This is a genomic window from Agromyces subbeticus DSM 16689 (assembly GCF_000421565.1).
GTDB classification, from domain to species: domain Bacteria; phylum Actinomycetota; class Actinomycetes; order Actinomycetales; family Microbacteriaceae; genus Agromyces; species Agromyces subbeticus.
This window is the reverse complement of record NZ_ATXG01000019.1, coordinates 1-57,671: the sequence shown is the minus strand read 5'-3', so window position 1 is coordinate 57,671 and position 57,671 is coordinate 1. Positions and strand designations below refer to the sequence as shown.

The window sequence follows — 57,671 nt, the reverse complement described above, 5'->3', positions numbered from 1 at the left end:
TCGCTTTCGCCATCAGCAAGCCCGAGATCTGCTCGCTGCTCTTTGGGGCGACTCGGCCCGAGCAAGTCGACGCGAACCTCCGAGGACTCGAACTCGCCCACACACGTGCGGCGGAAGTGCGCGGGCTCGCGAAGGGCCTCGGCGTCGACGCACACGAGATCGACCCGCCCTACGGCCACGATGCCGCACTGACTGACGAGTTCGTCGCCTGAAGTTGAATGCGCGGAGCGGGCAGCGGTGTCGGCGCTGCCCGCCCGTGCCACCGATGTCGGCTCGGGCTCGCCCAGTCCTAGCCGTGCACCGGTCGACGCCCGCTCTTCGCTGTAGCCACGTCAGGGTACGATGGCGAGTTTCACAACACGCAAGAGGTCGAAGCTCACACGTTCAAGGCGAGCGACCCTGAATGCGGCTAGCACGGTTGGGCGGGCATACGCCGCTAATCGCGGAAAACGCCTGCCTCCCGCGAACTGACCAGATGACTCTGAGAGGGCTAGCGGACGCCGGCACCTCGATCCAGCCGAGCCGTGGAGTTCGAAATTCAGAAGAACCCGTACGAGAAGCGCCGAACGCTGACGTTGCTTGACTCGAACGCCCTCACGGCGGTCGAGACCTTCGCCACAGCCCTCGCCCCGGCATCGCCGCGCTCGTCCTCGCAGTCGACCCCGAGCTCGTCGTCGTCGGCGGCGGCAATGTCCGCGCGGGAGAGACGTTCCTCACCCCGCTGCGCAGGCGTGTCGGGGGGCTCTGCACTGTACGGCCCGCGCCCCCCTGATCGCATCTGTGCTGGAGGAACGCGCATCGCTCACCGGCGCCGTCGGTCTCGCAGCCGCATCGGTCCTCGAACAGCTGCACGCGATCGCATTCAGCGGGGCGTCCATGCCGAGCACTACGACGCCGCCTTGCGCCTGGGGGCGGGGCACTCTGAGCTAAGGCGCCCCGCCGCTGCCCGATCAGGGAGCCGCTTCGGCCTCCAGCCAGTCAACAGCGATCCTTGTTGTACCGCTCGATGGCTGGCTGCCGTTCACAAGACGGACGTCGACCGCGGACGTTCGATGGCGCTCGATCGAGTCGATCGCGGACAGAAAGGTCAACTGGCTGGACGCTTCCCGTCTGGTGAAACGCTCGACCCGTGATCACGCAGGCGGAAGCGGACGCAGAAGTCGACGCCAAGTACGCCAAATAGGTTCCGGGGAGCCAAGCGCAGTTCCCAAGAACAGGGAGGCTCGCGGGTCGACGTTCGGGGCCACTTCGAAATCGAATCACCAAGCCGTTTCTGATGCGGGACCCGGCCGCGGACACCCGGTCGCCTGCCGCCCGTTCTATTGACGGCGGTGTTTGCGGAGGTCTACGGTTCGTCGCATGGTGACAGTCCTGTTACTGATGCGGGCAGATGCAGCGGCATCGCTAAGAGTCGCGACATACGGCGCTGAGGGGGCGCGCGCGCAGGTCGATGCTATTCGTGCCTTGGGCGGCGAAGTCGCCGATCACTGTCAGTGGGTTCTCTTGGGCCGGTACGACCTTGGCGTTGTCGCGACGTTCCCATCAGAGACGGTGGCCGCCGCCTACTGTCTCTCCGCGAATGCCGCAGGCTACGCAACCGAGGTTCACCTCGTAGTTCCGCCAGAAGGGCTCGCTGATGCTCAAGCGGTAATTGCAAACACTCGCCTTGGCTCAAGCGACCCTGGTGACCCGGTGCCACCACCAGTGCACGCGGCCAGCGATGATTGAACCCTTCAACCTTCCGCTTCCTCCGGTCGCACTTGAAAAGTTCGTCCTCCGGCAGCAAGCGGCCACCTCAACACCCGCCCGTCTTCCAAGACCGTTGATGACTGGCGACTCCTTCGATCCCATCGCAGCTGCAGAGCGAGTCGCTCGTCAGAAAGCCGTTGACCTCCTGCTGGGACAACAAGGTGCCGCACCTTGGGGGGGGTTTCGGCCGAACCCCTGCCGCGAGTACAACGATCGGCACATCGGGTCCTCTGAATGGGGGTAGTGGCGCTTGGGGAGGCATCGAGGTTGGGTGGCCTTCGACGCTTCCTTTGGGAGCGGGTGGACGCAAGCCCCTACCGTCCTCGACCTGGTTTGACTCAGGCCAGACAATGAAAGCGTGGTGGGATAAAGGAAAGTGGGTCGTCAAGACCGGTAAGGGCCTGCTTCCGATTGTCGGCTGGGTTTGGAAGGCCCACGATATAGCGAAATGGGTGGACAGCTACTGGGGTAACTATCCTCCGCCCGAGCGAGTGAAGACCCAGTATCAGTTCGGACCGAACTCGATCATCTACCAACACCCCGGCGACATTTGGGCCCCGTACCCGCCCGTTGGGTATGGCGTGGGCGGCGAGAGAATCTAGTGATGACGAACGCCGCGCCGGAACTTCGCCGGTCTTCGAGACGCGAAACGCGAGCCTGAGGGGTTGAGAGCGAGACCTCGGCGGTGCGTGCACCCCATCAGTGCGACAAGACTTGCCCATGCAACGGGCCGACCTCGCGGTTATCCCGAATGATGCGCGCCGACTGATTCATTGCGCTTCTCGGAGATGACTCGGGGATGCGCTGGGAACTTCGACTTGGGGCTTGCCGGCTAATCCCGTTCGACCCAAGCCGTGATCCGGTCGACCTCGCCGGGCGTGATCCCGACCATCGGATCGGGTCTCACCACATGGAACCGTGACCCGAACTCGCGGGCTCGGGCTCGTATGCCGGCGAGCACTGAGTCGTCGAGACGATCATCGATCACAATGAGCGGCGGCGAACCTCTGAAGATCTCATCAGCGATCGCCACGTACTTCCAAGCTGCGGTCTGCGCGAGCGGATCATTGGGCGGCAGGACGGCGTACCGGATCTCGGGGAGGCCAACAAGCGGGGCGAACACGGAATGCGCCTGAGCGCCCCACGTTGAAAACCAAGCGACGGCTACATCTGGCCGTACGGCGATCCGCCGGATCGCGTCGATCGCCCGCGGTGACCACTCGACGATGATCCGGGCTTCATCGGCGCGGGAGTACGGGGCCACGAAGATCGTGGCCTTTTGGAGCTCGCCGCCCCACACGGAAGCTGCACCGGGGCTCGTGAGTGTTCCGTCAATGTCGAGGAGAATCCGCGTGAGCTTCATCCAAGCTCTTTACGGTGCGTGGATCGTCGGTCAGGTCCGCCGGATACGTCCTGGCCACAACTCCGTATCGAGCCCAGTCTCGAGTTTCGAGATCGTGTAGAGGTCAGGCCAGACCCTGCCAGCGAGGATCCCGAGGAGCGTCGCGTGATTGACCTCGCAGGCGGCAGCAGCCGACCGGATGCTTCGATCACCGATCGCCGCGCGGACGTTGTTCGCGAACCTGCGGGCCACTTCACCGGTGGGTTCATCTGCGGTCTTCTCAGGCCAGGACACGGTCAGCTCGTGAGGGCGAGGCCGTGAAGTCCGGGGCATGAGTCAAGCGTAGAGGTTGATGCGACGCGAGTCCTCGCAAACATACTCGCGAGTGCTGGAGCCCGACCATTCGGTTAATCTATTAGCCATTCTCGCAATATGCAACCCGCGGATTGGCGGAGCGTGGCTCGAGAGACCGGATTACTGGCAGAAGTGAGCAATAGTCTGGTAATTTCATTAACCAGTTCCGATTGGGGTGATGCCTACTGCTAGCTACGCAGGAGTTCTTCAACTACAACCGCACGGACACGTCCGAACCGATCTGCCCAGAACAGCACGTCCGCCAACTGCATCTGAGTTTTACCTCGGAGCAATCGGATCATCCGGTCGTAACTTAACCCCGGAAGATTCAGATCGACCTCAGCGAGATGCTCTTCGAGCGATTGCCCTCCGGCAAGGATCTCCTCACGCACCGCGTTGGCAACGCGGTGCTGCAGCTGAGCCGCCCGCACACGCGGGTCCCCACCGCCGAGTCCGTCGACGGCAGCGAACAGAGCGCTCGAACGTCCGAACACCGTCGGCACGGCACAAAGCGTTCTCGGCTCGAACGCGAAACCGGTCGTCGACCGAGTTCGATCTCGAATGGTCTGTTTCTCAGACTGCATAGGGAGATTATCCGCGACGGATCTGCAGCAGAATGCCGGGTAACACGCCAGTGGGACTGCTTGAAGTGAACATTATTCGCCCAAGTCGTCAAGCGGAGGCCAGTCTGTAGCCACACACGCATCTCTGCATGACCATCCCCGCGGCCACCAAATCAACCGAGCGCACTCAGCCCGCTCTCCCGCAACTCGCAAGCATCGCAACACGTCCGCGGCAGCTCACCGCACCCGACCTCGTCGCGAACCGCTATGACAGCACCGTTTCAGCGGAGGTGATCCTGGCCGTGGAACGCTACAAACCGAAACGTCCGACGCCCGGATGGGAACGCGTCGGCCCGTTCGCACAGGAGCTCGCCGCCCGCGCATCCGATGATTCGACTGGCGCCGCTCGCACAATGGTGATCCTGAGCCCATACCTTCTCTGGTGCATCACCGAGCAGGGCCTGCCGATGGCTACGGAGGATCTGCTCACACCGCGCATCATCGACGCCTACATCGGTAGTCTCGGGCTCGCAGACGGCACAAAAGCGACTTATCGATCGAAACTCATCGACACAGCTGAACGCCTGAATCCGGACGGATTCCCGCAGCGCATGAAACGAATCGGGCGCCGTTCCATCGCCGCACCGTATAGCCCGACGGAAATGACCGAGTTCGAGAATTGGGCCAATGGTCAGGCCAGCGAGATCAAGACCCGCAAGGCTCGCCTCATGCTGGCGCTCTGCGCCGGCGCCGGCCTTCGACCAGGAGAACTCGAACTACTCTGCAGCGACGTCACGGTCGACGATCAAGGCATCCTTCTGGCCATCCGCTCCGGCGAAACGCCGCGGGACGTACCCGTTCTCCGCCGATGGGAATCTTGGATCACCGCTGAACTCGACAAGCTCCCCGCAGACGGACCCCTCTGGATGAGCGACGGACAGCGGAAGAACAAGAGCCTGCTGAACGCGTTCACCGAGAAGACCAGCGGCAAGGCACCCAACGGCTCCCGGCTGCGCGCGACATGGATCGTCGCGCACCTCGCGGCAGGCACTCCCATCAAAGAGCTCATGCGCGCAGCAGGAATGGTCCAGTTCAACAACCTGCACCACTATCTCGTCTACGTGGACGATGTCGGCCCTCTGGCCTACCGGACTGCAGTGCGTGGATCGGCTGAGCGTTGACCACGACGATACCGTCCACCGAGACGAAGCGAGTGGAACGCAACGGTGCCCGGCAGCTCGAGCGGCGAATGCAAGCCGTGTTCGGGAGGTCGGTCGAGGACTATGAAAGAGAAGCAGCCGTCGAAGCGCTGCCGAGGGTCTTCCTGGAACTAGCCCACAACGTCGTGACCGCGTCCACCGCGCCGGACATGCTCGCCAGGTGGAAGGACGAAGCACGAAAGTCGAACGCGGGCGCGAAACCCCTCGTCCCGATGACTGCGGTGCTCATCTTGTTCCTCGCACACGCCATTGCAGGCAAGCCACTCACCTATCACGAACTCGCGCGGACTCTGCGGCTCAGACTTAAGCACGACCAGCGCGTCCTTCTCGAGGTGTCCCACAAGTCAGGTACCCACAGCCAGTGGTACGACCGCATGTGGGCCGCCGTGAACCGACTGCTCGAACTCATCGACCCGTACCCAGGCCCGCGAAACAAGAAGCTGAAGGGGCCTGCTTGGGAAGACTACCGAAAGGCCACCGAACAACCGAGCTACATCGAAAACACTGCACGTATGCTCGAGCGCTTCGATGAACTCGTCAACAGCATCCTTCGCGAAAGCATCAAACTTCTGCCGCGTGAAATCTGGGGGGAATTTGGCGGCGCAATAATTGTCGACGCCACCAAAGTCCACATCGCCGGCAGCCCCAACTCATCTTCCAAGCTCGGCGACAGATCGAACCCGGACCCGCTTTCCGGTCGATACCGCCGAGAAGGCAAACACGACGGCAAGGGCGCCGTTACTGACGTAGCTGCATACGAGCTCGAGACGGCCGTCATGATGTGGAATGAGCCCGGGGAGAGCGACCGGTTTCCCACCCTCGTCACGGCCGTTTCGATGCATCGACCTGGTGAGCTCATCGGCCATGCGGCACGCCTGATCCATCATCACAAACAACTCGGCTTCGGTCGCTTTCTCTTGAACGTGGACCGTGCGTACAACGGCGAAAAGATTGAGAACTTCCACATCCCTGCCCGACTTGCAGGCGCCGAACTCATCTTGGACTACAAAGCGCCCGACCTCGGGCTGCAAGGTTGGTTCGAGGATCTGATCCTCGTCGATGGAAATTGGTACACCAACTGGATGCCGGACGACCTGGTTTCTGCAGGCAAGCGGCTGCGCGAACTGAAGGATGCCATCAGAGCTGCGCGAGGAGCCCTCAAAGGCTACTCACGTTCGACGACACATACACCCGAGCAGATCGAACTCATCGAGCAGCACGAAGCCCTCCTAACCGATGGCCCCAGCCACCGAACGCAACTTGAAAAGCTCATCTCGAGCCGGACGCGGTATCGCATGAAGGAACACGGCCATGTGGATGCGGACGGTGCGCAGCGATTCCGCTACCCCGACCCGAAACTGTCACTTGTCCCACCGAAGCCAGTGACGCACCGATCATCAATCACTGTCCCGATGCTCGTGCCCGAAACGGATGCGCCGTCGCATATTGCGGCGCTCGTTCCGACAAATTCACCCTCAAAGACAAAGAGGTCGGGCTCCCCCAGGAAGCCGCAGCCAATCAAACATGTGCAGAAATTCGCCTACGAGTCTCGCGAATGGCACAAGTACAAGGGCATGCGAAGTTTGGTCGAAGCTTCCAATCGCCTCTTGAAGAAGGCGACGAAGTTCGACATCGAAGAGCCGGACCTCCGATCGGGTCGCGGCTACGCGTTCACCTATCTCGCATCGGCGCTCGCCGTCGTGGCAGACAACATCCACCGCATCCGGAGCTTCTTCATCGCGGACGCCAAACGCATGGATGCACCGAAGACCCGCACGCGCCGACGAAAGGACGCCAACGGCAACCCGCTGCCGCGCCGGCAACCCGGCGACAACGGCCCACCGCGCTGAGCCAACGCCACTGACACAGCTTCACGAAAAGTACGAAGGCTTCAGCCTGCCCGGAGGGCAGGCTTTTCGTCGTTAACGGCCCACCGGCCCCGCGTCGAATGCGCGTAGGACGCCAACCGGAGCTCCGGAGGGCAAAAAAGAAGAGGTCGGGACTGAATTTCTTCAGTCCCGACCTCTTCTAGGCAATTTACCGAGAATCAGAATCTGATTCCCCAATGCCGCCTTTGTTGCGGGGGCAGGATTTGAACCTACGACCTCTGGGTTATGAGCCCAGCGAGCTACCGAACTGCTCCACCCCGCGGCACAAGAAATGACTCTAGCACGACGTTCGAGCCTCGTCCAATCGAGGCCGGCGCCTGCGCGAGATTCTTTGTTAAGACTCTTTCCAAACGGGTCCTTGCGTTGGTACTGTCTCCGCAACCGTTCCGCTCCGAGGGGCGCAGCACGGCCCCGACCACGATCGATGAGGATTCAATGTCACCACGCCATGTGCTTCGTGGCGCAGCGTTCGCCGCTGTCGCCACCACGCTGCTCGCCGCCACTGCGACTTCCCCCGCCCTCGCATCGCCGGGCGATCACGACGCTGCCGGTCAGTCTGAGATCAACGGCTACCGCAGCGTCGGCTACCTCATGTCGGACACCCCGGTCACTCGCGACTACCAGATCGAAGACCTGCTGACCACCGGAGCCATCGACGACGTCACCCACATCAACTACGCGTTCGGCAACGTCACCACCAACCTGAAGTGCGAGATCACGGATGTGGCGGGCGAAGGTGACGCGCAGAACGACTACCTCCGGCTCGTCTCGGCTCGAGACTCCGTCGACGGCAAGAAGGACAAGGCGAACAAGCACCAGCGCCTCGCGGGCAACTTCAACCAACTCCGGAAGCTCAAGGCAGTCAGCCCCGACACGAAGGTCCTCATCTCGCTCGGCGGCTGGACCTGGTCCGACAACTTCTCGGCCGCGGCAGCCACCGCCGAGAGCCGCACCGCGCTCGTCTCCTCGTGCATCGACATCTACCTGAAGGGCGACCTGCCGAAGGTCGGCAACCTCGGCGGCCCCGGCGCAGCCGCCGGCATCTTCGACGGCATCGACGTCGACTGGGAGTGGCCGGTCAACGGCGGCGAGACGGCGAACGCGAGCCCGGCAGACAAGGAGAACTTCCTCGCCCTCATGGAGGAGTTCCGTGCACAACTCGACGCGTACGGCGCCGAGACCGGCGAGGACTACCTGCTCACGGCATTCGGCCCCGCCGGCGGATGGAACACCAATGCGGGCGGGTGGAACACCGCTCGACTCTTCGCGTCGATCGACTGGCTGAACGTGCAGGGCTACGACTATGCCGGCGGATGGACCGGCAACACCGGCCACCAGGGCAACCTCCACCCCGATGGCGCCAACAACTGGGGTCTTGCGATCGACAACGCCATCGCGCTCTACACCGCCGGCGGCGCCCGGCCCGACCAGCTGAATGTGGGCCTCGCAGCTTACGGGCAGGGTTGGACGGGCGTGACGATCGGCGACCGTGCCGGGTGGACTCCCGACCCCGCGGTCACCTCGATCGGCACGAAGCCGTACTACGAGATCCGCGACATCGGCGAGGGTTACTTCGACCCCGCCATCGGAGCGTCGTGGCGCTTCGACGCGGCGAGCGGCCAGTGGTGGAGCCTCGACGACCCGAAGTCGGTCACGGCGAAGGCCGAGTGGCTCACGAGCCAGGGCTTCGGCGGCGCCATGTGGTGGGACCTCTCGGGCGACTACCGCAACGAGCTCGGCAGCACGCTCGGCGAGGCGCTGCGTGCGGCGCCGAGCGGCCCGCTCGACTGAGCTTCAGGGGCGACTGAGCACCCACGGCGGCGGCCGTGATCTGCAGCGTCAGCTGCCGGTCGCGGCCGTTCGCGTGTTCGGCGACGCCACGAGCTCGTACGACAGCGGCAGCCAGCGTTCGGCGGGCCAGCCGTACATGCCGTCGCCGAGGTCGACTGCTGCGGGGAAGATGCGCCACGGCACCCGGTAGTGCTCGGCGAACGACTCGACGGCGAGGCCGGCCCCGCGCAGGGCGTCGAAGACCTCACCGAGCGGATGCGTCCACTCCCAGGTGCGGGCATTGACGAGTGCCACCCCGGCGTCGGCGTAGTCGCTCGGGTCGTCGAGCACGTCGGGTGCCTCGTTCGCATACGGGTACGCGAACGACGGCAGCCCGCCGGACCCGGCATCGCCGTCGAAGACGAGAGCAGCCGGGTGGCCGTCGGCGAAGTAGAACCGGCCGCCGGGCTTCACGAACCACGACACGATGCGCGCCCACTCCGCGACATCCGGAAGCCAGCCGATGGTGCCCCACGTCGTGAAGACCAGGTCGAACGATTCTGGCTCGGGCAGCATGTGACGCGCGTCGTAGACGTTCGCCTCGATGAACCGGGCTCGATGCGCGACCCCGAGCTCGTCGGCCATGCGGCGAGCCTCGGCGACCGCTGCAGACGAGAAGTCGATGCCGACCACGGTGGCGCCGAGATTCGCGAGCGAGAGCGTGTCGGAGCCGAAGTGGCACTGCAGGTGCAGCACGCGCACGCCCTCGAGACCGTCGGGGTACAACCGCTCGATCGCCGCCTTCACGATGGGATCGAGCACTCCCCCGCCGGCGCGCAGCGCCGCCCGGTCGTAGAACTCCGAGGCGACGTGCACGCCGACGCGCTCGTTCCAGTTCGCCAGGTTGTCGTCGAGCCAGTCGCCTCCGCGCAGATCGATGCTCATGTCAGCCCGCTGGCCCCAGGAGCCTGGCGATCACTCGGAGCCGGCCGGCGTCTCGGCCGAGGTGACCTCGAGCAGCTGGGCGATGATCTCCGCGAGTTTCGCGTCGGCTGCGCCGTATGCCGCCCAGTCGCCCTCGGCGAGCGCGGCCTGCTTGTTCTTCAGAGCCACGGATGCCTCGTTCAGGAGCGCCTGCACCTCGTCGCTCGGCGTCACCGGTGTCGTGGGCTCCTCACCCTCGGCCGGCGGAGGGGTCGGCTCGGCGCCCGGTTCCACCTCGTTGTCGCCCGCGTCGGCGCCGGAGTCGCCGCCGAACAGCACGTCGAGGGCGAGGTCGAGCGTGTCTTGGAAGGCGATCTGGTCACCGAAGGCGACGAGCACCTTCTGCAGGAGCGGATAGCTCGTGTTTCCGGTGGACTCGACGTAGACGGGCTGCACGTAGAGCAGGCCGCCACCGACGGGAACCGTCAGCAGGTTGCCGTTGATGACGTTCGACTGGCCCTGCTTCAGCAGGTTGAGCGACTGCGACACCGTCGGGTCGGAGTTGAACTTCGCCTGCACCTGACCCGGGCCCGGCACGTTGTCGTCTTCGGGCAGCGTCAGCAATCGAAGCCGGCCGTAGCCCTCGGCGCGCTTGCCGTCGGTGCTGCCCGCATCAGCGTCGACGGCGAGGTAGCCGCGCAGCACGTTGCGGCTCTGCTCACCCCGGGCCTCGGGAATGAAGGTCGAGTACAGCGAGTACGTCGGGTCGTCTTGACCCGGCATCTGCATGGTCAGGTAGTACGGCGGCTGCAAGAGGTTGCTGCCGGTGTCGGCGGTCGGGTCCTTCGGCGTCGTCCACGCGTCTTCACGCGAGTAGAACGGCACGGCCTCGGTCACGTGGTAGCGGCCGAGCACCTCGCGTTGCACCTTGAACAGGTCTGACGGGTAGCGCACGTGGCTGATCAGGTCGCCCGACATCTTCGACATCGGCTCGATCGTCGTCGGGAAGATCTTCTGCCAGGTCTGCAGGATCGGATCCTCGTCGTCCCACGCGTAGAGCGTCACCGAGCCGTCGTAGGCGTCGACTGTCGCCTTGACCGAGTTGCGGATGTAGTTGACCTCATCGAAGGCGAGCGTCGGCGCCTGAGTCTCGCTGTCGGCGATGGCCTCGCTCATGCTGACCTTGTTGGAGTACGGGTACTGGTCGGAGAGGGTGTAGCCGTCGACGATCCACACGACCTTGCCGTCGACGACCGACGGGTAGGCGTCGGAGTCGAGCGTCAGGTACGGCGCGACCTTCTTCACCCGCTGGACCGGGTCGCGGTCGTAGAGGATCTGCGAATCGGTGGTGACCTGGTCGGAGAGGAAGATCTGCTCCGACTGGAACTTCAGCGCGTAGACGAGCTTCGTGAACGCGTTGTCGAGCTTCGGGCCGCCATCGCCCTTGAACGTCGTCTGCGTCTGGTCGGCGCCCTCGCTGCCCGACGGGTAGTCGAGCTCGATCGGCTTCGCGTCTTTCGGCGCACCGACGATCGAATAGGCCGGCGAGCCCTCACCGAAGTACACGCGCGGCTGGAACTCGCCGAGCACGCCGGACTGCGGGATGCCCGACTGCAGGAACACCGGCTGGCCGTCGACCGAGCGCTGGTTGCCGGCCGCGGCCACGAGGCCGTAGCCGTGGGTGTAGACGAGGTGCGAGTTGAACCACGTTTCGGCGTCGCCGAGGCCCGACAGGTCGACGTCGCGAACGGCGACGACCGTGTCTTGCACGTTGCCGTCGATCTCGTAGCGGTCGACATCGAGCCGGTTCGGGAACTGGTAGTACTGGCGGAACTGCTCGAGCTGCTGGAACGCCGGGCTGATGACGAGCGGGTCCATGAGCCGGATGCTCGCGGTGGTCGCGGCGTCTTCGCGAAGCGCGCCCGGCTCGGCGTCGGTCTTCGCCTCGAACGGGATCTCTTCGACGTCGGCGACATCGTAGGCGTCTCGGGTGAGGTCGATGTTGCGCTGGATGTAGGGCTCTTCGAGCGAACGGGCGCTCGGGTCGACCTGGAAGCGCTGCACGACCCACGGGTACAGCGAACCGATGAGCAGGCTCGAGACCACGAGCAGCGCAGTGCCCACGAGCGGCAGGCGCCAGCGACCGATGATCGCGGTCACGAAGAAGAGAACGGCGACGACCGCGGCGATGGCCGCGAGGATGCCCCGGCTGGGGATGGTGGCGTTGACGTCGGTGTACGAGGCGCCCGTGATGAGCGAACCCGTCTCGGTGACGGTCGCGTACTGGTCGAGCCAGATGCTCACCGCCTGGAGCAGCAGGTAGATGCCGGCGGTGACCGCGATCTGGATGCGAGCCGATTTCGAGATGACGACCTCGCGGCCGCTGATGCGCAGCGCCCCGTAGAGGTAGTTCGTCGCGATCACGAGCAGCACCGAGAGCAGCACGACCGCCGAGGCGAACCCGACCACTGCGCGGAAGAACGGAAGCTCGAACACGAAGAAGCCGACGTCGAACCCGAACTGCGGGTCGGTGGTGCCGAAGGGCGTGCGGTTCAACCAGGCGAGCGTGAGCTCCCAGCGGCTCGACGCCGAGACACCGGCGAAGATGCCGAGCACCACGGGGATGCCGTACATCGCGAGGCGGCGCAGCGGCTCGAAGACCTCTTGGTAGCGGTCGAGCTGCGAGTTCAGCTTCGCGTAGACCGGCCGCGAGCGGTACGCGATCTGGATCGAACCCCACACGGGCAGTGCCATCGCGAGGAATCCGATGACGAAGAGCACGATCCGGGCGATCCACTCGGTGGTGAGCACCGAGAGGAAGCCGAGCTGGTCGTACCAGAGCACATCGGCGTAGATGCCGGCGAATGCGAAGAAGGCAATGACGAGCGCGGCGACCACACCGATCGTGATGGCGATCGGGGCGCGCCTGCGCTGGATCCTCGGTTCTTGCGGCTGTGCTGACACTCTCGGCCTCGTGTTCGGTCGGGATGGGATCGGAATTCCATCCTAGAGTTGCGTTTCTTGGAATCGGCTGTTCAGGAGGCGGTGCACGACGGGTAACTGCCCGTCACGGTTCCGTCGGCGACGTCTTCGACGATCTCTCGCGCCTGGTCGAGGGTCGACACCGAGAAGACGGTGACGCCATCGGGAACGTGCCCCGCGACCTCGTTGCAGTTCGCCTCGGGGGCGAGAAACCAGTCGGCACCGGCACGTTCGGCGCCCCAGAGCTTCTGACGGATGCCGCCGATGGCGCCCACGTCGCCCGCCGAATCGATCGTTCCGGTGCCGGCGATGATCTCGCCGCCGGTCATCGCATCGGGGGTCAACTTGTCGACGATGCCGAGAGCGAACATCATGCCCGCGCTCGGGCCGCCGACGTCGTCGAGCTGCAGTTCGACGTCGACCGGGAACTCGTAGTGCATGCGCACGCCCACGCCGAGCACGGCGACGCCGTCGCGGGAGACGGGGGTCACCTCGACGGTGAGCGGGGCGCCGTCGCGAACGAGATCGATCTGCGCGGGGGCATCCGACCCGTGCTCGCGCACCGCGGTCTGCAGCTCGCGGATCGAGTGCACCTCGGCCCCGTCGAGGGCGACGATGACATCACCCTCTTCGAGGATGCCGTCGGCCGGTGAGCCTTCGAGGAGGCCGGCGATCGTCACCTCACGCGGGAAGTCGTAGTCGAGTTCGACGAGCGCCGCGGCGATCGCGTCTTGCTGGGAGTCGACCATGGCCGCCTCGTTGCGGGCGTTGCGGTCTTCATTGCTGACGCCCGGCGGGAAGATCGCCTCGACCGGAACGACGGAACGCGTCTGGTCGAACCACGCGGCGACGATCTCGAGCCAGTTCGGGGTCTGGCCCGGCCGGCCGAGGATCGAGACGGTGAGCAGGTTGAGCTCGCCGTCGGTCGGGAAGGTGGTCTCGTCGGGGATCTCGATGAGCGGCACTTCGTCGCCATCGCCGTTCTCGGCGACCCCGAGGGTGTCGTAGACCGGGCCGGGCTGCTCGATGACGTAGGGCGAGGGCGCCAGGGCGAAGACGATGCCGATCACGACGGCGATCGTGATCGCGCCCCAGCCGATGCGTTCGGCGAGCGGGCGATGTGCACGGTTCGCATGGTTCGGCGACGGCGGCGGCGTCATCGGTATCGACGGCTCGTCGGTGAAGAGGGCCATCCGAGTTCCTTCCGGGGCGACAGGGCGTCGCTGTCGCGAACTTGCGAGCGCCGGGGCCGGCGCTGTTCGCGAAGGGCGGACACCCGGAACGCCCAGCCTAGGCCATTTCCCAGACGGGGGACGGTGCGGCGGCGTTACGGTGGAATCCAACGCAACTGGGAGGTGGCGACAATGGCCGATCGGCAAGACGAGCCCGACGACCGGAGCCCCGAAGACGAGTTCCGCGAGATGCTCAGCGAGCTGCTCTCGGGGGCCGGCGGTATCGACCCGTCGAGTCTCGCCGGCGCCGCAGGTCTGCCGAACGATCCTGCGAGCCTCGCCGCCCTCTTCGGCCAGCTGCAGCAGGCGATGAACCGGGCCGACGACGGCATCGACTGGAGCGTCGCCCTGAAGCAGGGTGAAGAACGCGCAGCGACCGGTCAACGCCAGATCGCCGACGATGAGCGTGCCCGCCTCGACCAGGCCTTCCAAGTGGCGTCGCTCTGGCTCGATGAAGCGGTCGAGTTCGGCGCGCTGCCGGGCACTCCCGAGTTGCTGACCCGGCGTGCCTGGGTCACAGCGACGATGCCGATCTGGTCGCAACTGGCAGAGCCGGTCGCGCTCTCGATCTCCGACGCCCTCACGCGGGTCATGAGCGAGCAGGCGCCCGAAGAGATGCGCCAGATGATCGAGGGCGCGAGCCGCATGATGCGCGGCATCGGCGGCGCCCTCTTCGCGATGCAGCTCGGGCAGGTCGTCGGCCAGCTCGCCACCGAGGTCGTGTCGGGCGGCGACATCGGCATCCCGTTGCTCGACGACGGGCGTGCGGCGATCCTGCCGCAGAACGCCGCAGCGTTCGGCGACGACCTCGACATCCCGACCGATCAGATCGAGCTCTACCTCGCGGTGCGCGAACTGGCGCACGCCCGGTTGTTCCGTCACGCGCGCTGGCTGCGGCTGCACCTGATCACCGCGATCACGGCGTTCGCACGCGGCATCGACATCGACACCGAGCGCCTCGAAGAACTCGCCGAGGGCTTCGACCCGTCGAACACCGAAGCGCTCCGCAACGCGGTCGTCAACGGGGCGCTCATCCGCGCCAAGAGCGAGGGCCAGCAGGCGGCTCTCGCCCGGCTCGAGACGATGCTCGCACTCGTCGAGGGCTGGGTCGACGCCGCGACCGCCGATGCCACCTCGCGCCTCCCCAAGTCCGATGCGATCGCCGAGTCGATCCGCCGCCGTCGTGCGTCGGGCGGTCCGGCCGAGTCCGCGTTCGCGACGCTCGTCGGCCTCGAACTGCGCCCGCGCCGCCTTCGCGAGGCGACCGCGATGTGGCGCGCCGTCACCGACGCCGTCGGCATCGAGGCGCGTGACGCCCTCTGGGCGCACCCCGACCTGCTGCCCACCGCCGAAGACCTCGACGACCCCGCTCGCCTGATCGCCCGCCTCACGGGAACCGACGCGGCAGAGACCGAGGCCGACGACGAATTCGACCAGGCTCTCGAACAGCTGCTGCGCGGCGAGACCCCCGCGGCGCCCAGCGAAGACGGCGAAGACCCGCCCGCCTAGATCGAGGCGCGCCGTCTGCGCGGCCTGTGGAAGGATTCTGCGGCTTCGCCGGCGATTCCGGCATGCTCTGGGCATGTCACCGCGCATCGATCCGCACCTCCCCCTCGTGTGGCGCACTCCGAACGAGCTGCAACTCGGCGCCACGCCGCGCGTGGTGCTCAGGGACCCGGGTGAACTCGAGACGGGCCTGATCGCCGCCCTTCGGCACGGTGTCTCGATCGAGACCGCCCAGAAGATCGGTGGCGGGCTCGGTGGGTCACCGGCCGCGGTGCTGCGACTGCTCGAGGTGCTCGCGCCGGCGCTCGAGGCGGATGCCGCGGCATCCGCTCGCCCGAGGCAGCAGATCGCGCTCGACGCGCCGCCGCCGATCGCGGCCCGGCTCGCCGACCACTTCGAAGCACTCGGCTACGACATCGCCCTCGCAGCGGAGGCCGAGGTCGGCGACACGGCCCTCGCCGTCATCGTCGCCTCGTGGGTCGTGTCACCGGCGCGGCACCTGCCCTGGCTGCGCGCGGACGTGCCGCATCTCGCCGTGGTGTTCGACGATGTCGGCACCCGCATCGGCCCACTCGTCGAGCCCGGTGCCGGGCCGTGCCTGCGCTGCCTCGATCTCGCCCGGCGCGACGCCGACCCGGCGTGGCCGGTCATCGCGGCACAGCTCGCCGGCCGCACGGCGGCGAGCTCCACACCGCGTGCGATCCACGATGCCGTCGCCCGCGCCGTCTCCCTCGCCGACGACCGGCTCGCGCACGGACTGCAGACGCTGCGGGAGGCCTCGCTCAGGCCGGCGCGCCCCGGCGAGCGCGAGCAGTTGCTGCGCCACCCGACGCATTCCGAGTGCGGGTGCCGAGCTCCTGCAGGAACCGCGACGGCTCCCGCTCTCCTCGGTATCCGCCGCCCTGGCGCGGCCAGCTCAGCTCGAGGCGCCGCCGTGCCCGCGTGATGCCGACGTACAGCAGGCGTCGTTCCTCGTCGATCGCCTCGAGCCCCTTGGCATATGCGATCGGGAGCATGCCCTCGGTGAGTCCGACGATGTAGACCTCGTTCCACTCGAGACCCTTGGCCGAGTGCATCGTCGCGAGTGTCACTGCTGCCACGGTCGGTTCGTGCTGCGCCTCGGCCCTGGCCCGCAGTTCATCGGCGAACGTGCGGAAGGTGGTGCCCGGAGGGGCATCGTCGACGAGTCGGGCGATCGCGTTCAGCGATTCCCACCGCGCCCGCACGGCACCGGGGCCATCGGGCGCCTGTGCACTCCAGCCGAGCGCGCGCAGCACGTCGCTGACCGACTTGAAGAGCGGCTCCCCCGCGATCGTGAGCGCCGCCGCTCGCAGCGCGTGCACCGCTTCGCGCACCTCTGGCTGGTCGAAGAACCGCGCAGCCCCCCGCACCCGGGACCCGACGCCGACCTCCTCGAGCGCTCGCTCGAGGATCGCGGATTGCGAATTGACCCGCATCAGCACGGCGATCGATTCGGGTGGTGCGCCGGCATCGATGCGCGCCCGGATCCGGGTCGCGACGCCGCGAGCCTCGCTCAGGTCGTCGGGATATTCGATGATCACGGGCTCGGCGTACGCGGCGCCCGCAGCGGGCGCGCGGGAGGCGGCTGCCGGCAGCCGTCTCGGGGCTTCCGGTGCCCGCGCGGCATCCGTTGCCTGCGCGGCAACCGGCGCCCGCGCGGCAACCGCTTCCGCCTCGGCCGCGACCGCCTCGAGGCGCAGCGCGCCCGCCCGCCCGCGCATCAGGCGGTTCGCGACCTCGATGATCGGGGGTGTCGAGCGGTAGTTGCGCTCGAGGCGTACGACGGTGGCCCCCTCGAAGCGCCGCTCGAAGTCGAGCAGGTAGTCGGCACTGGCGCCGGCGAAGGAGTAGATCGTCTGGCTCGCATCGCCCACCACGCAGAGGTCGCGGCGACCGCCGAGCCAGAGGTCGAGCAGTTGCTGCTGGGCCGGCGAGACGTCTTGGTACTCATCGACGATGAAGTGCCGGTAGCTCTCGCGCACGTGCATCGCAACGGATGCCTCGGACTCGATCATGCCCGCCGTCGCGAGCAGCACGTCTTCGAAGTCGAGCATGCGGCGCTCGTCTTTCAGGGACTCGTAGGCGTCGACGAGCGCGAGGAACTGGTCGGAGGTCAGGTTGCCCGGCGCACCACGCGAGGCGAGCCTCGTGGCATAGGCCTCGGGCCCCACCCCGGCGACCTTGCGCCACTCGATCTCGGCGGCGACGTCGCGCAGCGTCGCCGCGTCGACCTTCACGCGCGCTCGTTCAGCGGCCTGGCCGAGGATTCGCCCCTTGTACTCGAGCACCCGCGGCGCACTGCCACCGACGACGATCGGCCAGAAGTGGTTGAGCTGTGCAAGTGCTGCCGCGTGGAAGGTGCGCGCCTGTACCCCGCCGGCGCCGAGTGCGCGCAGGCGTGCCCGCAGTTCTGCCGCAGCGCGGGAGGTGAAGGTGAGCGCCATGACGCGCGCCGGGTCGTACGCCCCGGAGGCCACTCCATAGGCGATGCGGTGCGTGATCGCGCGCGTCTTTCCGGTGCCGGCACCCGCCAGCACGCACACGGGGCCGAGCAGCGCCTCGGCGGCGACGCGCTGCTCATCGTCGAGCGCGTCGAGCAGGGGGTCGGATGCCGCGGTCACGACGTCGACCATGCCAGCCCTCGACCCTCGGCGTCGAGTGGGGCGCCATACCAGCGCTCGAGCAGCCAGCGTGCGATGGAGATGCCGCCGGGCAGGCCGATCTCCGAGCCGGCTGCTGCGATCTGGTCACGCGTGAACCAGCGCAGCTCGAGGATCTCTTCACCGTCGGCGAGTGCCGAGGCCGGATCGACGGTCGCCGCGATGCGGGCGGTGAAGCCGAGCATGAGGCTCGCGGGGAACGGCCACGGCTGCGAGGCGACATAGGCGACGCGATCGACCTCGATGCCCGCCTCTTCGCGGATCTCGCGGACGACGGCGGCCTCGAGCGTCTCGCCCGGCTCGACGAAGCCCGCGAGCAGCGAGAACCGGTGCTGCTGCCAGAGTGCGTTCGAGCCGAGCAGCACCCGGTCGTCGTCATCGGTCACGAGCACGATCACGGCAGGATCGGTGCGCGGGAAGTGCATGCTCGCGTCGGCGATGCAGCGCCGCGCCCAGCCGGCCTGCACGGGCTCGGTCTCGGCGCCGCATCGCGGGCACCGCACATGGCGCTCGTGCCAGTTCGCGAGTGCGAGCGCCTCGGCGAAAAGACTCGCATCCCGTTCGGAGAGTGAGGGCGCCGCGTCGCGGAGGCTCTGCCAGCGACCGTCTTCGGGCTCGATCAGCGCCGCGGCATCCGAGTCGACGACCCGCAGCTCGAAGCGCAACCCGTCGGTTCGGCCGAGGTAGCAGCGCAGGAGCGGTGCCGACAGCCCGGCCGGCAGCTGTTGGGGGCGCGCGAGCTGCAGGGCGGTCGGCGACCCCTCGACTCGTTGCTCGAGCAGCGCGCGACCCTGATGCAGGACGATGACCAGCGTCGTCGAGCCGGTGTCGAGCGCCGCTTCGAGCGCCGGATCGGCCCGTGCCGCGGCATCCCGGTCGATCGCCGAATGCGAGAAGACCGGCGCTGTCGGTTCGGTCACGTGCCACCTCTCGATGCCCGGGTCGGAGTCGGAGTCGGCCGGAAGGCGTGGCGGTCGCCCCCAGCCGCGAGATGCCTGCTTAAGCTGAGTGCCATGGCCAGACCTCCTCTCACTCTAGCCGCGTTGGCCACGGCGGCGGTGCCCGGACTCGAGGTGCGAGCCGTGCGCGCACACACTCGCAAGAGCCATGGCGCCTTCGACGCGGTGCTCGTGCGAACCACCGACGATCGCATGCTCGTGCTGCGCGTGCCGCGGTCGCAGGCCGCCGAGTCGGAGCAGTCGGCCGACCTCGTGGCGCTGCGCGCACTCACCCCCGGCATTCGCTCACGCCTCCCCTTCGCCATTCCCGAACTGGTCGGGCAGGCGCCGATCGACGGCACCCGCGCCGTGGTCACGACCTTCGTGCCCGGTGCGCCGCGCACCGCCGACGAGCTCACCGAGTACGACGGCATCGCAACCTCGGTCGGCCTGGCGCTGGCCGCGGTGCACGCGCTGCCGACCGGGTTCATCGCCGATGCCGGCCTGCCCCGCCAGTCCGCCGACGAATCGCACGATGCCGTGGTCGAACTCATCGACCGCGCCGCCGACACCGGCCACCTGCCCGCCGCGCTCCTGCGTCGTTGGGAAGAAGCGACCGACGATGCCGCGCTCTGGCGCTTCCGGCCCACCGTCGTCAACGGTGCGCTGACCGCCGACTCGGTGCTCGTCGACGGCGACACCGTGACCGGCCTCATCGGCTGGTCGGCACTCGCGCAAGGCGACCCGGCGCGCGATCTGCACTGGTTGCTCACCTCGCGCGGTGCCGCGGCAGAACGCGCGCTCGACGCCTACTTCTCTGCACGCGACGGAGGCGCCGACGGCCATCTGCCGCAACGAGCGCTGCTCTACGGCGAGCTCGAGCTCGCCAGATGGTTGCTGCACGGCGTCGAGGCGCGTGACGAGGCCATCATCGCCGACGCGGTCGGGTTGCTCGACGGACTCGTCGAGAGCGTGCACGATCGATCGAGCGAGCCACTCTCACCCGAGACCGGGCCGATTCTCACGGTCGGCGATGTCGAGCGGATGCTCGACGAGACTCCTCGCGAGAGTGCGCCTCGCGAAGGCGGAGCGAGCCTGCTGACCGACAGCTACGACTTCTCCGAACTCGAGCGGCGCGAAGCGGGCGAGCGCGACGCCGCACCGTTCGATGCGACCGCGCCGATTCCGCTCGATCTCTCCGACTGGGGCGATGCCGCGCCTGTCGACGGCGAAGTGAGCATCGGTGGTGACGGTGAGGGCGACGCCGGCGGTTCGGCCAACGACGATGCGGGCGACGGCGCCGATCAGCGCCGAGCGGCCGGCGAAGCCTCGGGTGCGGATGCCGCAACCGACGCCCAGGCCCGGCGCAACGCCGCTTCGTCGTAGATCTCGTCGGGACGGATGACCCGGTCGTCTTCGACGAAGTAGAAGACGGCGTCGATCTGTGCGGGGTCGATGCCCGCCCAGTTCGCGTAGGCGAGACGGTAGAGCGCGAGCTGCGTCTGCTTCAGCTCGAGGTCGTGCGCGTCGCGGGGCGCCTTGCCCGTCTTCCAGTCGACCACCTGGTATCGGATGCCGCGACGGCCGAGTTCACTCGTCGGGTCGACGTCGTAGACCGCGTCGAGCTTGCAGATGAAGACGTTGTCGCCGATCGGCAGATGCAGTTCGATCTCGACCGCTGACGGTTTTCGGGAGCCCCACTCCGATGCCTCGAACGTCGCCTGCAGGGCGCGCAGCCGTTCGGGAGTGGCGTCGATGATCGCCTCGTCTCGTCGCGTCTCTCGCTCGGCGAAGACATCGAGCACGTCGAGCGCGTCGATCGCCGCGGCCTCGTGCTCACCGGTCGAGCGCTGCTCGACCCACTGGTGGAAGAGCGTGCCGATGCGTGTCGCCCGGAACGGCCGCTGCGGCATGGGCCGGCGCAATTGCGCGGCGACGGCTGCCGGGTCGTCGACGTAGTCCTTGAAGCGTGAGGCCGGCACGCGCACCGGGACCTCTGGCGTCGACGGCCCCTCTGCGCGACGTCGCCGCTCTTCGAGCAGCAAGCGGATGCGATCGGCGAGCACCGGGCCGATGCCGTCGCCGCTCGGGCGCTCGGCGGCGGCGCGCACCGCGGTGGCTGCAGCAGTGACGGCCGTGCGGCGGCTGCCGAGCGGGTCGAGCGGCCAACGCACGCGCTCGGTGGACGACGTGCGGGGGTTCTCTTCGGACTCGGGCGCGGTCGGCAGAACGCTCGCGTCGAGCACGCCGGCCACGGCGAGTTCTCGCAGGTACGGACTCGGCTTGCGCGGCGCCTTCTGGCTCGCCCACCACGACCCCGAGAGCAGCAGGTCGCTGCGTGTGCGGGTCAGTGCCACGTACGCGAGGCGGCGCTCCTCTTCGGCATGCCGCTCTTTGTTCTCTTCGGCGAATGCGGTGACCGCACGGTCGAAGTCCGCCTGGCTCGCCACGCCGCGCCATGCGAGTTCTGGCAGCTCGTCGGCATCGCCCTTGAACTCGTTGGGCAGCTCGCCGAACGACAGCCAGCCCTTCGAGGAGCGCGGCTTCGACGGCAGCTCGTCGTCGACCAGACGCGGAATCGCCACGACGTCCCACTCGAGCCCCTTCGAGCCGTGGATGGACAGCACCTGCACCGCCCCAGGTTCGGGCTCGTCTTGACGCGGTGCCAGCCGGTCGCGCTGCTCGGCCTCGGTGAGCCAGCCCAGGAACGCGCCGAGGGTCGGGTGCTCCGAGACCTCGGCGAAGCCGGCGAGCAGTTCGTCGAAAGCCTCGAGGCTCGGCGCGCCGAGCGGCTGCGCGACGTTCGCGGCGACCTCGATGTCGAGCAGCAGCTCTTGCTGCACGAGGCTGACGAAGTCGACGAGGCCGAGCCCTGCACGTCGCCGGAGCGATTGCAGCTGCGCACCGGCGCGTCGCATGCGGGCGAGGCCAATCTCGCTGAACGTGGCGAGCGCCGAGTGCGAGTCGGGCGCTACGAGCAGGAAGTCGAGGGCGTCGACGATCGACGGCGACTCGTCGGGCGCGATCGAGGCCCGAAGCCCGGCGCGCACTTCGTCGCCGAGCCGTCGAGTCGCGAGGTCACGGTCGGCGAGCCACTTCGCAAGACCGTGCAGCGCCGCGAGGTCGGCGGAACCGATGCGCCAGCGCGCCCCGCCGAGCACGCGAACGAGCTCGGAGCCGGCGGTGGGGTCGTTCAGCACCCTGAGCACGCAGACGAGGTCGGCGATCACGGGCTGGTCGAGCAGGCCGGCCATGCCGAGCACGTGCACCGGCACGCCCTTGGCCCGAAGCGCCGCGGTGAAGATGCCGACGTTCGCGAAGGTGCGACAGAGCAGGGCACCGCTGCGCGGCGCGATCTCGGGCCGGCTGTGGTCGAGCGAGCCTCGCTCGAGATGCCCGCCGTGCGTCATGCGCCCGAGTCGCTCGGCGAACCACGACGCCACCAAGGCCGCTTCGCCCTCGATGGTCTCGGCCCATGCCACATCCAGTCGCCCTGGCCCTGCGAACGGCGACGCCCCGAGCGGTGCCTTCGGAATGCCGGCGTCGAGCGGCTGGATCAGCGTGTTCGCCGCCTCGAGCACCACGCGGGGGTTGCGCCAACTCGTGGAGAGATCGTAGACCTCTGCATCGCCGCCGGGCGCGAAATCGCGCCCGAACCGGGCCAGGTTCGCGGAGCTCGCACCGCGCCATCCGTAGATCGACTGGTCGGGGTCGCCGACCGCCATGACCGACTGCTCGCCGAACAGCGCGGCGAGCAGCCTGGTCTGCACGACGCTCGTGTCCTGGTACTCGTCGAGCAGCACGGTGCGGTATCGCTCGCGGTGCCCGGCGACCACCTCGGGGTGCCGCTCGCAGATCGCGAGGGCGAGGGCGACCTGATCCGAGAACTCGACGAAGCCCTTCTGCTGTTTCGCCTCGGCGTACGCGTCGGCGAGTTCGAGGAGCGGCGGCAGCGCCTCGACGACCCCGAGCGCATCGACGAAACTCGTGAAGTCGGTACGCTTGCGCGGCGCCTCGATCGGCAGGCCCTGCATCGCGAGGAAGTCGCGCGTCATCGCTCGCACGTCACGGCTGTCGGCGACGTTCTCGGCGAGCGCACGGCTCAACGACAGCACGGCGCCGGTGACCTTGTCGAGCGAGGCGTCGAGCTCGACGAGCCGCGGGTCGGCCGAGGCTGCGACGACCGAGCGCGCGAGTTGCCATGCGGATGCCTCGCCGAGCACCGCGGCGTCGGGTTCACGCCCGATGAGCATCGCGTGCTCACGGTAGATCGCACTCGCGAACGCGTTGTAGGTGCCGACGGAAGCCGACTCGAGTGGGTCGAGCGACACCTCGGCGATGCCGAGCGACACGAGCTGCGCGATGCGCTCGCGGATGCGCTCGGCGAGTTCGCCGGCCGCCTTGCGGGTGAAGGTGAGGCCGAGCACCTCTGGCACGGCGACGTGGGAGTTCGCGAGCAACCAGACCACGCGGTTGGCCATGGTCTCGGTCTTGCCGCTGCCGGCTCCGGCGACGACGATGCTCTGCCCGCGCGGGTCGGCCTCGATGACGGCGCGCTGCTCGGCAGTGGGGGCGTGCAGGCCGAGTCGTGCGGCGATGTCTGCGGCAGCGATCATGCCGAGACCGCCGGCACGAGGTGCACGCGGTATTGCCAGCCGCCGAATCTCGAGCGGTAGCCGAGCTCGGCCGGCCCATCGAACTCGCTGCCGGCCATGGTGCGGGCCACGGCGGCGAGCCGCTCGCGGAATGCGGCCTCGGCCTCTGCATCGAACGGCTGCTGGGCACGCTCGGTGAACGCACTGCCCCGTGCGGGCTTCGCGAGATAGACGAGCTTGGCGCCGCCGAGTGTGCCGGCGTCTGGCACCTCGCCGGCGCGGGCTGCCAGTTGGTAGGCCGCGAGCTGCGGGTGCGCCGCCGTCTCGGCCACCGAGGGCGGGGTGCGGCCCGTCTTCAGGTCGACGATGACCGTGGTGCCGTCGGCTGACGCCTCGACTCGGTCGATCGTGCCCGAGATGCGCACGCGATCGACGATGAGCGTGAACCGCCCCTCGGCGCCGAGCAGCACCTTGCCGTCGTCGGCGAAGCCGGCGAGGTAGTCGGCGGCGCCTTCGGCCATGCGGCGTGCACCGCGCCGCTCGCGCTCCGCGACCCAGCCCGCCTCGAATCGAAGTTCGCGCCAGCGCTCTTCGACCGCCGCCCACAGAGTCTCGATGCTCGTGTCGCCGTCGTCGCGCGCGCCGGCCTCTTCGACGACGGCGTGCACGATCGTGCCGATCGACGCGGCCAGGCCCGACGGCGGTGAGGCGACGTGGTCGATGAACCAGCCGAGCGGCGACTCTTCGGCCCGATCGATCTGTGAGGGCGCGACCGCGACGAGCGTCTCGGGGTCGCCGTCGAGGTCGACGAGGGGTGCCGTGGTCGACGGCTCGGCGAGGCCGTACCAATCGTCGGGATGGGCGCCGGGAACGCCTTGCTCTGCCAGGAGGGCGAGCGCAGCGGGCGCTTCACCACCCCCGGAGGTCGTGGCCTCGAGGCGCAACGCTCCGACGAGTCCCCGCAGGTGCAGCGGGCGCCGGCGTCCGGCCTTGATGCGCTCGACGGCGTACCCCATGAGCATCGACGGCTGTTCGTCGTCGTTGGCGGTGCAGCTGAGCACGAGCTGGCGCTTGGCCCGCGATGCGGCGAGCACGAAGAGCCTGAGTTCGTCACTGCGCACCGAGACGCGTGCCTCGGCCACCGACTCGGGCGCCGGCAGGGGGGCGCCGGCGCGTGCCGCAGCGACGACGCGTGGAAGCAGGGCGGCGTGCAGCAGTGTGCCGCGCGGACGGAGGTTCGGCCAGACGCCCTCTTGCAGGCCCGCGATCACGATGACGTCGAACTCACGGCCGATCACCGCGGGCGGAGTCGTGACGACGACCGTCTCGGCCGAACGCTGCGGGGCGAGCGAGTCTTCGGGCAGTTCGCTCGCGAGCACCTCGTCGACGAAGCGCACGGCCGGGGCGTCGGGCTCGCGCTCGACGAACCGCTGCGCAGACGCGAACAGCGCGACGGCCGCATCGAGTGCCCGGTTCGCCTCTTCGGCGAGCACGCCGGTGCCGGCGGCCTGCGCTGCCCACTCCGTGGCGAGGCCGCTGCCCTCCCAGAGCGACCAGAGCACCTCTTCGACCGTGCCACCGCGCAGGGCGACGCCGCGGGAGGCCGCGAGCAGCTTCGCGAGCCGCGCCGCCCGCCTGGCCGGGGCCGCATCGATCGTCTCGAACCCACCTGGCGCACCGAGCGCCTCGACGAGCAGTTCGTCGGCAGTGCGCGAGCCCTCGCCGGCGAGTTCTTCGTGTCGGAGTGCAAGTCGGAGCCGACGCAGCCCGACGCTGTCGAGTCGGCCGATCGGCCCTGTGAGCAGGGTCACGGCGAGTTCGGGGGTGAGCGATTCGCGATCGAGCACGAGCGAGGCCGCGGCGAGCAGTGCCGCCGCCGCAGGCGCGTCGCGCAGGGCGGTGCGCGCGGCGTTGCCGGCCGTCGGCACATCGGCGAGCGCGAGCCCGCGCTCGAACGCCGGCACGTCGCCGCCCGAGCGGAGTACGACCGCCATCGATGACCACGGCACCCCGTCGAGCAGGTGCCGTTCGCGCAGGACCGCGGCGATCGCCTGGCATTCTGCGGCGTGCGATGGGGCCTCGATGCCGAGCACCGCGGACAGCGGGTCGGGTTCGGCGGCGGCGGTCGCCTCGTGCTCGGCGGAGCGGTGGGCGCCGCCGAGGGCGGTGCCGATGTGGGCGCTCACCGAGCGCACGATCGTGCGCAGCTCCGGCCGGCCGCGGTGCACGACGGGCAGCTCGACGCGACGCACCGCACGGGCGTCGGAGCCTGCGCGTGCGCCGCTGCCGAGCACCGAGCCGAGTGAGCCGAGCAGTTCGGCCCGCCCGCCGCGGAACCCGTTCGACGCGACATCCGGATCGCCGAGCGCCACCACTGCGACACCTCGCGCCGCGAAGGCGCCGAGCAGCGCTGCGGTCGTCTCGGTCGCCTCCTGCGCGTCGTCGACGACGATGAGCCGCACGCGGGCCAGTTGGCCCAGGGCAGCCTCTGCCGCCGCGTCGGAGATGCTGCGACGCACGATCGCGGCGGCGAACGCTCCGAGCTCTGAGGAGTCGTACTGACTCGGTCGCAACTGCGCCTTCACCTCGTCGTACTCGTCGAGGAACGCGGCCGCCGCCACCCACTCGGCCCGCCCGGCGCGTTCGCCCAGTGCGGCGAGGGCCACGGCGTCGACCCCGTGCTCGACGGCTCGCATCAGCAGGTCGCGCAGCTCGGAGCGGAAGCCGCGGAGCACCCGCACCTCGGGCGTGAGCGGCGCCGGCCATTCCGGCCCGAATCCGTCGCGGATGCCGCCCTCGAGCAGTTCGCCGATGATCTGGTCGTGCTCGGCGCCCGTGAGCAACGTCACCGGCGCGCCGGTGAAGGCACGCACCAGCTGGAAGGCGATGGAGTTCGCCGTTCGGGCGAGCGGGCCGCGCGTCGTGACGCCGAGCCGCACCCCGAGCCGGTCGCGCAGCGAGGTCGCAGCCACACGCGTGGCCGACAGCACGAGCACCTCGTCGGTGTCGTAGCCGAGGCGCTCGACGCGGTCGGCGACGAGCTCGATCGCGAAGCTCGTCTTGCCGCTGCCCGGCGCGCCGAAGACCGCCGCGTGCTCGCCGTCGGCGAGCAACGCGAGTGGGGCTGCGGATGTCGCGACGGCCTGCATGTCGGCAACGTTAACCCGTTCCGCCGACAGTGAACGGGCACGGGCCCGGCCAGCCGGTGTCGTAGTGTTTGAGCAACAGTAGAAAGGCGCACCGTGGACGTTCGCATCGGTATCCAGAACTCCCCCCGTGAACTCGGTTTCGAGACCTCGCAGTCGGCCGCAGAGGTCGAGCAGGCGGTCGCCGCCGCCCTCGCCGGCCAGTCGGCCCTGCTGACCCTGACCGACGACAAGGGCACCCGCTACGTGGTGCCCTCGGCCGCACTCGCCTATGTCGAGATCGGCTCCGAAGAGTCGCGTCGTGTCGGCTTCGTCGCCTGACATGGAGCTCATCTTCATCGTCGTCGGCGGCGCCATCCTCGGTCTCGCAGCGCAGTTCGTGCTGCCGCTGCGCCACCTTCGTGGTGTCGCCGTCGGCCCGGCGATCGGCGCGGCCGTCGCCGCCGTCGTGTGGGTGGCCCTGACCTGGCTCGGCTGGCCCTGGGACGGCGGCTGGATCTGGGTCGCCGCGCTCGTCGCCTCGGCGCTCGTGCCGGCCGCGGTGCTCTACCTCATCTCCCCGCGACGTGAGCGCACCGATGCCGAGCTCTTCGAGCGGCTCTCCCGGCCGGGTGTCGTGCGCGCCTGACGTGCTCAGGCTGTGAGGCCGAGCGCGTCCATGCGACGTGTGTGAGCGGCGATGAGCTCGGTGAAGACCGGCTCGACCTCAGCGCCGCGATCGGCGGAGTCGGACGCGCGCAGCGCCGAACGGGCGATCAGCAGGGTATCGCCGACGAGGCTTCTGCCCCAGAGCGCCAGTCGGTCCGAGAGCGCCGGGCTGCCTTCGACGGCCGTCCGCAGCTCGTCGTGCAGCACGGCCGCTGACCCCTCTTCGGCGAGAATCGCGCGAACCCGGGCAGCCAGGTCCGCAGGCAGGCCCTCTGCGAGACGCGAGAAGTAGTCGTCGAGCATGCCCGAGGTGACGTGGATGCCGAGCAGCAACTCGTACCAGTCGGCTCCGGCGCTCGCTTGGCGGAATCGGTCGGCCGCCGGCGCGAACGGCGCCATCACGTCATCGGGTTCGACGCCGAACCTGCGGATCTCGGCGATCAGCGCGTGGTGCTTGCGCAGCGCAGCGCCAGCGGCCCGGCTGAGCCCCTCTTTCGACGGCAGGGTCGGTGCCGTCGCGACCGACTTCGCGAGGCTCTCGAAGAACTCGAGCTGGATGTACGCGGCCTGGCCGAGGAACGGCACCGCATCGGGCACGAGCTCGGTGAAGTCGACCTTCGCGAGTTCGGTCGGCGCGACCCGTGGGCGCAGCCGCGGCAACTCGGGGCGCTGCATGCGCCGTTTCGACCAGAGAACCACGCACACAGCCTATCCGAGGCACTCAGGGAGTCTCGGATAGGGTAGAGGGTGCATGCGGGCGATGGATCCGCTAGCCGTGCGCCTGGGGTTGAGAACGGGGCGCACCTTCGACCGCCACCTCCAGCTACACGACAGGCAGACTTTTGACTACATTCACCGAGCTCGGCGTTGCGTCCGACATCGTCGACGCACTCGCGGGCAAGGGCATCATCGATGCCTTCCCCATCCAGGAACAGACCATCCCCCTCGCCCTCGCCGGGCAGGACATCATCGGCCAGGCCAAGACCGGTACCGGCAAGACCTTCGGGTTCGGGCTGCCGATCATCCAGCGTCTCGGTGACGACCCCGAGGGCGGCGTCAAGGCGCTCGTCGTCGTGCCGACCCGCGAACTGTGCGTTCAGGTCACCGAAGACCTCGAGATCGCGACATCCAATCGCCCCACCAAGATCGTGTCGATCTACGGCGGCAAGGCCTACGAGGGCCAGATCGAGCAGCTCAAGGCGGGTGCGCAGATCGTCGTCGGCACCCCCGGGCGCCTGCTCGACCTCGCCTCGCAGCGGCTGCTCTCGCTCAAGAACGTGAGCGAGATGGTGCTCGACGAGGCCGACAAGATGCTCGACCTCGGCTTCCTCGCCGACATCGAGAAGCTCATGGCGCAGACGCCGGCGACCCGCCACACGATGCTGTTCTCGGCCACCATGCCGGGCCCGATCGTCGCGCTCGCGCGCCGCTTCATGGTGCGCCCCATTCACATCCGCGCGACCGACCCCGACGAGGGCCTCACGCAGGCGAACATCAAGCACCTCGTCTACCGCGCCCACTCGCTCGACAAAGACGAGGTCATCTCCCGCATCCTGCAGGCCGAGGGTCGCGGCAAGACCGTCATCTTCACGCGCACGAAGCGTGCGGCCGCCAAGCTCGTCGAAGAGCTCAACGACCGCGGCTTCAACGCCGCCGCCGTGCACGGCGACCTGAACCAAGACCAGCGCGAGCGCGCCATGGCCGCGTTCAAGGCCGGTAAGAAAGACGTGCTCATCGCCACGGATGTCGCGGCACGCGGCATCGACGTCGACGACGTGACCCACGTCATCAACCACACCATCCCCGACGACGACAAGGCGTACCTGCACCGCGTCGGCCGCACCGGCCGCGCCGGCAAGACCGGCATCGCCGTGACGTTCGTCGACTGGGACGACCTGCACAAGTGGGCGCTCATCAACCGTGCCCTCGAGTTCGGCCAGCCCGAGCCCACCGAGACCTACTCGTCGAGCCCGCACCTGTTCCACGACCTGGACATCCCGGCCGGCACCAAGGGGCGCCTGAAGCCGTCGTCCGCGGTCGCAGCTCCCACGCGTTCGGCTACTGCCGGTCGCAGCGAGGCCGGTCGCAGCGAGGGCGGTCGCTCGGGCGGCGCTTCACGTTCCGGCGGCGGTTCCGAGCGAGCGGATGCCTCGAGCGAGCGCGCTCCTCGCAACCGCACACGCAACCGCACCCGTGGTGGCAAGCAGGCCGGCGAGGGTTCGGGTGCCACCGAGTCCACCGGCGACGCCGGTTCGGCCGACGTCGCCGTCAAGGAGCCCGGAACGGGCACCCACGACGGCAAGGGCCATGAGCACCACGACGGTAACGCCGCTCCCCCGCGTCGTCGCCGTCGCCGCGGCCCGAGCACCGGCGGTACGACGCCCCAGGCGTAAGCCCACTCGCACTGACAGAGCGCCCGCTCGGCTTCGGCCGGGCGGGCGCTCTGCGTTCGTCTGTGTGAGCGTCTTCAGCCCGCCGGGTTCGAATTCACCCCCGTGATTCACCCGCCGGACTCGCGTTGATTGTCGTACCAGCCGCGCGATTCACGAGTTCGGCGAGGATTCGATCGAACTCGCCCTCATCCACCGGTGTGAGCATCGCCGATTCCCGCTGAACCGGCACGATCCCGAGCTCGTACGGCACACCCTTTCTTTGCCTCGAACGAGAATGGCGCGATCAACGAAGTCGCTGAATGTGGCGGTTCCATCCGCAATCACCTCGATGTTCGAGTAGCGCAAGCGTGCGCCGACCGCTTGGCCTTTGCGCGGCAGCTGGCGCAGCTCGATTCCAGCCTCGGCAAGAACGGCGAGCTGGTAGCTGTGCCATGGGTGGGTGTGGTCGTGCAGAAAGCTGGATTCCGTGGGCGAACCGGTCGAACGATGCAGTGCTCCTGATGGCGAAGACCACGTCACCGGAGTCGCCGAACCTGCGGTCCAAGATCGTCAGACGGTTGCGGCTCCACCTCCCGGCCGCCAATCGGCAGATCAGCCAGATCACCGTGGCCGCCGCACAAACCGTGAGCCCGGCCACCATTCCGGTGCCAGAATCTGCACGCTTCGCCACATTCGATCCGGCGATGACGCTCACGGCGATGATGAGCGCGACGAGCGGCCAGGCAACGGTGCGGCGTCGCGGGCGGCGATCGGATGCACGCGCGTGGAGGCGAAGGCCCGCGAACTGCGCCAGTTCTGTCGGATGCATTGCGAGCTACTCCAAGCCGAGGACGCGGAATCGAAGGGCGCCGGGAACATTCAGTTGAGGCACTATACGACGGTCCTGCGTTCGACGTACCCAGTCAGCGTGCGAGCGGCTTCACGGAGTTGGTCGGCGTTCTGAACCAGGTAGCCAGGTGCCGAATGGCGGATGAGGACGATGGGTATCTCCGTAGGTCCGGCAGCTCCATCAACAGAGATCGCGAGGCAATCGCTGCCACCACCGAAATGGAACGTACGCGCAACCTCGACACCGGTGATCGACGTGAACTCGATCATGACTCGCCGTCTTCCGCTCGGGAGGTCCATGATCTGCAGACCCTCGGATTCGAACGAAATCGCGAACAGCAGGGAGACGTCAGTAAGGGAACGGGCACTCACCTCAGCGAGTGACTTCACCGTCGCCGGAACTCGATTGGCGAGCCACACAGGCCCCGCCGACGCCTCGACAAGTGCCGCATACGTCGGAAGGTACTTGCGGTTCTGGAGCTTGAGCGCTGCGAAACCGATGGAGGCGAGCACCAGTGCCGCCGCCACGCCCTGCATGAACGCGAAAAGGGGAAAGTTCAGATCCGCGATGCGCGCCCCGATCGCGAGCCCCTGTGCAATGACCGCGCCGCCGACAATCCACAACCACCACAACCGCCTGCGGGATCGCACTTCGGGCTTCACCACGATTCATCCGCTCGCTTCACGGCAGCTCGGGCGCCGAGCCGCGGCCCTCAGCGATGATCGCCTCGACGACGTCGGGCGCGGTGCGGCACTCGCCGAGCCGGTTGGGCTTGCCGGTGCCGTGGTAGTCGCTGGAACCGGTGACCCGCAGTCCGAACCGCGTCGCGAGCGCGCGCAGTCGGGGCTTGGCGGCCTCCAGGTTCTCGGGATGATCGACCTCGAGGCCGAACAGCCCAGCATCGACGAGTTTCGCGAGGCGCTCGGGCGGGATGACCCGCTCGGCGCCGCGGGTACCGGGGTGTGCGAGCACGGGGACGCCGCCGGCGGCGCGGATGAGGCGCACGCCCGTCAGCGGATCGGGCGCGTAGTGCGGTTGCGCGTAGCCCGCACGGGGGTGCAGGATGCCGTCGAACGCCGCCGAGCGAGTCGCGACGTGCCCCCGGGCAACGAGCGCATCCGCGATGTGGGGCCGGCCGATGGTCGTGCCCTCGACGGTCTGGGCGAGCACGTCGTCCCAACTGAGCGGGTAGTCGCGCCCGATGCGGCGAACGATCTCTTCGGCACGGGTCATGCGCGACTCGCGGATGCGCGCCGTCTCTTCGAGGAGGGCGTCGTCGAGCGGGTCGATGAGATATGCAAGTACGTGCACACTCGTGTAGCCCTCGCGCGTCGAGAGTTCCATGCCGGGGATGAGTGCGACGCCGGTGTCGCGAACGGCTGCTGCGGCCTCAGCCCAGCCGCTCGTCGAGTCGTGGTCGGTGAGCGCGACGCCCCAGAGCCCGGCGCGAGCCGCCTGTCGCATGAGTTCGGCGGGAGCCTCCGTGCCATCCGAGACCGTCGAATGCGTGTGCAGGTCGGCTTCGCCGTCGACGGCGGGGGCTTCTGGCATCCTGCAATGCTAGTCGCGGCATTCGCACCGGCATCCTCACCGGTGACTCCCAGCCGATCGGCAGCGCATTGCCCGAAGCGAGGTGACGTGCTCGCCTAGGGTTGGTGGAATGCTCCCCCGCATCCTCGGCTGGGCCATCGTGCTCGGCACCGCCGTCGTGGCGCTCATCCTCCTCTGGCCCCAGGCCTTCGGCCTGCAGAACCAGTGGGTGGCCGCACACGTCGTGGCCCTGCGGGGCACCGCGGCCGCGGGCGGCATCGTCGCCGTGATCCTGTTCCTGCTGCTCGCGCTCGCCAGGCCCGTACGCGTCTTCGCGTTCGCAATGGCGGCGGTGTTCGCGCTGTTCGCCATCGGCAACCTCGCCGTGCTCACCTCGCGCGGGTTCGGCGGTGCGGATGCCGCAACAGCGGGTCCCGGCTCGGTGACGGTGCTCTCGTGGAACACGCTCGGCGAGGTGCCCGATGCGTCGACGATCGCGTCGCTCGCGCTCGAGCGCGGTGCCGACGTCGTCGTGCTTCCCGAGACCACGGAGCCTCTCGGCGAGCAGGTCGCCATCGCGATGCGCGAGGGCGGCAGCCCGATGTGGGTGCACACGCAGGCGTACGACGACATCGCGAAGGCCCGATCCACGACGATCCTCATCAGCCCGGAACTCGGCGACTACGACGTCGTCTCGGCCGACGTCCCGGGCCCGCCCGGCAACACGAACACGCTGCCGAGCGTCGTCGCCGATCCCGTCAACGGCGATGGTCCGCGCATCGTCGCCGTGCACGCGGTCGCACCGATCCGCTGGGAGCTGCGCAATTGGCGCAGCGACCTCGATTGGCTCGCCGAGCAGTGCGCCGGCGAGAACGTGATCATGGCCGGCGACTTCAACTCGACGCTCGATCACTTCGCCGGGCACGGCGCCGACGGCGGAGACCTCGGTCGATGCACGGATGCCGCCGCGCAGGCGAGTGCGGCGGGTGTCGGCACCTGGCCCACCGATGTGCCATCGTTTTTCGGCAGCCCGATCGACCACGTGATGGCGACGCCGAACTGGCGCGTCGAGGCGTTCGAGGTGCTCGAGGGCTACGACGACGCGGGCAGCGACCACCGGCCAGTGATCTCGACGCTCATCGCCGAGTGATCTCCGGGCGACCGGCGACAGGTGGGCGACCGGTGACAGGTGGGAGAATGGTCGGCATGGCGAACACCAGCGACACCTCCACCACTGAGACGGCGACCCCCGCCACCACCGAGAGCGACGAAACCGGCCGAGATGCGAACCGGTCGACGACGCCCGGCTCAGAGGGCTTCAAGAACTTCATCGGCAGCGGTTGGGCAGAGCGCGACGAGACGCTGCCGCCGGCCCGCGAGCAGGCTTCCTTCGCCGCGACACGCCGCGCAGCGGTCTCGGCAGCGTTCACCGGCCAGCGCCTCATCGTGCCGGCCGGCGACATGAAGCAGCGGGCGAACGACACCGACTACCCGTTCCGAGCGCACTCGGCGTTCGCCCACCTCACGGGCTGGGGCTCCGATTCCGAGCCCGGAGCCGTGCTCGTCTTCGAGCCGACCACCGACGGTCACGAGGCCACCGTGTACTTCCGCGAGCGCGCCGGCCGCGACTCCGAGGAGTTCTACGCCAACCCGGCGATCGGCGAGTTCTGGATCGGAGCACGCCCCTCGCTCGCACACGTCGCGGCCGATCTCGCCGTCGCGACCCGTGGCCTCGAGGAGTTCGACCGAGTCGTCGATGCCGTCGACACCGCCACGCTCGTGCTGCGCGAGGCCGACGCATCCGTCACCGAACGCATCGATCACGCGCGCATCCGGTACGCCGCCGAGCAGGCACTGTCGACGAACGCCTCAGACGCGCCATTCTCGCTCGAGGTCGGCGGCTCGCACGAGCCCGACGCCGAGCTCGCGCGCGTGCTCTCCGAACTGCGGCTCGTGAAAGACGCGTTCGAGATCGCCGAGATGCGAGCAGCGGTCGTCGCCACGCAGCGCGGCTTCACCGAGGTGCTCGCCGAACTGCCGCGCATCACGGCGGAGGTGCGCGGCGAGCGTGTCATCGAGGGCGTCTTCGCAACCCGTGCCCGGCTCGACGGCAACGCCGTCGGCTACGACTCGATCGCCGCTGCCGGCCCGCACGCCACGATCCTGCACTGGACCCGCAACGATGGACCGGTCGTTCCGGGCGACCTCGTGCTGCTCGATGCCGGCGTCGAGATGGACAGCTACTACACGGCCGACATCACTCGCACCTTCCCCGTGAACGGCGTATTCTCCGACGTGCAGCGGCAGGTCTACGAGGCGGTTCGCGAAGCCGCCGACGCCGCATACGCGATCGTCAAGCCCGGCATCGTGTTCCGCGAGGTGCACGCCGCGGCGATGCAGGTCATCGCGCGCAAGACCGCCGAGTGGGGATTCCTGCCGGTCTCGGCCGAAGAGTCGCTCGAGCCCGACAACCAGTTCCACCGTCGCTACATGGTGCACGGCACGAGTCACCATCTCGGACTCGACGTGCACGATTGCGCGCAAGCGCGGCGCGACATGTACATGGACGGCGTGCTCGAGCCGGGCATGGTCTTCACCATCGAGCCGGGGCTCTACTTCCAGCCCGACGACCTCACGGTGCCTGTCGAGTTCCGCGGCATCGGCGTGCGCATCGAAGACGACATCCTCGTCACGGCTGACGGCGCCGAGAACCTCTCGGCCGCCATCCCGCGCACGGCCGACGAGGTCGAGGCCTGGGTGCGCGGCGCCGCCTCGTAGCGAAGGTCAGGCCGTCGAGCGAGCCGCCCGGCGCGCCTGCCACCACGCCCAGAATGTCAGGCCGTCGAGCGAGCCGCCCGGCGCGCCTGCCACCACGCCCAGAATCGGGCGAGCTGACGCTTCGTGAACGCGGCGAGGCGCTTGGCCCAAGCGAACTCGGTGCCGAGGATCGCGAGGCCGAGGAAGACGACGAGCCAGCCCGGCCCCGGCAGCGGCACGAGCAGCAGCCCGAGCAGCGCGATCATGCCGCCGAGCACGCCGACGGCGATGCGATAGGCGCGGCGCAGGCCCGGCCGGCGTTCGATGCGGCGACGGATGCCCCGGAGCAATCGCCTGATCGGGCGATCGGCGCGTTCACCGTCGGCGATCTCGCGATCGAGCTGTGTCTGCGTCACCATGCAGGTCACGATATATCGCGAGTCTGGGAATGAGCTGCCTCCTCGCCCTGAATGGAACGCTCGGCCTCTGGCGCGCCACGAACGCCCGGCAGTACATTGATGCTCATCGTCGATCGCACCGCTGCAGCTGGAGGATCCATGTCACGCCGCCCTGTCTTTCTCGCTCTCGCATCGGCGGGCGTCGCGCTCGCGGTGATCTCGGTGCCGTCACTGGCCGTCGCAGCACCCGGCGACCCTGGCGCGCCGCGCTACTCAGCCGGCGCCGACGGTGCCGGTGACCCGTACTTCCCGCTCGCCGGCAACGGCGGCACCGACGTGCAGCACTACGACCTCGCGCTCGACTACGCGCCGCCCGCGCCCGCGCCGGCACCGCTCGAGGGCCACCTCGAAGCCGTCGCGACCATCGACCTCGTCGCGACGCAGGACCTCGACCGCTTCAACCTCGATCTGCGGGGACTCACTGCCACGGCCGTCACGGTGAACGGCAAGCGCTCGGCGTTCGAGCAGTCGGCGAACGAACTCGTCGTGACCCCGCGCCCCAAGCTGAAGACGGGCGCCGAGGCACGCGTCGTCGTGAGCTACGGCGGAACGACGACTCGGCCGACCGACATCGAAGACGCCCTCTACGGCTGGGTCACGACCCGCGACGGTGCCATGGTCGTGAGCGAGCCCGATGGCTCTGCCACCTGGTACCCCGTCAACGACCACCCGACCGACAAGGCCACGTACACCTTCGAGATCACGGTGCCCGAGGGGCTCGTGGCGGTCGCGAACGGTGTGCTCACCGACACGCAGACCACCGCGGGCACGACCACGTGGTCGTGGAACGCGCCCGATCCGATGGCCGCCTACCTGTCAACGGCGAGCGTCGGCGACTACGAGATCGATGAGTACGTCGCCGCGAACGGCACGCCGATCTTCGATGCCGTCGATCCGACCCGTCTCGGCGCGCCGACGGCCGACCTCGCGCTCACGAGCGAGATGCTCGTGTTCTTCGAGGGCCTGTACGGCCCGTATCCCTTCGTGTCGTACGGGGCGATCGTCGACGACGACTCCGTCGGCTACGCGCTCGAGACCCAGACCCGCTCGTTCTTCTCCCGCAACGCCCGCGAGGGCACGGTGGCGCACGAACTCGCACATCAGTGGATGGGCGATCACGTGAGTCCCGAACGCTGGGCCGACATCTGGCTCAACGAGGGCTGGGCCACGTACTCGACGTGGATGTGGAACGAGCACCGCGGCCGGGCGACGGCGAACGAATCGTTCGACGACTTCATGTCGACGCCGGCAGACGACCCCGAGTGGGACTTCGTCGTCGCCGACCCGCAACCGCTCGGTCTCTTCGCCGGCCCGGTCTACGACCGCGGCGCCGCCACCCTGCACGCCCTGCGGGTGAAGATCGGCGACGACGCGTTCTTCGAGCTCGCGCAAGCCTGGGTCGCTCGCTTCGGTGGCGCAACGGCGAGCACGACGGACTTCGCCGACCTCGCCGAAGAGGTCTCGGGCGAACAGCTCGATGCGTTCTTCACCGCCTGGGTCTACACGCCCGAGAAGCCCGTCGACTGGTGAGCAGCCTCGCGGCGAGCGGTCGCGCCGACGTCACCGCCGCGACAGCTCAGCGCTCGGAGGCGGGCGGCTTCGACTCGTCGGTGTCGGCGTTGACGTCTGCATCGTCGCCGGAGCCGTCGGCCTGAGACGTCGGTGATTCGGCGGCAGGCTCAGCGGTCGGCGCCATCTCGCCGTAGCGCGGGCGAACGGGCGCCTGGCCGGCACGCACCGCCTCGGCCTCGGCCCGGCGCGCGGCATCCGTCGCCTCGCCATAACTCATCGGCGGCGAGCCCGGCGCCGCCGACGGCGACGCGGCCGATCGCTCGGCCGTGGGCGCGTCGACGCCGAGCACGCTGCGGGCCCGCTCGACGTGCGCGGTCTCTGCGATGATCGCGTACCGGCTCGCGAGCACCTGCATGGTCGAGGTGAAGTCGCGACGGCGGCGGTTCAGCGAGTACGACACGACGCTGAAGATCATGCCGAAGCCCGCGCCGATGAGCACGGCCGAGATGAGAATGCCGATCGAGGCGCCGGTGGGCGCGAAGATGAAGAAGAGCAGGCCGAGGAACGTGCCGAACCACGCCCCCGAAAGCGCGCCCGCCCCGGCCGCACGGCTCCAGGTGAGCTTGCCCGTGATGCGCTCGACGCTCGTCAGGTCGGTGCCGACGATCGCCAGCTCGCGCACCGGGAATTCGGCCTTGGCCAGCCGGTCGACGCCGGCCTGCGCCTCGGCGTAGGTCTCGAAGCTCGCGACCGTCTCCCCCTTGGGCAGGGTCGGGAAGGCTCGGCCCATGCGGCCGCCGAACGGCGATTGAGTGCTCACCCCGTCATTCTCCCATGACGGCGCAGCGCGCCGCCGTGGAACGGGAGACGGTTGCGGCCGGGAAGCCGGTGGCATGCGGCATCCGGGACTAAGTTGGTACCCGTGAGCGCCACGAGAGTCTTCGTCGCCCGACTCGCCGGGTGCGCCGTCTTCGACCCCAACGGCGACCGGGTCGGCAAGGTGCGCGACGTGCTCGTCGTGTACCGCAAGAACGACCCGCCCCGCGTCGTCGGCCTGATCGTCGAGATCCCCGGCAAACGCCGCGTCTTCGTCTCGATCGGCCGCGTCACGTCGATCGGTGGCGGCCAGATCATCACGACGGGCCTCATCAACCTGCGCCGCTTCGAGCAGCGCGGCGGCGAGGTTCGCGTGATCGCCGAGATGCTCGGTCGCAAGGTCGCCTTCACCGACGGCTCGGGCGGCGCCACGATCGAAGACGTCGCGATCGAGGAGCAGGAGCCCGGCGAGTGGCAGGTCGACCAGCTGTTCGTGCGCCGGCCCAAGGGCGCCTCGCCGTTCTCGAAGGGGCAATCCGCCTACGTCACGTGGCGCGAGGTGCGTGAGACGAATCCGAGCGGCGAGGCGCAATCGGCCGAGCACCTCATCGCGACCTACTCCGACCTGAAGCCCGCCGACCTCGCGAGCACCCTGCTCGACCTGCCCCCGCAGCGCCGCCAAGAGGTGGCCGAAGAACTCTCCGACGACCGCCTCGCCGACGTGCTCGAAGAGATGCCAGAGTCCGACCAGGTGGTCATCCTCGCAGGTCTCGGCGACGATCGCGCCGCCGATGTGCTCGACCACATGCAGCCCGACGACGCGGCCGACCTCATCGCCCAACTGCCCGAAGAGCGCGGCGAGCACCTGCTCGAGCTCATGGAGCCCGAAGAGGCCGAAGACGTTCGCTTCCTGCTCTCCTACGGGCCCGACACGGCCGGCGGGCTCATGACGACCGAGCCGATCATCGTCTCGGCCGATGCCACCGTCGCCGAGGGCCTTGCACTCATCCGCCGCCACGACCTGCCGCCCGCGCTCGGCGCAGCCGTGTGCGTCACGCTGCCGCCGTACGAGCCGCCCACCGGCCGATTCCTCGGTCTCGTGCACTTCCAGCGCATGCTGCGGTATCCCCCGCACGAGCGGCTCGGCACCCTCATCGATCAGGGGCTGGAGCCGGTGCGGGCCGACACCTCCGCCGCCGAGGTCAGCCGCATCCTCGCGAGCTACGACCTCGTGTCGGTGCCGGTCGTCGATGAGAAGCATCGTCTCGTCGGGGTGGTGACGATTGACGACGTGCTCGATTACCTCCTGCCAGATGACTGGCGAAGTCATCCCGAAGACACCGAGGTGGGGCGTCGCGCTGCGGCGCGGGCCCAGCTGACGACGGGGAGCATCCCCATCCCACACGGAAGGAGGGCAGGAGATGGCACGCGCTGACGCAGACGACCGCCGGTTCGACACCCCGAAGGGCATTCGCCGTTCTCCGTCCTTCCGCGGCTCCGGCGACAGCGACCGCTTCGGTCGCTTCACCGAGTGGGTCGCGCGTGGCATGGGCACGCCGGGCTTCCTGCTCGCGTTGTCGGTGTTCGCGATCGGCTGGATGGTGTGGAACACCGTCGCACCCGAAGACCTGCGGTTCGACTCCATAGCGATCGGCTTCACCGCCCTCACGCTCGTGCTCTCGCTGCAGGCCTCGTACGCGGCACCGCTCATCCTGCTCGCGCAGAACCGTCAAGACGACCGCGACCGCGTGCAGATCGAGCAGGACCGGCAGCGCGCCGAGCGCAACCTCGCCGACACGGAGTACCTCGCCCGCGAGGTCGTCGCGCTCCGGCTCGCGATGAGGGATCTCGCGTCGAAGGAGTTCATCCGCTCCGAGCTGCGTGCGATCCTCGACGAGCTCGACCGCCGCGACGACGAGGAGTCCGAGCATGCCGCCCGCTGACGCCGCCACGCTCGAGGCCGCGGTGCGCGCCGCACTGACCGGCGTGATCGACCCCGAGATCCGAAAGCCCGTCACCGAACTCGACATGGTCGATCACGTGACCGTCGGCGACGACGGTCGGGTCGAGGTCGGCATCCGTCTGACGATCGTCGGATGCCCCGCCTCCGACCGCATCGAACGCGACGTGCGGCAGGCGGCCGAGACGGTCGTCGGCGACGGCAACGCCGTGGTCGTGCTCTCGGTCATGACGCCCGAGCAGCGTTCGGCGCTCACCGAGCGGCTCCGGGGCGGCAAGGCGGCTCGGGGCAACCCGTTCGGCCCCGGCACCCTCACACGCGTGATCGCGGTCACGAGCGGCAAGGGCGGTGTCGGCAAGTCGACCATCACGGCGAACCTCGCCGTTGCGCTCGCCGCGAGGGGTCTCGCCGTCGGTCTCGTCGACGCCGACGTGCACGGCTTCTCGATCCCGGGCCTGCTCGGCCTCGTCGACGCCGACGGTCTCGCTGCGCGCCCCACGCGCGTCGACGAGATGATCCTGCCACCCGTGGCGCACGGCGTGAAGGTCATCTCGATCGGCATGTTCGTCGAGCCGTCCGAAGCGGGCGGGCGCGCGTCATCCGTCGCCGTCGCCTGGCGCGGGCCGATGCTGCATCGCACGCTCTCGCAGTTCCTCACCGACGTGTACTTCGGCGACCTCGACGTGCTGCTGCTCGACCTGCCGCCCGGCACCGGCGACGTCGCGATCTCGCTCGGCCAGTTGCTGCCCAACGCCGAGGTCGTCGTCGTCACGACCCCGCAGCCCGCGGCCGCCGACGTCGCCGAGCGTTCGGGTGCCGTGGCGCGCCAGACCGGACAGAAGATCGTCGGCGTCGTCGAGAACATGGCCGGGATCACGCAGGCCGGTGGCGAGGTGTTCGACCTCTTCGGAGCGGGCGGCGGCGCGATCGTCGCCGAGCGTCTCTCGGCAGGCCAGCCCGAGCCGGTGCCGCTGCTCGCGAGCGTGCCGCTCAGCGTGGCGCTGCGTCGCGGCGGCGACGACGGCATGCCGGTCGTGCTCGCCGAGCCAGACGACCCGGCGGCGCGCGCGATCGAGCAGGTCGCCGCACGCCTCGCGGCCATCCCCCGCTCACTGATCGGTCGCCGGCTCGACGTCACGGTGCGGTGACCGGATGCCGCGCGCCCGCCTCACCCGCCGGCTCGCGACCTGCCTCGCGCTCGTGACGGCGGCGCCGGTGCTCGGTCTCGCGGCCTGTACGCCGTCGCCTCCCCAGGGCTTGCCCGAGGGGCTGTCGGCGAGCATCCAGCAGGGCCGGCTCGACATCGAAGCGCGCCGACTCGTGGTGCGGCTCGAGAACGACGGCGAGGCGACGGTGACCGTGCAACGGCTCGAGGTCGACTCGCCCTCGCTCGCGTCGGGCATGGTGCGCGACGAGCCGTTCGAGGTGGCGCCGGGCGACGCCCTGCAGATCCGCATGGAGCTCACGGCGAGCGAGTGCGACGCCGGCGACGACCCCACGCACCTCGTCGCCGTCGTGCTGCTCGACGTCTCGACCGCGGGCGGCTCGGGCACGGTCTCGGGCGAGCTGCCTGCTGACGACCCGTTCGGCACCCTCGCGAGAGTGACCGGCGAGGCGTGCCTCGCCGACTCCGTCGAGCAGGTCGCCACGCTCACGATGCCCGAACACCTGCGCTCGACCGGCAGCGGCGCCGATCGACGCGCGTTCATCGACGTCGAGGTCGTGCCCGCGGCATCCGGCACCGGTTCGTTCACGATCGACCGGGTGTACGGCACGACCCTGCTGAACGCCGAAGACGGCGTCGACTGGCCGCTCGGCGCCGAGGTCGCGGCGGGCGACGAGCCGTTCACGATCTCGCTGCCCGTGCGACCGGCCCGCTGCGATGCGCACGCCATCGCCGACGACAAGCGCGGCACCATCCTGCCGTTCGCGATCCGCACGAGCGACGGGCGCGAAGGCCGGCTCGACCGCTCGTCGGGCGACACCCTGAAGTCCGAGCTCTACGCCTACTACGGCGAGCGCTGCGCGCTGCAGTGAGGCGCTGACGACGACCCGATCGCGGTGGCGATCGGCTTTGCTACCTTCGAAGCATGACCGCGCCTGCTGACTGGATCGAACATCGTCGTGGCGACGGCGAGCTCCTCGGGTGGATGCGCCCCGAATCCGACGCGTTCGTCGTCATCGACCTGCTCGGCCGGCCGCTGACCGAACCGGTCGACTGGCTGACCGCCGAAGAGACGCTCGAGGCGACCGGCATCGGCTACCTCGCCGATCTCTACGAGCTGCGTCTCGACGATGGCCGGTGGCTTCGCGTTCGCCTCACCGAGGTGTCGTCGACGGCGATCCGGGTCAAGAACGACGACTTCGGCGCCATCGACGCGCCCGCGATCGAGCACACCGTGCCGTTCCCGATCGGCGACCGGTTGCGGCCGCTCACGGGCGACCGCGCCTTCATCCTCGACGCCTGATCAGCGTTCGGCAGCAACCGCGGCCGAACGTCAGGGCAGCTCAGCGCGCGGCTCGACGACTCGAGCGAGCAGCTCGACGAGCAGCCGCTCGGTGAGCTTCGGAGGCAGTGCCCCGACGAGGGCGAGCACCGGCGCGAGGCGATCGGGCAGGGCGCCAGCCGCGCCGTCGCCGCCCAGCAGGCCGAAGGCGCGCAGCAGCCCCGCTGCGCCGGCGGAGTCGAGCCCGGCGGATGCCGCGGCGAGCGCCTCGATGCCACCGGGAAGCGACTGGGCGAGCTCCGACACGAGCGCCCACCCGTCGACGGCGGGCTCGCCGCGCACGGCATCGGCCGCGGCGACGAGTGCGGCGCTCAGCTCGGGCAGCACGGCTTCGGTGACGGGCGTCACGGTCAGGTGCGTGGTGTGCGGCAGGCGGCTGCCGTCGGCCTGTTCGAGGCCCGGCTGCAGTTGCAGGTGCCAGCCCGAGGCGCGCGCGGCATCCGCCCAGTGATGCGGGTCGACCCGGCGCTCGACCGGCACCGCCTCGTCGACCGCGACGGCGAAGAGCGGCCCCGTCGGCGCACCGACCACCCGAAGTCCGTCGATGGCCGCGACGCTCTCGCGAAGCGCAGCGGTCGCCCGTGCCGTCTGCTCGGTGAGCGCAGCGAAGCCGCCGTCGCCGAGCGCCTCGACGATGGCCCAGGCCGCCGCGAGCGGCCCCGCGGGCTTCGAGCCGGTGAGCGTCGGGTTCACCACGGGGTACCCGGGCCAGGCGGTCGTCGCGAAGTACTGGTGCCGTTGCCGGTCGCGGCCCCGGGTGAGCAGCACTGAGACGCCCTTGGGGGCGTACCCGTACTTGTGCAGGTCGGCCGAGAGGCTCGTGACGCCGGGCACGCGAAGGTCCCACGCCGGCAGCGGGTCGGGCCAGAACGCGAGGGCGAAGCCGCCGATGCAGGCGTCGACGTGCAGGGCGATGCCGCGCGGCCCGGTGATCGCCGCGACGTCGGCGACGGGGTCGAGCGTGGCGAACGGGTACGACGGTGCGCTCACGACGACGAGCGCGACATCGTCGCCGAGCCGCTCCTCGATCGCCGCAGCCGAGGTCGTGCCGGTCGCCGGGTCGACCGGAACCAGGTCGAGCTCGAGGCCGAAGTACTCGGCTGCCTTGTGGAAGGCCGCGTGCACCGTGACGGGCGCCACGATGCGCGGCACCCGCGGCGAGCCGGCCCTCGCCGACCGCCAGACGTCGCGCGCCGTCTTGACGGCCAGCAGGCAACTCTCGGTTCCACCCGACGTCACCGAGCCCACGACCTCGTCGTCGTCGGCACCGCCGAACACGCGGCGTGCGAAGCCGACGACCCCGGCCTCCATCGCGGCGACCGAGGTGAACGTGGTCGGATCGAGACCGTTGACCGGTTGCACGAGCCGCGCCGCGCGCGCCGCGAGCTCGTCGAGCTCGGGCAGGCCCGAGTCGTAGACGTACGACAGCACCCGGCCGCCGTGCGTCGGAGCATCGGCCGCACGCAGCCCCTCGAGTTCGGCGAGGATGTCGGATGCCTCGCGCCGGAAGTCGATCATCATGCCACCGTCTCTGCGGTCATGGCCGCGGCATCCGCTCGGATGTCGTCGCGGCGAAGCGGGTACCGTCGCAGCGCCACGAGACTCGCGGCGACGAGCAGCGCGGGGATCACGCTGAAGCTGAGGGTGATGCCGGTGATCGCCGCCGGCGACTGGGCCACGGTCTCGGCACCGGTCGATTCGATGTAGCCCGTGATCGCGAGCACGATCGTGAGCACGGTGGCGCCGAGCGCCATGCCGGCCGTCTCCCCTGCAGTCCAGACACCGCCGAAGCTGCCGGCGCGCCCGATGCCGTGCGTTCGCGCATCGTGCGAGATGACGTCGGGCAGCATCGCCATCGGCAGCGACTGCATGCCCGCGTACCCGGCTCCCGCGAGGGCGACCGGCACGTAGACCCAGGCGCCGGGGGCCCAGATCATGCCGACGAGACTCAAGGTCGCGAAACCGAAGAGCGTGCTCGCGAGGGCGAAGCCGCGCTCTTTGCCGACTCTGGCGGCGACCGCCTGCCAGACGGGCGCGCAGAGCACGGCGGGTGCGATGAGGGCGACGAACAGGAACGTCACAGCGCGCTCGTCGCGGAGCACCCACGTCGCCACGAACTGCGCTCCGGCGAGCATCAGCCCGGTGGCGAGCCCCTGCAGCACGAACGCCGCGAGCAGGGCGCGGAAGGCGGCGCTGCGGCGCAACGCGGCGAAGCCCTCGGTGTAGCCGGCACGGATGTCGCGGCGCGGCGGGGCATCGGTCGACCGCTCGCCCTTCGCCGCGGTCGACGTCGCGACGAGCAATCCCGCGCCGATCACGAGGCCCGCGACGATCGCCATCACGAGGTACCCCGTGTGCTCGTCGCTGAACGCCGCACGCACTTCGGGACCACCGGCGCCGAAGAGCAGGATCGCGATCGTCAGCACGACGACGCGCCAGGTGAGCAGTCGGGTGCGCGCGTCGTAGTCGGCGGTGAGCTCGGCGGGCAATGCGATGTAGGGCACCTGGAACAGGCTGAAGGCGGTGGCCGTCGCGAGGAAGGCGATGAACACCCAGGCGCCGGATGCCGCGGGCGCGAGTCCGGCCGGCACCGCGAAGGTCAGCACGAACCCGACGGGCAGGGCGAGTGCGCCGACGATCATCCAGGTGCGACGGGTGCCGGTGCGGGCGAGTGCGCGGTCGCTGCGTTCGCCGATCCAGGGGTCGATCACGACGTCCCAGACCTTGGCCGCGGTGACCACGAGGCCCGCGAGCAGCGCCGTGACGCCGAGCGTATCGGTGAGGTAGTACACGAGCACGAGACCGGGCAGGGTGGCGAAGCCGCCGGTGCCGAGGGAACCGATGGCGTAGCGGGTCACGACACCGCGGGAAAGGCTGCGCTCCGTTGCGGTCATGGAGGCAGTGTACTCACCCCGGGTGCCCGGCCGGTGGCGAAGTGGGTCAACTGACCTAGACTGTGCCCATGCGCGCGCCAACCGCCTCCCCCGAACTGTTCGCGAGCCTCACCGACGATGTCGTCGCGTCGGGCTCCGAGACCATCGCCGTGCCGACCCCGTCGACCGGAGACACCCTGCACGAGCTGCCTCGATCGAGCGCAGCCGATGTGCTCGACGCGGTCGGCCGCGCCCGGCTCGCCCAGCTCGCCTGGGCCCGCGCCGGCTTCGCCGAGCGACGCCGGGTGCTGCTGCGCGCGCACGACCTGCTGCTCGAGCGGCGCGAGCTGCTGCTCGACCTCATCCAGCTCGAGAGCGGCAAGACGCGCGGCCAGGCGTTCGAAGAGATCTTCGAGGCCGTATCGGTGACCCGTTACAACGCCGTCTCCGCCCAGCGCGTGCTGCGCGGCAGGCCGGTGCGGTCAGGGCTGCCGACGGTCGCGACGAGCCACGTGCGCTTTCGCCCGAAGGGCGTCGCGGGCGTCATCACGCCGTGGAACTACGCGCTGAGCCTCGCCGCGATGGACGTCGTGCCGGCGCTGGCCGCGGGTTGCGGCGTCGTGCAGAAGGCCGACGACCAGGGCGCACTCTCGATCCTCGCGCTGCGCCGGGCCTTCATCGACGCCGGAGTTCCCGAGGCGCTGTGGGCGGTCGTCGCCGGGCCAGCCGCCGAGGTCGGCGAGGCACTGACCGACGTCGCCGACTACATCTGCTTCACGGGCTCGACGGCGACCGGCCGCGTGATCGCCGAGAAGGCCGGACGACGCCTCGTCGGCGCCTCGCTCGAGCTCGGCGGCAAGAACGCCCTGATCGTGCTCGATGACGTCGACCCCGACACCGCTGCGGCGAACGCGAGTCACGCCGCGTTCTCTGCGATGGGTCAGCTGTGCGTCTCGATCGAGCGCATCTACGTGCACCAGAAGGTGGCCGGCGCCTTCCAGCGCGCCCTCGTCGAGCAACTGCGGCGAGCCAAGCTCGGCTCGACGCTCGAGTTCGACTCCGACTTCGGCTCGCTCGCGACCGCGGCCCAACTGGCGCGCGTCCAGGCGCACCTCGACGACGCGGTCGAGAAGGGCGCCACGGTGCTCGTCGGCGGCCGGCACCGACCCGACATCGGCCCGTGGTTCTTCGAGCCGACCGTGCTCACCGGCGTCACCCCCGAGATGCAGGTCTTCGCCGAAGAGACGTTCGGGGCGATCGCCTCGCTCTACCTCGTCGGCAGCGACGAAGAGGCGGTGCTCGCCGCGAACGCGAGCGACTACGGCCTGAATGCCGCGGTGTTCACCCGTTCGGCTGGTCGCGCGCGACGCGTGGCCGACGCGCTCGAGGCCGGAAGCGTCAACATCAACGAGGGCTATCGCGGCTCGTTCGCCTCGGTGGCCGCACCGATGGGCGGCGTCAAGCAATCGGGCCTCGGCCGACGCAACGGCGAGGCCGGACTGCTGCGCTTCGTCGAGCCCGTCACGATCTCGTCGGCGACCGGCCTGCTGCAGTTGCCACGCACGGCGATCGAGTACGAGCAGCAGGCGCCACTGCTCGTGCTGCTCGCCCAGGCGATGAAGGCGCTCCGGCTGCGCTGAGGCGGCCGGCACGCGGCATCCGCTCGGTCGAGTCGCCCGAGCCTGCTCACTGCCGGCGCGTCAGGTCGCTTCGGAGTCGAAGGGCGCGGGTTCGCCGGCGCCGAGCGCCTCTCGCGTGCGCTTGCGCTGCAGGTACGCCGAGTTCTCGTTGACCGACGCGCGCGCCACCACCGGTGCCGCCGCCGCTTCTTCGGCGAACGGATCGACATCGGTCAGTGCCTCGCGGATGATGCGCCGCGGATCGTACTGACGCGGGTCGAGCTTCAACCAGTCGACGTCGTCGAAGTCGGAGCCCATCTCGTTGCGCATGCGGTCTTTCGCGCCGTTGGCCATGTCGCGCAGCGATCGCACGAGGCGCCCCAATTGTGCGGCGTAGTGCGGCAGGCGTTCGGGCCCGAGCAAGAAGACAGCGATCACCCCGATGATGAGCAGCTTCTCGAACGTCAGACCGAACACCCCTACAGGATAGTGGGCGGCGAGGCGTGCAAACGCCACGTCGCCCGCGCTCTAGGCTGAGAGGGCTGAGAGATACATCCGGGAGCCGCCACGTGTCCGATCACGACCTGAACTGGAAGTACGTCGACGACTCGGTCGCGATGACCGAGCCGATCGCCAGAGCACGACAGCAGTCGCTCGAGCTCGGTGTCGAGCCGGTCTCGCCGGCCGTCGGCGCGCAACTCGCAGTGCTCGCTGCGGCGTCGCGAGCCGAGTCGATCATCGAGGTCGGCACCGGCCTCGGCGTCTCCGGCCTGTGGATGCTGCAGGCTGCACGCCGTGCACTGCTCACCTCGATCGACACCGAGACCGAGTACCAGCAGCACGCCCGTCAGCACTTCGCCGACGCCGGCATCGCCGCCGCCCGCGTGCGCCTCATCGCCGGCCGGGCCGGTGAGGTGCTGCCGCGCATGAACGAGAGCTCCTACGACATCGTCTTCATCGACGCCGATGCGCCCTCGGTGATCGAGTACGCCGAGCACGGATTGCGTCTCGCGAAGCCCGGTGGCATCGTGCTCGTCGCGCGTGCGCTCTGGAAGGGCCGCGTGGCCGATCCCGCCCGTCGCGACGAGTCTGCGAGCGCCTACCGCACGCTCATCACCGAGCTGTCGGCCTCGAGCGCAGTGGCGACGGCGATCACTCCCGCCGGCGACGGCCTGCTGCAGATCGTCAAGCTCGGCGTCTAGTCCTCGCTGGTTGACGAGGGACCGCCAGCGACCGTCTCGAAGCCCGACGACGCAAACGAATCGAGCCCCGAGAGACTCGGGGCTCGATTCGAGGATGCGTGACTCAGGCGGGCTTCACGACGCCACCGAGCACGTCGTACAGCTCCTTGGCCTCAGCGTCGTTCACCGAGACGACGAGGCGCCCCCCACCTTCGAGCGGAACTCGAACGATGATGAGTCGACCTTCCTTCACAGCCTCCATAGGCCCGTCTCCGGTGCGTGGCTTCATGGCCGCCATTGAGCTCCCCTTTCGTGGCTGAGCTTCCATTATCTGCCATCACGGGCGGTGCTGGGAAATCGCCGCGAGTCTGTGGACAACACACGACGGCACGGCTGCAGCCCGAAATGGCGCGGGCGCGGCACCGATTCATGCTCCGATCAGGGAGGCGTCCAGTCGCGCCCGTCGACGCCCCATGCGATGAGCAGCCAGCCCAGCTGCAACAGGAGGGAGAGCGCGACCATGCCCCAGCGGTACCATGCCGCGCGCGGCTGGGCCAGCGCACCGACGAGCGGGAACATCGGCACGAGGATGCGGAAGGTGCTCGACTGCGGAAAGAACACCGCGAGCAGGTAGAGCGCGTAGCTCGCGAGCCACAGCCGCAGGTCGACGCCGAGACGACGCACCGCCGGCAGAAACAGCGTCACGGCGAAGGCGGCGATGAGCGCGAGCACCACGATCGTGCCGAGCGGCTGGTGCAACCACCAGTCGCCCGACTGGAACCATGCGGTGAACGGCACGAGCTCCCGATAGCCGATGTAGGCCGACCGCCACGACAGCTCGGTCGCGGTGTAGCCGTGCAGGTTCCCGGTGACCGCCCACACGATGCCCGGCCACGCGAGCCCGACGAGGCCGGCGAACACGGCGACGGATGCCGCGAGGACGCGCTCCCGCATCGGGAACGGGTCGCGCTTCCGCGACCACCAGCGCCAGATCCAGTGCAGCCCGAGGGTGAGTGCGAAGGCGAGGGCGCCGGGCCGGGTGAACGCCCAGACGGCGATCACGGGCACGAGCCATCCGTACCGCCGATCGACGAGCAGCAGCAGCGCCAGCGCCAGCCAGAGCAGGCCGAGCGACTCGGCGTAGCCGAACTGCATGATCGGCGACACCGGCGCCACCGAGAAGAGCACGACCGCGAAGAGCGCCCGGTCGGGCTCGAGGAACCGCGACATCAGGCGGTGCGTGACGAGCGCCGCGCCGAGCCCCGCCAGCAGGGCGATGACGACGGATGCCGCGTTCCACGGAACGCCGAACCAGGTCACGACGCCGACGAGCATCGGGTAGACGGGGAGGAACGCCCACGCGTTCTCGGCCACCTGGCCGGCCTCGGTGAGCGGCAGCTCTCGAGGGTAGCCGCCCAGCCAGATGATCTGGTACCACCTGGCGTCCCAGAGGTTCGCGTACTCGAAGTACCCGGGGCGGGCACCGGTCCACGGGTTGGCTCCCTGCACGCTCGCGAGGCCGAGCACCATGACCGTGGTGATCGCCCGCGCGCCGAGGAAGATCACGACGACCTTCGCCCACCAGGGGGCGAGCCGCCAGCGCACCCGTGGCGACCATCGGGTCACGCGGAACGGGTCGGGCTCCCGCTCGACGGTCGCGACGGTCACGATGCCGGCCTCCGCGTCAGCCGGTGGTGCCCGACAGCCAGGCCCGCAGGGCCCGCTCCGTCGAGAGGATCTGCTCGACGGCCACGCGCTCGTCGTCGGCATGGGCCTTCAGTGGATCGCCCGGGCCGAAGTTGACGGCGGGCACGCCGAGGGCGCTGAAGCGCGCGACATCCGTCCATCCGTACTTGGGGCGCGCTTCGGCGCCGACCGCTTGCACGAACTGCTGAGCGAGCGGGTCGTCGAGGCCCGGTCGCGCGCCCTCTGAGCTGTCGACGATCGTGACCTCGAATCCCTCGAAGAACTCGAGCACGAATGCGGATGCCTCGGCGACGCTGCGACTCGGCGCGAATCGGTAGTTCACGTCGAGCACGGCGTCGTCGGGAATGACGTTGCCCGCGATGCCGCCCGCGATCCGCACGGCGTTGAGCCCCTCGCGGTAGGCGAGCCCGTCGACCAGCACGGTCTCGGCCTCGTACGCCGCGAGCTTCTCGAGCGCCGGTGCGAGCTTGTGGATGGCGTTCTCGCCGACCCAGCTGCGTGCGGAATGCGCGCGAAGGCCGCGGGCCCGCACCTCGGCGCGCAAGGTGCCGTTGCAGCCGCCCTCGACCTGGCCGTTGGAGGGCTCGCCGAGAATCGCGAAATCGGCTTCGAAGAGGTCGGGCCGGTTGCGCGAGAGCCGGCCGAGGCCGTTCAGCGCGGCCGCCACCTCTTCGTTGTCGTACCACATCCACGTGAGGTCGACGATGGGCGCCGTGAGTTCGAGCGCGAGCTTCAGCTGCACGGCGACGCCGGCCTTCATGTCGACCGTGCCGCGACCCCAGAGGTAGTCGACGCCGTCGATCGTCTCGAACCGGGTGGGCAGGTTGCGGTTGATCGGCACGGTGTCGATGTGCCCGGCGATGGCGACGCGACGATCGCGGCCCAGATTCGTTCTCGCGACGATCGTGTCGCCGTCGCGGATGACCTCGAGATGGGCCGCCCCGGCGAGCGCCTGCTCGATGAGGTCGCCGAGCACGCGCTCATGACCGGACTCGCTCGGCACGTCGCAGATGGCGCGGGTGATGGTCACGGAGTCGGCCGAGAGATCGAGCGGCGAGGCGGTCGCGTCGGAAGGCATGCGTCCCAGTCTACGAACGCCCCGGATGCCGCGACGCACCGCGTCACAGCCTGCCCCCGCTCGATACGCTGGACTACATGCCCGAGAACGACGTCGCCCACAGCTCGCCCCGTCTCGCCCGTGGCGCCGGACTCGCCACGACCGCCGCCGACGGCACCGTGCTCGACACCTGGTTCCCCGCGCCGTCGCTGGGCGATGCGGCCGCGGCCCCGATCGCGCCCGAACACCTGGCGCTCACGGGCCGAGACGAGCGCCGCAACGTCACGATCGACGCCGTCGACGTGGCGATCGACCTCGATGCGCCGCCCGCGAGCACGAGCGACGCCTACTTGCGGCTTCACCTGCTCTCCCACTTGCTCGTGGCGCCGAACACGGTGAACCTCGACGGCGTCTTCGGCCACCTGCCCGCCGTCGTCTGGACCAACGCGGGTCCGGTGCATCCGGCCGACTTCGATCGCCTGCGCCCCGCGCTGCAGCGCGCAGGAATCCACGCCACGGGCATCGACAAGTTCCCGCGCCTGCTCGACTACGTCACGCCCGAACGGGTTCGAATCGCCGACGCGTCGCGCGTGCGGCTCGGCGCGCACCTCGCACCGGGCACGACCGTGATGCACGAGGGCTTCGTGAACTTCAACGCCGGCACGCTCGGCACCTCGATGGTCGAGGGACGCATCTCGCAGGGCGTCGTCGTCGGCGACGGCTCGGACATCGGCGGCGGCGCCTCGATCATGGGCACCCTCTCGGGCGGCGGCACCCAGCGCGTGGCGATCGGCGAGCGGGCCCTGCTCGGCGCCAACTCCGGCATCGGCATCTCGATCGGCGACGACAGCGTCGTCGAGGCGGGCCTCTACGTCACCGCCGGCACGAAGGTCGTGCTGTTCGGCGGCGCCGGCGAGCGCCCGAGCACGGTCAAGGCGGTCGTGCTCTCGGGGGTGCCCAACCTGCTGTTCCGGCGCAATTCGCTGAACGGCCAGGTCGAGGCCCTCTCCCGCACGGGCGAGGGCGTGCTGCTGAACGCGGCGCTGCACGCGTAGCCGAGCCGCCTCGCACTCGCCGGCGCGACCGCACGCGGTCTCGACTACAGTTGATCTCCTGGCCGCCGCGGGGCGGCCCTCGTCTTGCGCATCACGAAGGAGTGGCGTGGGTACCGACGCACCGAGAACCCGTCGGCATCGGGGAGTGAGCCTCCTCATCGGCCTGCTCACCACCGTGCTCGTGCTCGCCGTCGTGGCGGCAGGGCTCGGCTGGTGGACCGTGCACCGCTCGTTCCCCACAACGAACGGCGCGATCGAAGCCGCGGGCCTCACCGCCGAGGTCACCGTTCACCGCGACGACGCCGGCATCCCCCAGCTCTACGCAGAGACCGACCACGACCTGTTCTTCGCCCAGGGCTACGTGCACGCCCAAGACCGCTTCTGGGAGATGGACTTCCGCCGCCACGTCACCGCGGGCCGGCTCGCCGAACTCTTCGGCGAGTCGCAGGTGGGCACCGACGCGTTCATCCGCACGCTCGACTGGCGGGGCGTCGCCGAGCAGGAGTTCGACATGCTCGACGAGCAGACGCGGGCCCACTACGACGCCTACGCCGAGGGCGTGAACGCCTACCTCGCCGAACACCGCGGCGCCGACCTCTCTCTCGAATACGCCGTGCTCGGCGTGCAGAACCCCGGCTACTCCCCCGAACCGTGGTCGGGGGTCGATTCGATCGCCTGGCTGAAGGCGATGGCGTGGGATCTGCGCTCGAACCTCGGCGACGAGATCGACCGTGCCCTGCTGTCGACGGTGCTGCCGCCCGACGAGGTCGAGCGCCTCCACCCCGAGTTCGCGTGGGGGCAGATGCCCACGATCATCGGTGAGCGGCCGACCGCCGCTCAGGCCGCACTCTCCGTCGCCCCGCTCCCGAGCGACGGGGTTTCGAAGACATCGGATGTCGCTGCGGCATCCGCATCCTCGCCCTCGCCCGAGTACGCCGCGGCGCTCACGACCCTGCGTGCCGCGATCGACGGCGTGCCCGAACTGCTCGGCCCCGAGGGCGGCGACCTCGGCTCGAACTCGTGGGTCGTATCGGGCTCGCTCACCGAATCCGGCCTGCCCCTGCTTGCGAACGATCCGCACCTCGGGCCGGCCATGCCGTCGATCTGGGCGCAGATGGGCCTGCACTGCGTCGAGATCACCCCCGAGTGCGGCTTCGACGTCGCCGGGTACTCGTTCTCGGGCCTGCCCGGCATCGTCATCGGCCAGAACCAGAGCATCGCCTGGGGGTTCACGAACCTCGGGCCCGACGTCGCCGACCTGTACCTCGAGCGCATCGAGGGCGACTCCTACGAGCTCGACGGCGCGCTCGTGCCCCTCGCGATCCGCGAGGAGACGATCGAGGTCGCCGGCGGCGATCCCGTCACGATCAGCGTGCGATCGACGGCGCGCGGGCCGATCGTGACCGACATCGATGCCGACTTCACCGCGGTCGCAACGGGGTTCCCAGCGGCATCCGCGCAGCCCGACGGCGACTACCAGGTGTCGCTGCAGTGGACCGCCCTCACGCCGGGCACCACCGCGCGCGCCATCTTCGCGCTCGATCGGGCAGCCGACTGGAACGCGTTCCGCACCGCCGCCGCGATGTTCGACGTACCGTCGCAGAACCTCGTCTACGCGGATGTCGCCGGCAACATCGGCTATCAGGCACCGGGCCGCATTCCCGTGCGGCTGTCGGGCGACGGCACGATGCCCCTTCCCGGCTGGACGAGCACCAACGGCTGGTCGGGCACCATCGGCTTCGACCAGCTGCCGTCGGTGCTGAACCCGCCCGCGGGCTACCTTGTCACCGCCAACAACGCGGCAGCCGGGCCCGACGGCCCCCTGCTCACCGAGGACTGGGACTACGGCTATCGCGCCGCCGCGATCGAGCGTCTCATCGGCGAGCAGCTGGCCTCGGGCGAGAAGTTCACGGCCGACGCACTCGCGCAGATCCAACTCGACACGAGCGACGCGAATGCGGCAGCCTTCCTGCCGGTCATCGAGTCGCTCGATCTCGACGGCGATGCCGCACGCGGCGCCGAACTCCTCGCGGGATGGAATGGACGGGCCGATGCCGACAGTGCACCGGCGGCCTACTTCGCGGTGTTCTGGCGCACACTGCTCGACGAGATGTTCGGCGATCTGCCAGAAGCGACGCGGCCACAGGGCGGCGACCGCTGGTTCACCGTCGTGGGCACACTCCTCGACGAGCCCGACTCGACGTGGTGGGCGAACTCAGACGGTGAAATCGCCGGCCGCGACGCGATGATCGAGCATGCGCTGAGCGCCGCGTGGGGCGAGGCCGAAGACCGCATGGGCTCCAACACCGACTCCTGGCGCTGGGGGCGGCTGCACACGCTCACCCTCACGAACCAGAGCTTCGGTGAATCGGGCATCGGCCCGATCGAGTGGCTCTTCAATCGGGGGCCCTACGAGCTCGGCGGCGGCTCGTCGGTCGTGAATGCGATCGGGTGGGACGCGAGCGTCGGCTACGGCGTCGACTGGGTGCCCTCGATGCGAATGGTCGTCGACCTGGCCGACCGCGACGACTCCCTCTGGATCAACCTCACGGGCGCCTCGGGCCACGCCTTCCACCCGAACTACGACGACCAGGCCCCGCTCTGGCAGCGCGGTGAGTTGCGCGAGTGGGCCGTCACGACGGAGGCGATCGAGGCGAACGCGCGCGACACCCTGCGTCTCACGCCCGCCGACTGAGAACGCGAAACGCCGGTCGCCGCCCGAGGGCGACGACCGGCGTTTCGGTCGGTGCGTCAGGCCGTGGGGTAGTGCCGTTCGGCTTCGCCGATGTACAACTGCTGCGGGCGGCCGATCTTGGTCTGCTGGTCGAGGTTCATCTCGCGCCAGTGCGCCATCCAGCCGGGCAGGCGGCCGATCGCGAAGAGCACGGTGAACATGCGCGTCGGGAAGCCCATCGCCTTGTAGATGACGCCCGTGTAGAAGTCGACGTTCGGGTAGAGCCGGCGCTCTTTGAAGTAGTCGTCTTGGAGCGCGAACTGCTCGAGCTCCTTCGCGATGTCGAGCAGCGGGTCGGCGACGCCGAGTCCGGCGAGCACCTCATCGGCCGACTGCTTGACGATCGTCGCGCGCGGGTCGTAGTTCTTGTAGACGCGGTGCCCGAAGCCCATGAGCTTCACGCCGTCTTCTTTGTTCTTGACCCGCTCGACGAACTTCTCGACGCCTTCGCCCGAGTCGCGGATGCGGGCGAGCATCTGCAGCACCGCTTCGTTGGCACCGCCGTGGAGCGGGCCCGAAAGCGCCTGGATGCCGGCGGAGATCGAGGCGTAGAGGTTCGCGCCGGTCGAGCCGACGAGCCGCACGGTCGACGTCGACGCGTTCTGCTCGTGGTCTTCGTGCAGGATCAGCAGGCGATCGAGGGCGGTGGAGAGCACCGGGTCGACCTCGAACGGCTCTGCCATGTTGCCGAAGTTGAGCTTCAGGAAGTTGTCGACGAACGAGAGCGAGTTGTCGGGGTAGAGGAACGCCTGCCCGATCGATTTCTTGTGCGCGTACGCCGCGATCACCGGCAGCTTCGCGAGCAGGCGGATCATCGTCAGCTCGACCTGCTCGGGGTCGTTCGAGTCGGTCGAGTCCTCGTAATAGGTCGAGAGGGCCGAGACCGCGCTCGAGAGCACCGACATCGGGTGCGCGGTGTGCGGCAGCGACGAGAAGAAGCGCTTGAGGTCTTCGTGCAGCAGCGTGTGATGGCGGATCTTCTCGTCGAACTCGCCCAGTTGATCGGCCGTCGGCAGTTCGCCGTAGATGAGCAGCCAAGCGACCTCGAGGTACGTCGAGTTCGCGGCGACCTGTTCGATGGGATAGCCGCGATAGCGGAGGATGCCCTGCTCGCCGTCGATGTAGGTGATCGCCGATCGCGTCGAGGCGGTGTTGACGAATCCGTAGTCGAGCGCCGTCAACCCGGTCTGGCGAGTCAACGTCGAGACGTCGATGCTCGAGTTGCCTTGCACTGAACGGTGCACGGGGAACTCGGCGGTGGTGCCGCCGAAGCTGAGGGTGGCAGCCTGGGGGGTCTCGGCGTGGGGGGTCTCCCCTGCCGCTTTCTTCACGACGTCGTTCACGGCGCCTCCTGTGATCGTCACTTGCGCGGTCACCTGCTTTCCGGTCGAGACCGGGTGGTCGGCCGCAATCCGAATACAGCCTAGACGGGCTCGCGGCACACTGTCGCATCCGCCAAGAGATCGTCGCTTCCATTGGCGGTGATCACCAGCACCGCTTCGCGTTGCCGGTGAGCGAGCGGATGTCACGCCGTGACGGAGGCCCGAAGCCGCTCAGCGGCGGTCGCGATGTGCTCGTCGCTCGCCGTCAGCGAGAGCCGAACATGCTCGGGGTGATGCACGCCGTAGAAGTGTCCGGGCCCGCCGACGATGCCGAGGTCGGCCAGCCGCCCGATCGAGTCCCAGGCGTCGCGCCCCTCGCTCGCCCAGAGGTAGAGGCCTGCCTCGCTGTGGTCGATGCGGAGCCCGGCTGCCTCGAGAGCCGGTTTCAGCACGGCGCGGCGCGCGCGATAACGCTGCTTCTGCACGGCGACGTGCTCATCGTCGCGCAGGGCGGCGAGCATCGCGGCCTGCAGCGGTTGCGCGAGCATGAGCCCGGCGTGCTTGCGCACGGTGGTGAGTCGGCCGATCACGGTACTGCAGCCGGCCACGAAGGCGGTTCGATAACCCGCCATGTTCGATTGCTTCGAGAGGGAGTAGGCGACGAGCGTGTTGTGACGGTTGCCGTCGGTCACGCGCGGGTCGAGCAGGCTCGGCACCGGCGTCTCGGCCCACTCGCCCTCCCATCCGAGCTCGGCGTAGCACTCGTCGCCGACGATGACGGCGCCGAGCTCGAGCGCCCGCTCGCGCGCGGCGCGCAGTTCGTCGATCGACAGCACTCGGCCATCGGGATTTCCCGGGCTGTTCAGCCACACGAGCTTCGTCGCAGCGGGCCACTCGCTCGGGTCATCGGAGGCCATCGCCCTGGCGCCGACCAGCACCGCCCCCATCTCGTAGCTCGGGTAGGCAGCCCTCGGGTGCACGACGACATCGCCCTCACCCAGGCCGAGCAGGAACGGCAGCAGGGCGACGAGCTCTTTGGAACCGACGGTCGGCAGCACGTTCGCCGCCGTGAGCCCGGTCACGCCGCGGCGCCTGGCGAACCAGTCGACGATCGCCTGGCGCAGCTCGCCGGTGCCCGTCGTCTGGGGGTACGCGTGCGCGTCGGTCGCGTTCACGAGCGCTGCGCGCACGAGGTCGGGCGTCGGGTCGACGGGCGAACCGATGGAGAGGTCGATGACTCCGCCCGGGTGCGCCGCCGCGCGCTCGCGGTAGGGCGCCATCAGATCCCAGGGATAGTCGGGCAGCTCGCCGCGCGCCATGCTCAGTGCGCCTGGGGCGGCAGCGCCGAGATCACCGGGTGATCCTTCGGGATGACGCCGATCTTCGCGGCGCCGCCCGGCGAACCGATGTCGTCGAAGAACTCGACGTTGGCCTTGTAGTAGTCGGCCCACATCTCGGGAAGGTCGTCTTCGTAGTAGATCGCCTCGACGGGGCATACGGGCTCGCAGGCCCCGCAGTCGACGCACTCGTCGGGGTGGATGTAGAGCGAACGCTCACCCTCGTAGATGCAGTCGACCGGGCACTCGTCGATGCACGCACGGTCTTTCACGTCGACACACGGAAGGGCTATGACATAGGTCACGGTGGCTCGCTGTCCCTTCGAGAAGCTGGATCTTCAGTCTAGGCGTCGCGCGGGCGCGCGGAGGGCAGCTTGGGCCAGGCGACCACGAGCACCGCGATGAGCGCCGGGGCGATCGACCACACGGTGCCGGTCAGGTCGCCGACGATGATCACCGAGCCCCCGGGGCCGGGCAGTGTGAGC

General features: G+C 69.2%; 44 protein-coding genes and 1 tRNA gene (1 of these 45 running past the window's edge). 21 read left to right on the top strand and 24 right to left on the bottom strand.

Going from position 1 to position 57,671, the window contains the following annotated elements; translation table 11 throughout:
• A protein-coding gene (locus H521_RS24335) for an aldo/keto reductase (RefSeq protein WP_156891549.1) crosses the window boundary here: on the top strand, nucleotides 1–212 show its 3' portion. The gene continues 748 nt to the left of window position 1, outside the view; only the last 212 of its 960 coding nucleotides appear in the window; its start codon lies beyond the left edge, outside the window; it ends in the stop codon at nucleotides 210–212.
• Nucleotides 213–2,581: 2,369 nt separating this feature from the next.
• On the opposite strand, the gene H521_RS25220 is transcribed toward H521_RS24335, so the two are convergent.
• Together H521_RS25220 and H521_RS0118635 are read right to left on the bottom strand one after the other, a co-directional pair.
• Nucleotides 2,582–3,112 carry an HAD domain-containing protein gene (locus H521_RS25220; protein ID WP_022894529.1) on the bottom strand — a complete coding sequence of 177 codons (531 nt, stop codon included), beginning with the start codon at nucleotides 3,110–3,112 and terminating at the stop codon, nucleotides 2,582–2,584.
• Between the two features lie 521 nt (nucleotides 3,113–3,633).
• On the bottom strand, nucleotides 3,634–4,029 hold the full coding sequence (locus H521_RS0118635; protein WP_156891548.1) for a hypothetical protein: 396 nt from the start codon (nucleotides 4,027–4,029) through the stop codon (nucleotides 3,634–3,636).
• A gap of 128 nt (nucleotides 4,030–4,157) precedes the next feature.
• Between H521_RS0118635 and H521_RS25215 the strand changes: the two genes are divergently transcribed.
• Both H521_RS25215 and H521_RS25970 read left to right on the top strand, forming a co-directional pair.
• Nucleotides 4,158–5,189, top strand: a complete 1,032-nt coding sequence (locus H521_RS25215; protein ID WP_022894526.1) for a site-specific integrase — start codon at nucleotides 4,158–4,160, stop codon at nucleotides 5,187–5,189.
• Nucleotides 5,190–5,221: 32 nt separating this feature from the next.
• The gene (locus H521_RS25970; protein ID WP_156891546.1) at nucleotides 5,222–7,078 is read left to right on the top strand and encodes a hypothetical protein; all 1,857 of its coding nucleotides are present in this window, start codon (nucleotides 5,222–5,224) and stop codon (nucleotides 7,076–7,078) included.
• A 227-nt stretch (nucleotides 7,079–7,305) separates the two neighbouring features.
• Here the strand turns inward: H521_RS25970 and H521_RS0118610 are convergent.
• Nucleotides 7,306–7,379 (bottom strand) — tRNA-Met (locus H521_RS0118610).
• Nucleotides 7,380–7,552: 173 nt separating this feature from the next.
• On the opposite strand from H521_RS0118610, the gene H521_RS24320 reads away from it, so the two are divergent.
• Entirely contained in the window at nucleotides 7,553–8,908 is a 1,356-nt protein-coding gene (locus tag H521_RS24320) for a glycoside hydrolase family 18 protein (RefSeq protein ID WP_040425006.1), read from the top strand.
• A gap of 48 nt (nucleotides 8,909–8,956) precedes the next feature.
• Here the strand turns inward: H521_RS24320 and H521_RS0118600 are convergent, their stop codons facing one another.
• From H521_RS0118600 to H521_RS0118590, 3 genes are all read right to left on the bottom strand, one after another.
• Nucleotides 8,957–9,832 (bottom strand): class I SAM-dependent methyltransferase, encoded by an 876-nt coding sequence (locus H521_RS0118600; protein WP_022894521.1) that lies wholly within the window; start codon nucleotides 9,830–9,832, stop codon nucleotides 8,957–8,959.
• A gap of 30 nt (nucleotides 9,833–9,862) precedes the next feature.
• Nucleotides 9,863–12,775, bottom strand: coding sequence for a UPF0182 family membrane protein (locus H521_RS0118595; protein ID WP_022894520.1), 2,913 nt, complete (start codon nucleotides 12,773–12,775; stop codon nucleotides 9,863–9,865).
• A 71-nt stretch (nucleotides 12,776–12,846) separates the two neighbouring features.
• Nucleotides 12,847–13,986 (bottom strand): YlbL family protein, encoded by a 1,140-nt coding sequence (locus tag H521_RS0118590; RefSeq protein ID WP_022894519.1) that lies wholly within the window; start codon nucleotides 13,984–13,986, stop codon nucleotides 12,847–12,849.
• Nucleotides 13,987–14,157: 171 nt separating this feature from the next.
• On the opposite strand from H521_RS0118590, the gene H521_RS0118585 reads away from it, so the two are divergent.
• Nucleotides 14,158–15,534 (top strand): zinc-dependent metalloprotease, encoded by a 1,377-nt coding sequence (locus tag H521_RS0118585; protein WP_022894518.1) that lies wholly within the window; start codon nucleotides 14,158–14,160, stop codon nucleotides 15,532–15,534.
• 779 nt (nucleotides 15,535–16,313) lie between these two features.
• Here the strand turns inward: H521_RS0118585 and H521_RS24315 are convergent.
• Both H521_RS24315 and nudC read right to left on the bottom strand, forming a co-directional pair.
• On the bottom strand, nucleotides 16,314–18,185 hold the full coding sequence (locus H521_RS24315; protein ID WP_084512654.1) for an ATP-dependent helicase: 1,872 nt from the start codon (nucleotides 18,183–18,185) through the stop codon (nucleotides 16,314–16,316).
• Nucleotides 18,170–19,132 carry an NAD(+) diphosphatase gene (gene nudC, locus H521_RS24310; RefSeq protein ID WP_022894515.1) on the bottom strand — a complete coding sequence of 321 codons (963 nt, stop codon included), beginning with the start codon at nucleotides 19,130–19,132 and terminating at the stop codon, nucleotides 18,170–18,172. Before nudC ends, H521_RS24315 begins: the two co-directional genes overlap by 16 nt.
• Before the next feature lie 93 nt (nucleotides 19,133–19,225).
• Between nudC and H521_RS24305 the strand changes: the two genes are divergently transcribed.
• Entirely contained in the window at nucleotides 19,226–20,536 is a 1,311-nt protein-coding gene (locus tag H521_RS24305) for a phosphotransferase (RefSeq protein ID WP_022894514.1), read from the top strand.
• Here the strand turns inward: H521_RS24305 and H521_RS0118550 are convergent.
• Nucleotides 20,455–23,766: an ATP-dependent helicase gene (locus H521_RS0118550; protein WP_022894513.1), complete on the bottom strand. Its 3,312-nt coding sequence runs from the start codon at nucleotides 23,764–23,766 to the stop codon at nucleotides 20,455–20,457. The genes H521_RS24305 and H521_RS0118550 overlap by 82 nt on opposite strands.
• The gene (locus tag H521_RS0118545) at nucleotides 23,763–26,894 is read right to left on the bottom strand and encodes a UrvD/REP family ATP-dependent DNA helicase (RefSeq protein WP_022894512.1); all 3,132 of its coding nucleotides are present in this window, start codon (nucleotides 26,892–26,894) and stop codon (nucleotides 23,763–23,765) included. The genes H521_RS0118550 and H521_RS0118545 overlap by 4 nt, the downstream gene beginning before the upstream one ends.
• A 93-nt stretch (nucleotides 26,895–26,987) precedes the next feature.
• Between H521_RS0118545 and H521_RS0118540 the strand changes: the two genes are divergently transcribed.
• Both H521_RS0118540 and H521_RS0118535 read left to right on the top strand, forming a co-directional pair.
• Nucleotides 26,988–27,212, top strand: coding sequence for a DUF3107 domain-containing protein (locus H521_RS0118540; protein ID WP_022894511.1), 225 nt, complete (start codon nucleotides 26,988–26,990; stop codon nucleotides 27,210–27,212).
• Nucleotides 27,193–27,519 carry a hypothetical protein gene (locus H521_RS0118535; RefSeq protein WP_169514019.1) on the top strand — a complete coding sequence of 109 codons (327 nt, stop codon included), beginning with the start codon at nucleotides 27,193–27,195 and terminating at the stop codon, nucleotides 27,517–27,519. The genes H521_RS0118540 and H521_RS0118535 overlap by 20 nt, the downstream gene beginning before the upstream one ends.
• Before the next feature lie 5 nt (nucleotides 27,520–27,524).
• On the opposite strand, the gene H521_RS0118530 is transcribed toward H521_RS0118535, so the two are convergent.
• Complete coding sequence (locus tag H521_RS0118530) at nucleotides 27,525–28,238, bottom strand: ferritin-like fold-containing protein (protein ID WP_022894509.1); 714 nt, start codon at nucleotides 28,236–28,238, stop codon at nucleotides 27,525–27,527.
• Between the two features lie 143 nt (nucleotides 28,239–28,381).
• Between H521_RS0118530 and H521_RS0118525 the strand changes: the two genes are divergently transcribed.
• The gene (locus H521_RS0118525; RefSeq protein ID WP_022894508.1) at nucleotides 28,382–29,932 is read left to right on the top strand and encodes a DEAD/DEAH box helicase; all 1,551 of its coding nucleotides are present in this window, start codon (nucleotides 28,382–28,384) and stop codon (nucleotides 29,930–29,932) included.
• An 870-nt stretch (nucleotides 29,933–30,802) separates the two neighbouring features.
• On the opposite strand, the gene H521_RS0118515 is transcribed toward H521_RS0118525, so the two are convergent.
• Together H521_RS0118515 and H521_RS0118510 are read right to left on the bottom strand one after the other, a co-directional pair.
• Nucleotides 30,803–31,426 (bottom strand): hypothetical protein, encoded by a 624-nt coding sequence (locus H521_RS0118515; RefSeq protein WP_156891544.1) that lies wholly within the window; start codon nucleotides 31,424–31,426, stop codon nucleotides 30,803–30,805.
• Between the two features lie 16 nt (nucleotides 31,427–31,442).
• Nucleotides 31,443–32,312 carry a PHP domain-containing protein gene (locus H521_RS0118510; RefSeq protein ID WP_022894505.1) on the bottom strand — a complete coding sequence of 290 codons (870 nt, stop codon included), beginning with the start codon at nucleotides 32,310–32,312 and terminating at the stop codon, nucleotides 31,443–31,445.
• Between the two features lie 109 nt (nucleotides 32,313–32,421).
• Here H521_RS0118510 and H521_RS0118505 point away from each other — a divergent pair, with 109 nt between their 5' ends.
• Nucleotides 32,422–33,441 (top strand): endonuclease/exonuclease/phosphatase family protein, encoded by a 1,020-nt coding sequence (locus H521_RS0118505; RefSeq protein WP_022894504.1) that lies wholly within the window; start codon nucleotides 32,422–32,424, stop codon nucleotides 33,439–33,441.
• A gap of 56 nt (nucleotides 33,442–33,497) precedes the next feature.
• Nucleotides 33,498–35,069 carry an aminopeptidase P family protein gene (locus tag H521_RS24300; protein ID WP_040425019.1) on the top strand — a complete coding sequence of 524 codons (1,572 nt, stop codon included), beginning with the start codon at nucleotides 33,498–33,500 and terminating at the stop codon, nucleotides 35,067–35,069.
• Nucleotides 35,070–35,125: 56 nt separating this feature from the next.
• On the opposite strand, the gene H521_RS24295 is transcribed toward H521_RS24300, so the two are convergent.
• On the bottom strand, nucleotides 35,126–35,467 hold the full coding sequence (locus H521_RS24295) for a TIGR02611 family protein (protein ID WP_022894502.1): 342 nt from the start codon (nucleotides 35,465–35,467) through the stop codon (nucleotides 35,126–35,128).
• Nucleotides 35,468–35,605: 138 nt separating this feature from the next.
• On the opposite strand from H521_RS24295, the gene H521_RS0118490 reads away from it, so the two are divergent.
• Nucleotides 35,606–37,036 (top strand): M1 family metallopeptidase, encoded by a 1,431-nt coding sequence (locus tag H521_RS0118490; protein WP_026482470.1) that lies wholly within the window; start codon nucleotides 35,606–35,608, stop codon nucleotides 37,034–37,036.
• A gap of 46 nt (nucleotides 37,037–37,082) precedes the next feature.
• Here the strand turns inward: H521_RS0118490 and H521_RS26330 are convergent, their stop codons facing one another.
• A complete protein-coding gene (locus H521_RS26330) occupies nucleotides 37,083–37,838 on the bottom strand; it encodes a YflT domain-containing protein (RefSeq protein ID WP_211215520.1) in 756 nt (251 codons plus the stop codon).
• Nucleotides 37,839–37,940: 102 nt separating this feature from the next.
• On the opposite strand from H521_RS26330, the gene H521_RS0118480 reads away from it, so the two are divergent.
• The 5 genes from H521_RS0118480 to H521_RS0118460 are packed head-to-tail and all read left to right on the top strand — an operon-like array spanning nucleotide 37,941 to nucleotide 42,262.
• On the top strand, nucleotides 37,941–39,269 hold the full coding sequence (locus H521_RS0118480) for a magnesium transporter MgtE N-terminal domain-containing protein (protein ID WP_022894499.1): 1,329 nt from the start codon (nucleotides 37,941–37,943) through the stop codon (nucleotides 39,267–39,269).
• Nucleotides 39,256–39,777, top strand: a complete 522-nt coding sequence (locus H521_RS0118475) for a DUF1003 domain-containing protein (RefSeq protein WP_022894498.1) — start codon at nucleotides 39,256–39,258, stop codon at nucleotides 39,775–39,777. Before H521_RS0118480 ends, H521_RS0118475 begins: the two co-directional genes overlap by 14 nt.
• Nucleotides 39,764–40,942, top strand: a complete 1,179-nt coding sequence (locus H521_RS0118470; protein WP_022894497.1) for an Mrp/NBP35 family ATP-binding protein — start codon at nucleotides 39,764–39,766, stop codon at nucleotides 40,940–40,942. Before H521_RS0118475 ends, H521_RS0118470 begins: the two co-directional genes overlap by 14 nt.
• A 4-nt stretch (nucleotides 40,943–40,946) precedes the next feature.
• Nucleotides 40,947–41,831, top strand: coding sequence for a hypothetical protein (locus H521_RS25210; protein ID WP_022894496.1), 885 nt, complete (start codon nucleotides 40,947–40,949; stop codon nucleotides 41,829–41,831).
• Nucleotides 41,832–41,884: 53 nt separating this feature from the next.
• On the top strand, nucleotides 41,885–42,262 hold the full coding sequence (locus H521_RS0118460; protein ID WP_022894495.1) for a hypothetical protein: 378 nt from the start codon (nucleotides 41,885–41,887) through the stop codon (nucleotides 42,260–42,262).
• Between the two features lie 30 nt (nucleotides 42,263–42,292).
• On the opposite strand, the gene H521_RS0118455 is transcribed toward H521_RS0118460, so the two are convergent.
• Nucleotides 42,293–43,822 (bottom strand): pyridoxal phosphate-dependent decarboxylase family protein, encoded by a 1,530-nt coding sequence (locus H521_RS0118455; RefSeq protein WP_022894494.1) that lies wholly within the window; start codon nucleotides 43,820–43,822, stop codon nucleotides 42,293–42,295.
• Nucleotides 43,819–45,195 (bottom strand): MFS transporter, encoded by a 1,377-nt coding sequence (locus H521_RS24280; RefSeq protein WP_040425004.1) that lies wholly within the window; start codon nucleotides 45,193–45,195, stop codon nucleotides 43,819–43,821. Before H521_RS24280 ends, H521_RS0118455 begins: the two co-directional genes overlap by 4 nt.
• Before the next feature lie 68 nt (nucleotides 45,196–45,263).
• On the opposite strand from H521_RS24280, the gene H521_RS0118445 reads away from it, so the two are divergent.
• Nucleotides 45,264–46,814: a succinic semialdehyde dehydrogenase gene (locus H521_RS0118445; RefSeq protein ID WP_022894492.1), complete on the top strand. Its 1,551-nt coding sequence runs from the start codon at nucleotides 45,264–45,266 to the stop codon at nucleotides 46,812–46,814.
• 60 nt (nucleotides 46,815–46,874) lie between these two features.
• On the opposite strand, the gene H521_RS0118440 is transcribed toward H521_RS0118445, so the two are convergent.
• Nucleotides 46,875–47,270, bottom strand: a complete 396-nt coding sequence (locus H521_RS0118440; protein WP_022894491.1) for a sec-independent translocase — start codon at nucleotides 47,268–47,270, stop codon at nucleotides 46,875–46,877.
• 92 nt (nucleotides 47,271–47,362) lie between these two features.
• Here H521_RS0118440 and H521_RS0118435 point away from each other — a divergent pair, with 92 nt between their 5' ends.
• Entirely contained in the window at nucleotides 47,363–47,995 is a 633-nt protein-coding gene (locus H521_RS0118435; protein WP_022894490.1) for an O-methyltransferase, read from the top strand.
• Between the two features lie 103 nt (nucleotides 47,996–48,098).
• On the opposite strand, the gene H521_RS25610 is transcribed toward H521_RS0118435, so the two are convergent.
• The 3 genes from H521_RS25610 to dapE form a co-directional block, all read right to left on the bottom strand.
• Complete coding sequence (locus H521_RS25610; protein ID WP_022894489.1) at nucleotides 48,099–48,272, bottom strand: DUF3117 domain-containing protein; 174 nt, start codon at nucleotides 48,270–48,272, stop codon at nucleotides 48,099–48,101.
• 140 nt (nucleotides 48,273–48,412) lie between these two features.
• Complete coding sequence (locus H521_RS24275) at nucleotides 48,413–49,642, bottom strand: hypothetical protein (protein WP_022894488.1); 1,230 nt, start codon at nucleotides 49,640–49,642, stop codon at nucleotides 48,413–48,415.
• A 16-nt stretch (nucleotides 49,643–49,658) separates the two neighbouring features.
• Nucleotides 49,659–50,759 carry a succinyl-diaminopimelate desuccinylase gene (gene dapE / locus H521_RS0118420; RefSeq protein WP_022894487.1) on the bottom strand — a complete coding sequence of 367 codons (1,101 nt, stop codon included), beginning with the start codon at nucleotides 50,757–50,759 and terminating at the stop codon, nucleotides 49,659–49,661.
• A 77-nt stretch (nucleotides 50,760–50,836) separates the two neighbouring features.
• On the opposite strand from dapE, the gene dapD reads away from it, so the two are divergent.
• The gene (gene dapD, locus H521_RS0118415; protein WP_022894486.1) at nucleotides 50,837–51,793 is read left to right on the top strand and encodes a 2,3,4,5-tetrahydropyridine-2,6-dicarboxylate N-succinyltransferase; all 957 of its coding nucleotides are present in this window, start codon (nucleotides 50,837–50,839) and stop codon (nucleotides 51,791–51,793) included.
• Between the two features lie 145 nt (nucleotides 51,794–51,938).
• The gene (locus H521_RS0118410) at nucleotides 51,939–54,488 is read left to right on the top strand and encodes a penicillin acylase family protein (RefSeq protein WP_022894485.1); all 2,550 of its coding nucleotides are present in this window, start codon (nucleotides 51,939–51,941) and stop codon (nucleotides 54,486–54,488) included.
• 56 nt (nucleotides 54,489–54,544) lie between these two features.
• Here the strand turns inward: H521_RS0118410 and H521_RS0118405 are convergent, their stop codons facing one another.
• The 3 genes from H521_RS0118405 to fdxA all read right to left on the bottom strand — a co-directional run bounded on the left by H521_RS0118405 (nucleotide 54,545) and on the right by fdxA (nucleotide 57,491).
• On the bottom strand, nucleotides 54,545–55,870 hold the full coding sequence (locus H521_RS0118405; RefSeq protein ID WP_245561020.1) for a citrate synthase: 1,326 nt from the start codon (nucleotides 55,868–55,870) through the stop codon (nucleotides 54,545–54,547).
• Nucleotides 55,871–56,052: 182 nt separating this feature from the next.
• The gene (gene dapC / locus H521_RS0118400) at nucleotides 56,053–57,168 is read right to left on the bottom strand and encodes a succinyldiaminopimelate transaminase (protein ID WP_022894483.1); all 1,116 of its coding nucleotides are present in this window, start codon (nucleotides 57,166–57,168) and stop codon (nucleotides 56,053–56,055) included.
• 2 nt (nucleotides 57,169–57,170) lie between these two features.
• Nucleotides 57,171–57,491, bottom strand: coding sequence for a ferredoxin (gene fdxA, locus H521_RS0118395; RefSeq protein ID WP_022894482.1), 321 nt, complete (start codon nucleotides 57,489–57,491; stop codon nucleotides 57,171–57,173).
• Nucleotides 57,492–57,671 lie beyond the last annotated feature (180 nt).

Excerpts from the sequence above, each read along its gene's own strand:
- H521_RS25220 (WP_022894529.1), bottom strand. The coding sequence starts at position 3,112 with ATGAAGCTCACGCGGATTCTCCTCGACATTGACGGAACACTCACGAGC.
- H521_RS0118635 (WP_156891548.1), bottom strand. The coding sequence starts at position 4,029 with ATGCAGTCTGAGAAACAGACCATTCGAGATCGAACTCGGTCGACGACC.
- H521_RS25215 (WP_022894526.1), top strand. The coding sequence starts at position 4,158 with ATGACCATCCCCGCGGCCACCAAATCAACCGAGCGCACTCAGCCCGCT.
- H521_RS24320 (WP_040425006.1), top strand. The coding sequence starts at position 7,553 with ATGTCACCACGCCATGTGCTTCGTGGCGCAGCGTTCGCCGCTGTCGCC.
- H521_RS0118600 (WP_022894521.1), bottom strand. The coding sequence starts at position 9,832 with ATGAGCATCGATCTGCGCGGAGGCGACTGGCTCGACGACAACCTGGCG.
- H521_RS0118590 (WP_022894519.1), bottom strand. The coding sequence starts at position 13,986 with ATGGCCCTCTTCACCGACGAGCCGTCGATACCGATGACGCCGCCGCCG.
- H521_RS0118585 (WP_022894518.1), top strand. The coding sequence starts at position 14,158 with ATGGCCGATCGGCAAGACGAGCCCGACGACCGGAGCCCCGAAGACGAG.
- H521_RS24315 (WP_084512654.1), bottom strand. The coding sequence starts at position 18,185 with ATGGTCGACGTCGTGACCGCGGCATCCGACCCCCTGCTCGACGCGCTC.
- H521_RS24305 (WP_022894514.1), top strand. The coding sequence starts at position 19,226 with ATGGCCAGACCTCCTCTCACTCTAGCCGCGTTGGCCACGGCGGCGGTG.
- H521_RS0118550 (WP_022894513.1), bottom strand. The coding sequence starts at position 23,766 with ATGATCGCTGCCGCAGACATCGCCGCACGACTCGGCCTGCACGCCCCC.
- H521_RS0118545 (WP_022894512.1), bottom strand. The coding sequence starts at position 26,894 with ATGCAGGCCGTCGCGACATCCGCAGCCCCACTCGCGTTGCTCGCCGAC.
- H521_RS0118510 (WP_022894505.1), bottom strand. The coding sequence starts at position 32,312 with ATGCCAGAAGCCCCCGCCGTCGACGGCGAAGCCGACCTGCACACGCAT.
- H521_RS0118505 (WP_022894504.1), top strand. The coding sequence starts at position 32,422 with ATGCTCCCCCGCATCCTCGGCTGGGCCATCGTGCTCGGCACCGCCGTC.
- H521_RS24300 (WP_040425019.1), top strand. The coding sequence starts at position 33,498 with ATGGCGAACACCAGCGACACCTCCACCACTGAGACGGCGACCCCCGCC.
- H521_RS24295 (WP_022894502.1), bottom strand. The coding sequence starts at position 35,467 with ATGGTGACGCAGACACAGCTCGATCGCGAGATCGCCGACGGTGAACGC.
- H521_RS0118490 (WP_026482470.1), top strand. The coding sequence starts at position 35,606 with ATGTCACGCCGCCCTGTCTTTCTCGCTCTCGCATCGGCGGGCGTCGCG.
- H521_RS0118475 (WP_022894498.1), top strand. The coding sequence starts at position 39,256 with ATGGCACGCGCTGACGCAGACGACCGCCGGTTCGACACCCCGAAGGGC.
- H521_RS0118470 (WP_022894497.1), top strand. The coding sequence starts at position 39,764 with ATGCCGCCCGCTGACGCCGCCACGCTCGAGGCCGCGGTGCGCGCCGCA.
- H521_RS25210 (WP_022894496.1), top strand. The coding sequence starts at position 40,947 with ATGCCGCGCGCCCGCCTCACCCGCCGGCTCGCGACCTGCCTCGCGCTC.
- H521_RS0118460 (WP_022894495.1), top strand. The coding sequence starts at position 41,885 with ATGACCGCGCCTGCTGACTGGATCGAACATCGTCGTGGCGACGGCGAG.
- H521_RS0118455 (WP_022894494.1), bottom strand. The coding sequence starts at position 43,822 with ATGATGATCGACTTCCGGCGCGAGGCATCCGACATCCTCGCCGAACTC.
- H521_RS24280 (WP_040425004.1), bottom strand. The coding sequence starts at position 45,195 with ATGACCGCAACGGAGCGCAGCCTTTCCCGCGGTGTCGTGACCCGCTAC.
- H521_RS0118445 (WP_022894492.1), top strand. The coding sequence starts at position 45,264 with ATGCGCGCGCCAACCGCCTCCCCCGAACTGTTCGCGAGCCTCACCGAC.
- H521_RS25610 (WP_022894489.1), bottom strand. The coding sequence starts at position 48,272 with ATGGCGGCCATGAAGCCACGCACCGGAGACGGGCCTATGGAGGCTGTG.
- dapE (WP_022894487.1), bottom strand. The coding sequence starts at position 50,759 with ATGCCTTCCGACGCGACCGCCTCGCCGCTCGATCTCTCGGCCGACTCC.
- dapD (WP_022894486.1), top strand. The coding sequence starts at position 50,837 with ATGCCCGAGAACGACGTCGCCCACAGCTCGCCCCGTCTCGCCCGTGGC.
- dapC (WP_022894483.1), bottom strand. The coding sequence starts at position 57,168 with ATGGCGCGCGGCGAGCTGCCCGACTATCCCTGGGATCTGATGGCGCCC.